41 protein-coding genes and 3 pseudogenes (1 of these 44 running past the window's edge) are annotated in these 50618 nt (G+C 69.1%); 20 read left to right on the top strand and 24 right to left on the bottom strand.

Annotation, left to right across the window (positions count from 1 at the left end):
* Nucleotides 1-655 precede the first annotated feature (655 nt).
* The 4 genes and pseudogenes from ACZ69I_RS35340 to ACZ69I_RS35325 all read right to left on the bottom strand — a co-directional run bounded on the left by ACZ69I_RS35340 (nt 656) and on the right by ACZ69I_RS35325 (nt 3952).
* On the bottom strand, nt 656-1519 hold the full coding sequence (locus ACZ69I_RS35340) for an AfsR/SARP family transcriptional regulator (protein WP_470836591.1): 864 nt from the start codon (nt 1517-1519) through the stop codon (nt 656-658).
* 171 nt (nt 1520-1690) lie between these two features.
* Nucleotides 1691-1930: pseudogene (locus tag ACZ69I_RS35335) on the bottom strand (AfsR/SARP family transcriptional regulator); the annotation flags it as partial.
* A gap of 582 nt (nt 1931-2512) precedes the next feature.
* Nucleotides 2513-3304, bottom strand: coding sequence for a hypothetical protein (locus tag ACZ69I_RS35330; RefSeq protein WP_467682424.1), 792 nt, complete (start codon nt 3302-3304; stop codon nt 2513-2515).
* Between the two features lie 105 nt (nt 3305-3409).
* A complete protein-coding gene (locus ACZ69I_RS35325; protein ID WP_470836587.1) occupies nt 3410-3952 on the bottom strand; it encodes a hypothetical protein in 543 nt (180 codons plus the stop codon).
* A 179-nt stretch (nt 3953-4131) separates the two neighbouring features.
* Here ACZ69I_RS35325 and ACZ69I_RS35320 point away from each other — a divergent pair, with 179 nt between their 5' ends.
* Nucleotides 4132-5448, top strand: a complete 1317-nt coding sequence (locus ACZ69I_RS35320; protein ID WP_470836586.1) for a hypothetical protein — start codon at nt 4132-4134, stop codon at nt 5446-5448.
* Here the strand turns inward: ACZ69I_RS35320 and ACZ69I_RS35315 are convergent.
* The 6 genes from ACZ69I_RS35315 to ACZ69I_RS35290 all read right to left on the bottom strand — a co-directional run bounded on the left by ACZ69I_RS35315 (nt 5436) and on the right by ACZ69I_RS35290 (nt 12484).
* Entirely contained in the window at nt 5436-6290 is an 855-nt protein-coding gene (locus ACZ69I_RS35315) for a sulfotransferase family protein (RefSeq protein WP_470836585.1), read from the bottom strand. The genes ACZ69I_RS35320 and ACZ69I_RS35315 overlap by 13 nt on opposite strands.
* 36 nt (nt 6291-6326) lie before the next feature.
* Nucleotides 6327-8201, bottom strand: coding sequence for an ATP-binding cassette domain-containing protein (locus ACZ69I_RS35310; protein WP_467682428.1), 1875 nt, complete (start codon nt 8199-8201; stop codon nt 6327-6329).
* Between the two features lie 119 nt (nt 8202-8320).
* Complete coding sequence (locus ACZ69I_RS35305) at nt 8321-9733, bottom strand: sulfotransferase (RefSeq protein ID WP_470836584.1); 1413 nt, start codon at nt 9731-9733, stop codon at nt 8321-8323.
* A complete protein-coding gene (locus ACZ69I_RS35300; RefSeq protein WP_470836583.1) occupies nt 9730-10359 on the bottom strand; it encodes a sulfotransferase family protein in 630 nt (209 codons plus the stop codon). The genes ACZ69I_RS35305 and ACZ69I_RS35300 overlap by 4 nt, the downstream gene beginning before the upstream one ends.
* On the bottom strand, nt 10356-11333 hold the full coding sequence (locus ACZ69I_RS35295; protein WP_470836582.1) for an NAD-dependent epimerase/dehydratase family protein: 978 nt from the start codon (nt 11331-11333) through the stop codon (nt 10356-10358). The genes ACZ69I_RS35300 and ACZ69I_RS35295 overlap by 4 nt, the downstream gene beginning before the upstream one ends.
* 11 nt (nt 11334-11344) lie before the next feature.
* Nucleotides 11345-12484 (bottom strand): glycosyltransferase family 4 protein, encoded by a 1140-nt coding sequence (locus tag ACZ69I_RS35290; RefSeq protein WP_470836580.1) that lies wholly within the window; start codon nt 12482-12484, stop codon nt 11345-11347.
* An 883-nt stretch (nt 12485-13367) separates the two neighbouring features.
* Between ACZ69I_RS35290 and ACZ69I_RS35285 the strand changes: the two genes are divergently transcribed.
* From ACZ69I_RS35285 to ACZ69I_RS35260, 6 genes and pseudogenes are all read left to right on the top strand, one after another.
* Nucleotides 13368-14084 (top strand): aKG-HExxH-type peptide beta-hydroxylase, encoded by a 717-nt coding sequence (locus tag ACZ69I_RS35285; protein WP_467682433.1) that lies wholly within the window; start codon nt 13368-13370, stop codon nt 14082-14084.
* A gap of 23 nt (nt 14085-14107) precedes the next feature.
* Nucleotides 14108-15277 carry a YcaO-like family protein gene (locus ACZ69I_RS35280; protein ID WP_467682434.1) on the top strand — a complete coding sequence of 390 codons (1170 nt, stop codon included), beginning with the start codon at nt 14108-14110 and terminating at the stop codon, nt 15275-15277.
* 20 nt (nt 15278-15297) lie between these two features.
* A complete protein-coding gene (locus ACZ69I_RS35275) occupies nt 15298-16041 on the top strand; it encodes a class I SAM-dependent DNA methyltransferase (protein ID WP_470836578.1) in 744 nt (247 codons plus the stop codon).
* Nucleotides 16038-16898, top strand: coding sequence for a class I SAM-dependent methyltransferase (locus ACZ69I_RS35270; protein WP_467682436.1), 861 nt, complete (start codon nt 16038-16040; stop codon nt 16896-16898). The genes ACZ69I_RS35275 and ACZ69I_RS35270 overlap by 4 nt, the downstream gene beginning before the upstream one ends.
* 25 nt (nt 16899-16923) lie before the next feature.
* Entirely contained in the window at nt 16924-17802 is an 879-nt protein-coding gene (locus ACZ69I_RS35265; RefSeq protein ID WP_467682437.1) for a phytanoyl-CoA dioxygenase family protein, read from the top strand.
* 387 nt (nt 17803-18189) lie between these two features.
* A pseudogene (locus ACZ69I_RS35260) lies at nt 18190-18633 on the top strand (IS701 family transposase); the annotation flags it as partial.
* Between the two features lie 640 nt (nt 18634-19273).
* Here ACZ69I_RS35260 and ACZ69I_RS35255 read toward each other — a convergent pair.
* Nucleotides 19274-19462, bottom strand: coding sequence for a hypothetical protein (locus ACZ69I_RS35255; protein WP_268769297.1), 189 nt, complete (start codon nt 19460-19462; stop codon nt 19274-19276).
* Nucleotides 19463-19577: 115 nt separating this feature from the next.
* Nucleotides 19578-20078 carry a hypothetical protein gene (locus ACZ69I_RS35250; protein ID WP_470836577.1) on the bottom strand — a complete coding sequence of 167 codons (501 nt, stop codon included), beginning with the start codon at nt 20076-20078 and terminating at the stop codon, nt 19578-19580.
* A 324-nt stretch (nt 20079-20402) separates the two neighbouring features.
* Between ACZ69I_RS35250 and ACZ69I_RS35245 the strand changes: the two genes are divergently transcribed.
* Nucleotides 20403-21059 carry a deoxynucleoside kinase gene (locus tag ACZ69I_RS35245; protein ID WP_470836576.1) on the top strand — a complete coding sequence of 219 codons (657 nt, stop codon included), beginning with the start codon at nt 20403-20405 and terminating at the stop codon, nt 21057-21059.
* A gap of 100 nt (nt 21060-21159) precedes the next feature.
* On the opposite strand, the gene ACZ69I_RS35240 is transcribed toward ACZ69I_RS35245, so the two are convergent.
* The 7 genes from ACZ69I_RS35240 to ACZ69I_RS35210 form a co-directional block, all read right to left on the bottom strand.
* The gene (locus ACZ69I_RS35240; RefSeq protein ID WP_470836575.1) at nt 21160-22701 is read right to left on the bottom strand and encodes a trypsin-like serine protease; all 1542 of its coding nucleotides are present in this window, start codon (nt 22699-22701) and stop codon (nt 21160-21162) included.
* A 110-nt stretch (nt 22702-22811) separates the two neighbouring features.
* On the bottom strand, nt 22812-23339 hold the full coding sequence (locus tag ACZ69I_RS35235; RefSeq protein ID WP_470836574.1) for a hypothetical protein: 528 nt from the start codon (nt 23337-23339) through the stop codon (nt 22812-22814).
* Nucleotides 23340-23560: 221 nt separating this feature from the next.
* Nucleotides 23561-24022, bottom strand: coding sequence for a hypothetical protein (locus ACZ69I_RS35230; RefSeq protein ID WP_470836573.1), 462 nt, complete (start codon nt 24020-24022; stop codon nt 23561-23563).
* 44 nt (nt 24023-24066) lie between these two features.
* On the bottom strand, nt 24067-27429 hold the full coding sequence (locus ACZ69I_RS35225) for an ALF repeat-containing protein (protein ID WP_470836572.1): 3363 nt from the start codon (nt 27427-27429) through the stop codon (nt 24067-24069).
* Between the two features lie 661 nt (nt 27430-28090).
* A complete protein-coding gene (locus ACZ69I_RS35220) occupies nt 28091-28366 on the bottom strand; it encodes a hypothetical protein (protein ID WP_467682444.1) in 276 nt (91 codons plus the stop codon).
* Between the two features lie 544 nt (nt 28367-28910).
* Entirely contained in the window at nt 28911-29336 is a 426-nt protein-coding gene (locus tag ACZ69I_RS35215) for a tautomerase family protein (RefSeq protein WP_470836571.1), read from the bottom strand.
* Between the two features lie 37 nt (nt 29337-29373).
* Nucleotides 29374-30087 (bottom strand): SDR family oxidoreductase, encoded by a 714-nt coding sequence (locus ACZ69I_RS35210; RefSeq protein WP_470836570.1) that lies wholly within the window; start codon nt 30085-30087, stop codon nt 29374-29376.
* A gap of 73 nt (nt 30088-30160) precedes the next feature.
* On the opposite strand from ACZ69I_RS35210, the gene ACZ69I_RS35205 reads away from it, so the two are divergent.
* Nucleotides 30161-30649 (top strand): winged helix-turn-helix transcriptional regulator, encoded by a 489-nt coding sequence (locus tag ACZ69I_RS35205; RefSeq protein WP_467682447.1) that lies wholly within the window; start codon nt 30161-30163, stop codon nt 30647-30649.
* Between the two features lie 146 nt (nt 30650-30795).
* On the opposite strand, the gene ACZ69I_RS35200 is transcribed toward ACZ69I_RS35205, so the two are convergent.
* Nucleotides 30796-31695 carry a GNAT family N-acetyltransferase gene (locus tag ACZ69I_RS35200; RefSeq protein WP_470836568.1) on the bottom strand — a complete coding sequence of 300 codons (900 nt, stop codon included), beginning with the start codon at nt 31693-31695 and terminating at the stop codon, nt 30796-30798.
* A gap of 342 nt (nt 31696-32037) precedes the next feature.
* Nucleotides 32038-32217: pseudogene (locus ACZ69I_RS35195) on the bottom strand (DUF6087 family protein); the annotation flags it as partial.
* Between the two features lie 130 nt (nt 32218-32347).
* Between ACZ69I_RS35195 and ACZ69I_RS35190 the strand changes: the two are divergent.
* The 3 genes from ACZ69I_RS35190 to ACZ69I_RS35180 all read left to right on the top strand — a co-directional run bounded on the left by ACZ69I_RS35190 (nt 32348) and on the right by ACZ69I_RS35180 (nt 35282).
* Nucleotides 32348-32707 carry a hypothetical protein gene (locus ACZ69I_RS35190; protein ID WP_467682449.1) on the top strand — a complete coding sequence of 120 codons (360 nt, stop codon included), beginning with the start codon at nt 32348-32350 and terminating at the stop codon, nt 32705-32707.
* A 757-nt stretch (nt 32708-33464) separates the two neighbouring features.
* The gene (locus ACZ69I_RS35185) at nt 33465-34079 is read left to right on the top strand and encodes a ScbR family autoregulator-binding transcription factor (RefSeq protein ID WP_467682450.1); all 615 of its coding nucleotides are present in this window, start codon (nt 33465-33467) and stop codon (nt 34077-34079) included.
* 432 nt (nt 34080-34511) lie between these two features.
* Nucleotides 34512-35282 (top strand): glucose 1-dehydrogenase, encoded by a 771-nt coding sequence (locus tag ACZ69I_RS35180; RefSeq protein WP_467682451.1) that lies wholly within the window; start codon nt 34512-34514, stop codon nt 35280-35282.
* Nucleotides 35283-35346: 64 nt separating this feature from the next.
* On the opposite strand, the gene ACZ69I_RS35175 is transcribed toward ACZ69I_RS35180, so the two are convergent.
* Nucleotides 35347-36033, bottom strand: coding sequence for a ScbR family autoregulator-binding transcription factor (locus ACZ69I_RS35175; protein WP_470836566.1), 687 nt, complete (start codon nt 36031-36033; stop codon nt 35347-35349).
* A 938-nt stretch (nt 36034-36971) separates the two neighbouring features.
* Complete coding sequence (locus tag ACZ69I_RS35170; protein WP_467682453.1) at nt 36972-37763, bottom strand: HAD family hydrolase; 792 nt, start codon at nt 37761-37763, stop codon at nt 36972-36974.
* 486 nt (nt 37764-38249) lie between these two features.
* Here ACZ69I_RS35170 and ACZ69I_RS35165 point away from each other — a divergent pair, with 486 nt between their 5' ends.
* From ACZ69I_RS35165 to ACZ69I_RS35130, 8 genes are all read left to right on the top strand, one after another.
* Complete coding sequence (locus ACZ69I_RS35165) at nt 38250-39500, top strand: ScbA/BarX family gamma-butyrolactone biosynthesis protein (RefSeq protein WP_470836565.1); 1251 nt, start codon at nt 38250-38252, stop codon at nt 39498-39500.
* Nucleotides 39501-39779: 279 nt separating this feature from the next.
* Nucleotides 39780-43775 carry an amino acid adenylation domain-containing protein gene (locus ACZ69I_RS35160; protein ID WP_470836563.1) on the top strand — a complete coding sequence of 1332 codons (3996 nt, stop codon included), beginning with the start codon at nt 39780-39782 and terminating at the stop codon, nt 43773-43775.
* Nucleotides 43776-44350: 575 nt separating this feature from the next.
* Nucleotides 44351-45676, top strand: coding sequence for an ATP-binding protein (locus tag ACZ69I_RS35155; RefSeq protein ID WP_467682456.1), 1326 nt, complete (start codon nt 44351-44353; stop codon nt 45674-45676).
* Between the two features lie 2 nt (nt 45677-45678).
* Nucleotides 45679-46092, top strand: coding sequence for a roadblock/LC7 domain-containing protein (locus ACZ69I_RS35150; protein ID WP_467682457.1), 414 nt, complete (start codon nt 45679-45681; stop codon nt 46090-46092).
* Nucleotides 46089-46445, top strand: coding sequence for a DUF742 domain-containing protein (locus ACZ69I_RS35145; protein WP_467682458.1), 357 nt, complete (start codon nt 46089-46091; stop codon nt 46443-46445). Before ACZ69I_RS35150 ends, ACZ69I_RS35145 begins: the two co-directional genes overlap by 4 nt.
* Before the next feature lie 25 nt (nt 46446-46470).
* Nucleotides 46471-47034, top strand: coding sequence for a GTP-binding protein (locus ACZ69I_RS35140; protein ID WP_467682459.1), 564 nt, complete (start codon nt 46471-46473; stop codon nt 47032-47034).
* On the top strand, nt 47031-48239 hold the full coding sequence (locus tag ACZ69I_RS35135; RefSeq protein ID WP_467682460.1) for a cytochrome P450 family protein: 1209 nt from the start codon (nt 47031-47033) through the stop codon (nt 48237-48239). The genes ACZ69I_RS35140 and ACZ69I_RS35135 overlap by 4 nt, the downstream gene beginning before the upstream one ends.
* Before the next feature lie 12 nt (nt 48240-48251).
* Nucleotides 48252-49484 (top strand): cytochrome P450 family protein, encoded by a 1233-nt coding sequence (locus tag ACZ69I_RS35130; protein WP_467682461.1) that lies wholly within the window; start codon nt 48252-48254, stop codon nt 49482-49484.
* A 62-nt stretch (nt 49485-49546) separates the two neighbouring features.
* Here ACZ69I_RS35130 and ACZ69I_RS35125 read toward each other — a convergent pair whose 3' ends face one another.
* Nucleotides 49547-50618, bottom strand: the 3' portion of a protein-coding gene (locus ACZ69I_RS35125) for an oxygenase MpaB family protein (protein WP_470836560.1). The gene runs 86 nt beyond the window's last position; the window shows 1072 of its 1158 coding nt (coding positions 87-1158); its start codon lies off the right edge, out of view; it ends in the stop codon at nt 49547-49549.

The following is a 50618-nucleotide window of genomic DNA, read 5'->3' as shown; positions in this document are numbered from 1 at the left end:
ACGGACCCAGAACCTGAATCTTCATGGGTTTCCTCCGTACGTCGTCGAAATCCTCAACCTGACTGCAGCCCGCCACGGGCCCCTGCACTACAACCGCAAAAACACCCTCCCTTCCACACCACAACCCCGAACCCAGCCCCCCACCCACCCCCGACAGCAACCCCCCACCAACCCCCGGAAAGACACACCAGAAACAACACATGAGACGAAAGAAACGAGGACAAAAGACTGAAGACCCAAGGGCGAAGGGCGAGAGTGAGAGCGAGGGACAGGGAGTAAGGGAACGAGGGGCGAGCGATGCGAGGTTGCGGGTGAGGGGGTGTCAGGCGGCGTGCCCCGCCCGCACATTAAGCGCCCCAGACCAGGCACACATGAGCTGAAGTGAAACCCACACAACAGACAGGAGAACGTTGTCCCCACCCCCCACCGCCCGCCACCACCCCCACCCACGAACCGGCCGCACCGCACCGGACCCGCAGACCATCCCCGGAGGCGCCGCACCGGGGGGCGCCGTACGGAGGCGCCGTACCCGGGGGCGCCGTACCGGGGCGGAGGGGGGCGGCCGGGCCGGGGAGGAAACCCGGCGGCCCCACCCCACGCACCCCGAGGGGCGACAGCCCACCAGCCGCAGGCCGGGAACACACGGACGCACCGGCTAACCGGTCGCCGCCAGATGCCCCCCGCCCCCGGACGACGGCGCCGCAACCTCCTGCCCCGCACTCAAAATAGACCGCTGCAAACGCCGCAACCGCGCCGAAGGCTCCAGCCCCAGATCCCGCACCAACGTCGCCCGAAGCCGCTGATACACCGCCAACGCCTCCCCCCGCCGCCCCGAACGATGCAACGCCAGCATGAACTGCGCATGCAAACTCTCATGCGTGCGATACCCGTTCACCAGCACCGTCAACTCCGACAACAACTCCCGATGCCGGCCCAACCGCAGATCCGCCTCAATCCGCCGGTCCAACGCACACAACCGGCTCTCATCCAACCGCTTGATCTCCATCTGCAACTGCGGCCCCGCCTGCACATCAGCAAACGCCGTCCCCGACCACAAACCCAACGCCTCACGCAACTGCCGCGCCGCCCCCACCCAATCCCCCCCATCCATCGCCCGATACCCCGCCCCCGCCAACCCCTCAAACACCCGCACATCACTCAACCCCGCACCCGCCACCAACAAATACCCACCCGGCATCGTCACCAGCACATCCTTCGCCCGCACCCGCCCACCCACCCCACCAGCCACCGAAGCAGAAACACAGGCAGAAGCCGGGACGGACACAGAGGCGGACACAGAAGCAGAAGCGGAAGCCGAGACCGAGGCCGAGACAGAAGCGGGAGCAGAAGCGGAGGCAGAGACGGAGGGAGCGAAGGAGGAGGCAGAAGCGGCAGCAGAGGCAGAGACGGAAGCGGAAGGGGCGGCAGGAGCGGAAACAGAGAGGGAAGCGGCAGCAGCAGAGGCGGCCGCAGCAGAGGCGGAGGCGGCACCGACAACATCAGGAAGGACGCCACCCACAGGCACCACGCCAGGAACAACACCAACAGCGGTCCCGACACCGGGGACAGCACCAGCAGGAGCGGCGGGAACGGGGACACCGGCGGCCCCCGCACCGGGGACAGTAACGGCGGGACCAGCGGGGACGGCGCCAGGGACAGCCGCACCGGAGACGGCTCCAGCGCCAGGGGCACCCTGATCCAGCGCCGCAGCAATCAACTCACGCAACTGCAGCACATACGTCTGCAACGTCGTACGCGCACTCCGCGGCGGCGCACCCCCCCACAACTCCTCCGTCAACACCGACACCGGCACCATCCGCCCCGCATGCAACGCCAGCAACGCCAACACCTGCCGCGGCTTCGGCGCCGTCGGCGTGATCGAACGACCATTCACCCGCACCGCCAACGCACCCAGCACCTCGATGTCCACAGCGCCCCCCCGAAACATGGTTGATGCCGCTCACCCGGGGGACACCCCCCTACCGCACCCCGATTCAAATAGATTCCCCCCACCCTGTCAATAGAAAACCGCGTAGCTGGTTTCTACCGCACCCCCACCCACCCACCACCCACCCTCCAACCCCCCACCCACCACCCCTCAAGCCACCCTCAAGACACCACCACCCCCACCACACACCCCCAGCCCACCACCCCCACGCCAGATCAACCGAACCAATGGCCAACCGACCAAGCCAGCCCGCCCCGGCCACCCGCACCTAGCGCCAAACCGCCTCAGCGGTTTCGTAGAAGCATCGGCATACCCCGCATACCCGGTATACGGCGCCGATTTGTGGTGTCGGGTGCCCGCCAACCGGATCCTGCCCCTGGAGCGGATGGCGGGACGGATCCCGGCTCTCGCCCATCCACGCCCACACCACCACGCCCACCGCACGCACCGTGATCCAGTCACGGTGCGTGCGGTGGCCCATCAGCTACACGGCAGCACAACAGCACAGCCCCAGCCGCGAAGGCGAGGGTCACGGACCGAGGCACTCCTCCAAGAAGCCGCGGCTCACCGGGTGCTGGGGCTCGGTGTCGAAGACCTGGCCGCCGACGACGGCCAGCATGTGCCGCATGGCGTCGTACTGGCTCTCGTAGTCCTTGTCCCGCCCGGCGGCACGGGTCTCCGTGGCCAAGTCCTTGGCCACGTCCTCAGGGTGCTTGTCCCAGTCGGCGAACAGGTAGCGCTGCCAGGCCGACCCCTTGGAGGGTGCCGTGCCCAGAAGGCGGCGTAGTCGCCGCCCGGCAGCAGTGTGACATCAGCCTTCGCGCGGGTCATCGCGTCGAGCAGGGGGCGGGGGACGGGCCCGGTGTGCGGGGACTTCACCACGAACACCCGCAGGCGCCGCCCCGCGCGGGCCGCCGCGGCGGCGGCCCGGAGCAGGCCGTCGCGATGACGGTCGATCCGGCCGTCGTCGACCGAGATCACCCGGACGAGGCTCTCGCCATTGTTCTCCACGGTCCTGGTGACAGCGTCCCCGCCACGGCTGTAGCCCGCGATCCAGAGCAGCGGGTCCACCCGCAGCGGCACGGAGGAGCCGCCGTGGAACGCGATGGGTGCGAGTCCGCGCACGGACAGCGGCTGTCCGCGTCCGCCGAGCGCCCCGGTCGACCAGAGCAGCGCCACTGCCTGGGCGATGTGCGGCGCGAGTCCCGCGCGCATCGTGTGGTTGTAGGCGCCGTCGACGCCGCCCGCGGCGGGCCAGGGCATCAGCAGCACCCGCTGCTCGAGGTTGTCCGCCTCCTTCAGCCGGGCCGCGGAGCGTGCCAACTGGTGCTCCAGGGCGACGAGCAGATTCAGCATGTGCTTGCTCGGGAAGGTCTGCGGTCCGCCCTCTTCCTCCTCGTCCTCGGACCTACGGAAGTGGTCCAGGAGCCAGATGTCGTACGGGGAGTAATAGCCGATGCCCTAGGCCTGTGACCGGTTACGCCCCTGGAGCAGATACCGAGCGAGCTGTTCCATGCCCAACAGGCCCTGTACGGGGGAGGTCAGACCCTTTTCGCTGTCCGACGGGTAGGGGTAGGCACTGATGACGGGGCGGTAGAAGACCGCGCCGCCGATCCGGGTCTGCGCGGGGAGCGGGCCCATCGCGATGGGCGGCAGAGCCGCGAACCAGACCAGTGGCACGCCCCAGGTGCTGGCCAGCACGCGCAGCCGGGTGGACTGCCCGGCGCAGTCCGGATCGAGGTACCAGGAGTTGAAGTGCCACTGGCGGTAGGCGGCCGGGGAGCCCAGCACTCCCTTGCGGAGCGTCGGCTTGTGGTGCAGCTCCCACCACAGACCGGTGATGTCGAGGAAGTCGGCGGCAACGCGCAGGTCGAGTCGCATCGGCGTCTTGGCAGGGACGTCGAAGACCGCGCCGGTGCCGTCCTGCGAGATCGGTTCCACGGACCGGCCTGTGCCGCTCTGCCACCAGTCGGGGAAGGGCGGGTCCAGGTGGATCTGCGCCACCGCCCCCTGGAGCAGGAAGCAGCCAGCTCCTCGTCAGTCCGCTGCCCTCCTGCTACACGCTCGGATCGCGGCCGAGAGATATAGACCGTGTCCTGTGTGGTGAGGCGGGGTAGACCCCCAACATCGGCCAGGGGACGTGGAGTTGGATTGTTTCGGACGGGCTGCGGGAGACTCGAGGAATGGCTCCAACTTGCCTGACCGGACCCACATTTGACGCGCTCAATGTCTTCCTGCTGACGTGCGTGCTGTTTATGCAGTCCGGCCTCGGCTTCACGCCCGGGCAGTTCGCCCCGGCGTCCGTCGCCATCTCCCTCGGCGGTGTGGCCGGCGCCATGCTGGCCTCCAAGTGGGCGGGCCACCACCTGCGGCGCGTGCCGCAGGTCGGAGCCGTACCGATCGCTCTCACGCTCGCGGGCTACCAGCTGCTGGTCTCCGCCCAGCAGACCGAGACGCCGTTCGTGGCCGCTGTCGCTCCGATGATCCTCGTCGCGGCTGGTTTCGGCATGGTCGGCGCGGGTCTCGCCGGGCTCACCCTCAGCCAGGTCGGCCACGAGGACGCAGGGTCACGCAGCGGGGCTGTTCACCACCGCCATGCAGCTCGGCACCGCACTCGGTATCGCGACGCCCTCCGTGGTGTTCTTCAACCACGCCCCCGCGGGCAGCCACGGCACCACCGTGACCAGTGCCTTCGCGGGCAGCGTCTGGTACGTCATCGCCGCGGTCGCGGTGATGTGGACGCTGATGTTCCGGCTCCCCAAGCCGGTCAAGGCCGCCTGGCCCGCCGCCGGGCCCGCCCTCGCCGGGCGGGCCCGGTTCCCTTTTCCGTACCTTCGCCTCCGCCAACGGAGCCCGCGTGGATCTCGGCGGACGTCGCCGAGATCTTCCGTGACCTGAAGAACCTCAAGATGGCCCTTGCCTGGAACGAGCAGGCCGCCGCAATGCCGACCGGGGTGTTCACCCGCTCCGTCGGCATGCACCTCGCCATCGTCGGAACCGCACACCTACGTCCGCCTCTTCCCGGTTCCCTTCCGGCTCCTCGAGCAGGAAAGCCAGTTCGCCAAATACGCGATCATCGAGGTCGACGTACGCCGTTACCACCACGAACGCCGACCCGAGATCCTGCGCCCGAACCCGGACACCCTCAAGGTCATCAACAGGATCGGCACGGGCGACGGCGGCATGAACGCTACTCGATCATCCGTCCGCTGATCGCCCCGTCGCTGTGCGCCATCAAGCAGGAGCAGGAGAAGCACGGAACGTCCCTCGGACTCTTTTGCCCAGCGGCGGCCACCATCGACTTCAGCCTTGTGCCCGCCGAGCTCTGGCCCCCTTCCAAAGCGGTCCTGGCCGACCGGATGGATCTCCTCGACCGGGAACTGCGCCAACTGGAGTGGGTGCCGCTGGAGTTCCGCTACCGCTTCCGCCTGGGTCGGCATGCGGGGCTGCCTGCGTCGGCTGGAAGAATCCTGAGACTCAGCAGCGGTCAACGCGCATAGGGCGCATTGGTCTCGCCCGCGATGGCGTCGAAGGCGCGCAGGGCGGGCTCGGACATCTCCTCACGCCAGCGCAGGTCCAGCACGATCGCCGGTGGGTGGCCGAGGTAGTAGGCGCGCTCGGTGCGCTTCAGATTGACGGGCTGGCCCGTGGCCCGTGCGGCGCGTTCCCGCGCCACGATGTACTGAGTGCCCGCGTTGCCGCCCAACGGATGCTGGACGCTGAGCCAAGGGTCGAGTATCGCGGGAAGGAAGGAGAAGCCCAGTGTCGCGCTCAAGTGGGACAGGACGTCTTCGGGGTGGGTGGCGACGTCCTCGTAGTGCACCCGGCTGACGACGCCGGGCCAGCGGGCCGCAAGATCCTCTGTCCGGCGCATCTGGGCGACCCACTCCGCAGCCAGCTCCGCGGGGCGGGCGTCGGGGTACTTGCGCAGGAGGGAGTTGACCACCGCCCGGCCATCGCGGGCCAGCACCACCAGATGACGGTGGACGGCGCCGGGCAGCAGCGCCGTCTGCTGATCGATCCAGCCGCCCGCTTTTGTGGAGTCCACGACGAAGGGGCGGCCGCAGCGCCGGGCCAGCACCTCGTAGAGGTCGGGGCCGGTGCTCGGCAGCGGGTCGCCCCACACGGGACAACCGTCGGTGCAGAAGTTGCAGCCGACGGTCCGCCCCTGTGCGTCGGTGGTGCCGAGGCGGGTGCTGTTCCACGCCTCGCCGACGAAGCAGACCGCCGGATGCGCACCCAGCATCAGCCCGAGCAGCGTGGTGCCGGAGTGCCCGGCCCCCATGATGAAGATCACCGTCTTGTTGCGCCGCTCACTGTTCATCACTTCACTGTTCGTCACTTCAGAGCACCTCCGTCGCCGGGGTCGAGGAACCGGTCACCGATCTTGTGACAGCTTGTGGAGTTCCGCGAACAACTCGCCTCGCTCGAGGAGTGCATCGAAGGTCCCCTCCTCTGCGATGCTCCCCCCGGCCAGCACGATGATGCGGTCGGCGACGCGGGTGTTGGTGAGGTTGTGCGTGACGAACACGGCGGTCCGGCCTTCGGCCAGCGTCTTGAAGCGGCTGATCACCCGGTGTTCGGCACGCGGATCCATCGCGGAAGTGGGCTCGTCGAGGACCAGGACGCCGGCCTCTCGGTAGCAGGCGCGGGCGACGGCGAGGCGCTGCCACTGACCGCCCGAGAGATCATGCCCGCCCCAGAACGACTTGGCCAGCAGTGTGTCGAGACCGTTCGGTAGTCCGGCCAGCACGCTGTCCGCGCCGGCCTCGCGGGCGGCAGCGTGCACGAGGCCGTCCCCTCCGCGGGCCTGACCGAGCGTGATGTTCTCCCTCGCGGCCATCGGCCACTTGGTGTAGTCCTGGGGCACCAGACCGACACGCGACCAGACCGAGTGCGGATCTGCCTGGGCCAGATCGATGCCGTCCCAGCTGACCGTGCCGTGTGTGGGCAGGTAGAGGCCGGTGAGGAGGTGGGCGAGAGTCGTCTTGCCGGAACCGTTCTCACCCACCAGGGCGACGACTTCACCGCTGCGCAGGGTCAGGCTGATGTCGTGAACCGCAAAGGCGTTCACCGGGCTGCCGGGGTGACGGTAGGACACTCGGTGGGCGCGGATCTCCCGGGGACCGGCCGAGTCGATCGCCAGCGGTCCACGCGTGGCGCGCAGGGTGTCGGCGAGAGCCAGGAAGTCCCGCCAGTCCTGGAGGTGGAGCGAGGTACGGAACAGCCGGGCGCTCGCCACCACCAGGGAGTTGAGCGCGCCGGTGGAAGAGCGGACGGCGACCACGGCCGTGACGGCGACCGCGAGCGCGATGGTGCCGTTCATCGTCAACAGCCCGACGGTGAGCCAGGTGAGGGTGAGCATGATGCCGGTCCCGGCCGCTCCGCCGAGTGTCACCAGCAGCACTCTGGGTGCGGCCGCCCGGTGCCTGGTCCTGATCCGCGTCGCGACTTGGGCATACCACTGGCGCAGGAACGCGGCCATGGTGCCGGCCCTGACCTCGGCGGCCGTCCGACGGTCCGTGCTGTGCTGGCGCAGGATGTAGCGCAGTCGGTTGTCGGCGAGGCTGGTGTGAGCGGTGCGGTGGGCGATACGGGCCGCGCCCAGAGCGGCCGCTCCCTTGGGAAGCATCGCGAGAACCAGCAGCGGCAGCAGCAGGGGGTTCAGCAGCGTGAGGACGGTCGCCGCGGCCGTCAACTGCGCCACCGCGGACATCAGTTGCTGCGCGTCGGCGATCAGATCCTGGGTGGCCATCGCCCCCAGCCCGGCGGCCTGGAGCGAGTCGTTGAACTCCGGCTGGTCGTACGCGGTCAGCTCGACCTCCGGGGTCTTGGCGAGGATACGTTCCTCGGCGAGGGCGGTCACCTCCGGTCCCAGTTTCACGGCCGCGTACTGGGAGACCGCGTCCGACGCCGCCCGGGTCGCGGCCGCCCCCGCCGCGATGAGCAGAGCCGGCACCGCGGCGTGCAGCCGCTCGGTGGCCTGGCCCTGCCCGACAAGGGCTCCGATCACCTGGGCGGTCGCGGCCAGGACCACCGCGGCGGAGGCAGCCGCGAGCAGCTGCGCCACCAGCAGTTGGAGGGCCGCCCACCGGTCGGCGGCCCAGCTCAACCGGGCGGCGGCCGCGATGGTGGCGGGCAGACGAGCCGCCATCTGCACCAGACCCGCCGCCGCGACGTGGTCGTGATGCGGGTCGTCCCAGCCCAGGCGCAGTTCGGGCTGTTGAGCGGAGGTCGAGGGAGCATCGGGCACCCGGGTCATCCTGCCGTCACTCCCGGTGCCGCACGGGGACACCGCTCCGGGCCGCACCTCTCCGGGCGCGGAAACCCCACGTGCGGATGACAGTGCGGATGACAGTGCGGTGGAGGATTTCACACTCTCGGGAACGGTCCAGGTGGAATCGGCTGGCCGAGAAAGGGGGCCAGCTTCTCCCAGCCCTCGCCCGCGCAGATGTCCAGTGTCAGCAGATCCCCGGGGCGTCGAGCGAAGTGACGCTGTACGCGGACGAGTTGTTCCTGGTAGACCCGAGCCAATCGGGCCGGGTCGAAGGTCTCCCCGCCACAGATCCGCGTACGGAACAGATACGCCGCCTCTCTGTGGGCGGCCCGCACGGCCGCGGGCGCCTTCGTCGGCCAGCCGGTGTCCCAGAGCCGCTCCACCGCACGCAACCAGCTCTCCGTCTCCCGTACGGTGACGACGAACCGAGCCCGCGGATGCCGCGCGTCCAGTGCCGTCAGGGACGCGAGTGCGAAGACGCTCGTCAGGCCGTCGTAGTGCCGCAGCGCCGGAAAGTCACCGTCCCCGCGGCGCAGGGCCGCCTGGTCCGCCGCGCCCAGCGGGTAGTGGGCGAGGTCGAAACCGAGCAGGTGGAGGGCCTCGACCAGGCTCCGGGTCGCTGTACCGGGCAGGCCGAGGGAAAATACCTTGGGCCGGTCGGCGGCGGGGCCAAGGGTCTGCGGGGCGCGGGCCACGGCCTTCCGGACCTTGGCCATGGTCAGCCGAGGACGGCTGGGCAAGCGCAGCTCTCCGACCACGCGGGCCGCCAGTTCGGGCAGGCCGTCGAGGTACTGGCCCAGCGCGTGCGGGGTGACATCGGCGGGTACCACCGAGCGGCTGTACCGTACCGCCCTTCTGGCGACCACGAAGTCCAGGTCGTCCCCCCAGCGCAGCAGGGCCGACTGCAGCACCGCGTGTGCGCTTTCGGTACGGCTGCGCACCTCGCGCAGAGCGTACTTGGCGAAGACGTCGTGATAGTGCTGGAAGTGGTCGTGCAGGATGTGGAAGCCCTTCAGCTGCACATCGGGCTGGAGATGACGTCGGGCGAGGTGCCGCCGGAACGCCTCGGGCCGCAGCATCGGCCCGCGCCCCGCCGCTGGTGCCTCCGCCTCGACATCCACCTCCCGCATCGCCCGCACCAGGTCGGTTCGGGTGATGTGCACCCCGCAGTGGACCCGGCCGCGGAACCGGTCGTGCACAAAGCAGTCGACGTATGCCAGGTCGTTGGCGTCGAGAAAGGGCCTCATGTCCTCGAGGATCAGGCAGTCGGCGTCGACGTGGACGACGTGCGAGGCGTCGCCGTGGTCGATGTGCACCTGGCGGTCCACGGCACGGGCGAGCGGCCGGATGTTCTCCGCGATGTGAACCCGGCGTGGGCGGATGTGCCGGATCGCGAGGCCGAGAGCGAGGTGGGTGGTGCGCTCACCGACCGTGCGGAGTACCAGGTCGACCGCACGGCCGACGGGCGGTGACCAGTCGCCGGGGAGGGTGCGGATCTCGCCGCTCACGGCCGGTCCTGGGCGGAAGAGGGCCGGTTGACGTTCGGGAAGGGGCCATCGGGGACCTCCTTGCCCAGGAAGGGGGCCAGCCGTTCATAGCCCTCGCCCCCTGCGATGTCGAGAACGAGCAGGTCGTCGTCCCGGCCCGCGAAGTGGTGCAGCACCTGCTCGACGTGGCGGCGGTGAACGCGGGCGAACCGTTCCGGGTTGAATTCGAGACACCCGTAGACGGCAGCACGCAGGAAGCGCTGCATGTCCCGATATCCCTCGCCAAGGTCGGTTTTGCTGTCCACCGGTCGTGCCCAGTGCGTCGCGCACGAGCGCAGCCAGGCCTGCTCCTCCCGGACCGTCAGGATGAATTTGGCTCCGGGCCAGTCGAGATCGAGTTCCTCGTAGTACGGAACCACGCTGATGTCGGTGATCCCGTCATGGTCCGCCAGCACCGGAAAGCGCCCGGTGCCCGCGACCAGGGCCCGGTAGGTGGCGGAGTCGGAGGGGTAGTGCACGGTGTCGAAACCCAGGGTGCGCAGCGCGGCGGTCAGCGAGCGGGTGCCGGTGCGCGAAAGGCCGATACCGAAGACCTTGGGACGAGGCCGGGAGCGGTGCGGTGCCGCACCGGGAATACCACCGGTCACGTGACACCCCTCCGCAGGTCTCGCGGGCCGGTGCTTCCGGACTCGGGCCGACGCGCCAGATCGATGGCGGCCTGGTCGGCCATCGCCGCCAGGCCCTCGTCCAGCTCCGTGCGGGGCCGATATCCGAACGCCCGCGCCGCCAGGGCGATGTCGGCCGCGGTGTGCCGGGCCTCGCCACGGCTGCCGGGCCGTGGATCGAGGTTCACCGGGCCGACGAGACGCTCGACGGCCGCGATCGCCTGCTTCATGGACACCGGGGCGTCACCGCCGAGGTTGGCCACTCCGGCGAAAGAGGAATCGGCCGCGTCCCGCATCGCCGTGACGACATCGTGCACGTAGGTGAAGTCGCGGATCTGCTCGCCGTTCCCGTAGAGCGGGAAGGGGCCGCCGGTCACGGCCGCTTCGATCAGCCTGGCCAGGGCCATGTCGGGCCTCTGCCGTGGGCCGTACACGCTGAACAGGCGTAGTGACACCGCGGGCAGGCCATAGGTGATCCGATAGATCTCGCACAGATGTTCCGCCGACAGCTTGGTCACGCCGTACGGGGTGAGCGGCCGGGGGCACACCGACTCGTCCGTGGGGATGACCGGGGCGTCGCCGTACACGGAGGAACTGGAGGCGTAGACGAACTTGCGCACCGGTCGGTCCCGCACTGCTTCCAGGAGTCTTTGCGAGGCGAGCACATTGCGACGGGCATACAGCTCGAAGTCTTTTCCCCATGAGGGCCGTACGCCTGGTTGACCGGCCAGGTGGTAGACGACGTCCGCTCCGTCGAGGAGGGATTCGAGAGCGGCTTCCAGCAGGTCCACGCGGTGGAAGGTGAAGGACGGGTGCGGGATCAGGTCGCGCAGGTTTCGTTCCTTCAGTGCCGGGTCGTAGTAGTCGGTGAGCACGTCGATACCGAGGACGCTGTCACCGGCCGCGAGCAGGTGAGCGCAGAGGTGGGAGCCGATGAAGCCAGCGGCGCCGGTCACCACGGCCCGCGTCAAGGCCGCGACCTGGTTGTGTCGCCGAGCCCTGCCAGCACCCGGTCGGCCCGGATCCGCCAGGTGTGCCGGTCGTGGAGCTGCCGTCGTGCCTCACCGCCCAGGGTGGCGCGCAGATGTACATCACCGACGAGCCTCTTGACCGCGGCCGCCCAGGCTTCGGCGGATTCCGGCGGGCAGAGCAGGCAGTTGACTCCGTCGGTCAGAATCTCCCGGAGTACCGGCAGATCCGAGGCAATGACTGCCTTGCCGTAGGACATGTACTCGAACAGCTTCATCGGGGATACCCAACGGCTGATCTCGCCCACGCCTCCGGCACAGTACGTCCTGCGCTGGTAAGGCGCCAGGACGATGTCGAACGCACGCTGGTAGGGGGCCAGCTCGGCAGGCGGGAGATGCCCGTGGAAGTAGACGTTGGAGCGTGTGCAGCGGCTCTGCCAGTGGGCACGGTCGGCCGCGGTGCCGCCGACCAGGTGGAAGTCGGCCTCGGGTACGCGGGCGGCGAGTTCGAGAATGACGTCGGTGCCCCGCCCCGGGTACAGATGACCGACGTAGCCGATCTTCGGTACCTCCGGACGGCCCGGCAGGTCTGCCACCGGCCCGTCGGACGGGGCCGGGTCGGCACAGTCATGAGCCGTCACCAGATCCGCCCACCGCGACGAGTCGAGCTCCGGAAAGACACGACGGTAGTCGTCGGCGAGCGCCTGGGACACAAAAACCACGCGGCGCAGGTTCCTTCTGCGGAACAGGACGTCTTCGATCCTCCGGACGATCCGCCGCGACCACATCAGATGGGTCTCGTACACCAGAGGGGCCAGGCCCGACGAGACGAGCAGGGCGCGCAGGTCTCGTCCGTACAGCAGGTCGGGGGTGCCCCGTCGGCGCAGGTCGACGCGGATCCGCCAGGCACGGATCCATATGCCCGCGCCCGGCAGCGCGGGCTGGGCGATACTCCGCACCTCGAAACGATTGCGGGTGCCGTAGTAGCGGTGCAGGTCACCGGCGGGCACGGTTCCCGGCAGTGCGTAGAGGACGACCTCGTGCCCCGCGTCGGTGAAGGCATCGCACATCCGCATGACGTGGACGCCGTTCGCGTAGACGGAGGGGATGCTGCCGGAGTGCAGGTAGGCGATCCGCATGGCTGGATGGGCCTCCGGGATGCTGGTGAGGGACGTCCATGCTGCGCAGCACGGCCTCGTCGGCACAATGCCCGCCCACCGGGCGCCGTGGCACGCGGGGGCGCACAGCAGCGCACGGGCAGGCAGGGCCTCGCCCTTGCCAGCCAGATTTGACGGTCCGACAGAGTGCCTGCCGCCTCACGCGTCACCCGCGCATCGACAAGGCCGGTCACCGGAACGCTGTTCGCCTGTTCCCGGCAATTGCGGGCGGGCCGGAGCACGGAAACCCGGGGCTGTCCGGTTCCCGCACTGGCCGTGCCTCTGCCGATGGTGTGCCGTCCCGCCCTGCGGTACTTCTGATCAGGGCGTCATCCGACGCTGCCGGGCCCGAGCACAGCCGTGGAGGACATCGTGGAGAACGAAGACATCGAGCAGGTCACCGAGGAGCTTCCCGAGTACGCGCTCATGATCGACATTCCGGACCAGGACTGAGCGGTCCGGACAGGTCGCACCCGCCCGTCGTGCCGGTGCTCCTGCAAGGCGAGCTTCGTTCCGTCGGAGCCCCGCGCGCTCACCGCACCGGCCCACGGCCCGGCGATTTCACCGTGCGGGTTGCCGGCCGCCCGGCGCGCGGGGCGCTGTCCCCCGAAGGGCCGGCCTTGTCGGCCACGACACCAGCCCTCACCCGGGCAAGGAGTGAACGCGTGGAGGTGAGCAGTTGCTGCGAGTAGCACCCGACACGCGCGAGGCGGTGCGAGATGAGGGAGCGGTCCATCGCGTGGTCTGTTCCGTCCTGACGGCGGCGGGACTCCCCGCGCCACCGCAGGCGCATCCCGCCGTGGTGGCCGCCGCGTTCACCCTTCAGACGGAGCCAGGACTCGCTCCTTCGGCGATCTTGCGCAGCATGCGTGACACCAAGGCCCGCGAGAGCCTGGCGCCCGCCGAGCCGTCCCCCCACCTCATCCGCTCGGTGACCCGCGCACTGTCCGCTCTGCCGACCGGAGCCCACGCCCCCGGGGGCTCCCGCGTGGCGTCCTGGCAGCGACCGGACCGGGCCGTGCTCGACGAGAGCGTCGCGCAGCTGGCGGCCGCCTGGCCGCTGATGCTGAGCGAACTGCGCGTCGGTGTCGCGCAAGTGGCTCTCCTGGAGGGCCCGGCGATCGACGGCTTCACCGACTTCGCCACTCATGGCGCGATCTACGTCAACCGGTCGCGGCTGCGCACCAGTCCCCGGGGGCTGCCCGGTCCGGTGCGGTGCGCGGAGGCACTGGTGCACGAAGGCACCCACACCCGCTGCAACGCCGCCCAGCTGAGCGCTCCCTTCCTCACCCCGGCCGCGGGCTCCGCGCATCCCGTCCGCACCCCCCTGCGCGCCGATCCCCGGCCTGTGGCTGGGCTGTTCCAGCAAATGGTCGTCCTGGCCCGGAGCAGCGCGCTCTACGCGCTGCTTCTCGGCGGCGACACCACGGCCGCGGACGCGCTGGACGCCCGCCGGGCCCTGCTGACGAAGAGGGCGCGGCAGGCGATCGGCACCCTGCGAGACCGTACCTCACTGCTCACCGGACACGGGCTGACCGTGCTGGAGGAGTGTGCCGCCCTGCTGAGGACCGTCGCCGTCTGACCCGACACCCCGGAGCCACGCCGATGCCACAGCCCGCAGCTCCCTCCTCACCCACCGCGTGGGAGCCCCAGGTCTTCGTACCGTTCCCCATCGAACCCGCGGTGTTCTTCGGGCGGGTCGCCGCCCGCAGCGCGCTGTTCGCCTCCACGGACAGCGCCGGGGGCGACCACGTCCTGATCGGCAGCGCTTCGGGGGCACACCCCGACGACGTCGCCGTACGGGCCCGCGGCGAGCTGCTGGAGCGCCTGGGCAACGTGCTGGCGGCCCGCGCCGCCGAGGAGTCCTGCGCTCTCCTCGCCGATCACGCCGAGCTGGTCCGTCGAGGCGCTCCCGCTCTGGACCCCGCGCCCTGGTCCGGGCCGGCCACCCGAAGCGTGCGCCAGCAGTGGGTCACCGGGCGCTCCCTGCTCTCCGGTTCGGAAGTACTGGTTCCGGCAGGTCTGGCCTACCTGCAGCACCGTCCGCCCACGGGTTGCGCGGCACCCGACCGGGCCGGCTCCACGGGCCTCGCGGCCCACCCCGACCCGGGCACCGCCGTCGAGCATGCCGCCTGGGAGACACTCGAACGCGATCTGCTCCGCCTGAGCTGGCAGGATCCGGCACGGCATCCGCCCCGCCACCGACCCGTACACGACGAACTGCCCCTCCCCCTGCGCCGCATATGCGAGCACCTCGGACTGCGGGCGACCGCCTTCACCCTGCCCGCGCCCGGCTCCCACGCCGTCGCGGTCTGTCTGCACACGCCCGAGCACCGCGAGCAGACGTTCGGTGCTCGTTGCGGCCCTCCAGGGCAGGGTGCGGAGCTCATCGCCCGCGCGGCCCACGAGGCGCTCATGGTGCGCTGGAGCATGAGCACGTCGGCGGCCCGACGGGTCCGTGGGCGGTCCCTACCCGGCGACAGACCGGTCTCCGCGGTCGAGCACGCGGTGTGGACGTATCTCGGCTGCCAGGACGCGATGGCGCGTTGGCTGCCGCACACCACGGCAGACCGGTGCCCGAGAAGGCAGGGGCCGGTGGACCCTGTGCGCCTGCTCTCCGAGCACACCGGCCAGGACGTGATCGCGGTCGACACGACCCCCACCGCGTTCGCCGCCTCCGGTACGGCCGTCGTCCGGCTGATCGCCCCCGGCGCCCTGCCGCTGCCGTCCGTCTCTCCCACCGGCTCGCGCGTTCCGCCGCACCCCTTCGGCTGAACCACTCACAGAGGAGCAGCATGCCCCCGAGTCCCGATTACGCCGTGGACCTGGCCGACCACTACGACGACTGGTTCACCCCACCGACGGCCACCACCGACGCGACGGTGTCCCTGCTCGACCGGCTGGCGTCGACCGCACCGGAGGGGCCATTCCTCGAACTGGGCATCGGCACAGGGCGGGTAGCCCTTCCGCTCGCCGCGCTCGGGCACGACCTCCACGGTATCGATGCCGCGCAGGCCATGGTCGAACAACTCCGCGCCAAGTCCGGGGGAGCCGAAATCGCCATCAGCATCGGCGACTTCTCCGATGTGGACCACGACGGCCGGTTCGGGGTGATCTACGTGGTCAACGGCACGTTCTCCGAGCTGACCTCCCAGGAAGCGCAGATCCACTGCCTGTCCCGGGCCGCGGCGCGGTTGCTCCCGGGCGGGCTCTTCGTCCTGGACGCGCATCTTCCGGAGGCCCTGGCTGCCGGAGCCGGGGCCGATGCCCAGCCCATCCGGGCGGCCAGCGGCGACCCGGTCACGCGTAGCCGCCGGATTCACCCGGCGACCCAGCGCTACACCTCCGACTACAAGGTCGTCCACAACGGCGAGGTCCGCCACATTCAAGTGGCCTTTCGCTACGCCTCCCCCGGCGAACTCGACCTGATGGCCGGGATGGCCGGCCTGCGACTGCGCCAACGGTTCGGCGGCTGGTCCGGGGGCCCGTTCACCGACAGCAGCAACTACCACGTCAGCGTGTACGAGCTGCCCGTATGAGCGCGCCTGACGTGCCCCATGGGGCTCGTGACCCAGAGGCGTACCTGCGCAACAATCGCGAACTGTGGCGCCTGTGGACGCCATTGAAGGCCGCGTCGACCCAGTACGACCTGGCCGGTTTCCGGGTCGGCGGCTCACGCATGCGCGCACTTGAACGTGCTGAGGTCGGCGAGGTCCGCGGCCGCTCGCTGCTGCACCTGCAGTGCCATGTCGGCATCGACACACTCTCCTGGGCGCGGCTGGGTGCTCAGGTGACCGGTGTCGACTTCGCCGCCGAGGGCGTGGCGACGGCGCGCTCCCTGGCCGCCGACATCGACCCGTCGGCGGTCTTCGTGGAGGCGGATGTCCTGGCGCTGCCCGACCATTTGGACGGCCATTTCGACATCGTCTACACCTCCCACGGTGTGCTGGGCTGGCTGCCCGATCTGCGCCGCTGGGCCGAGGTCGTGTCCCACTTCATCGCACCGGGCGGCTTCGTCTACGTCTTCGAGTCCCATCCCGCGGCCTGGATGCTCGACAACCGCCTCGACACAGCCGAACTACGCCTCCGCTACTCGTATTTCGGTGAGCCGGAGCCTCTTTCCTTCGAGTACCGCAGTCCAACAGCTGTACCGGACCGGGTGGTGCCGGGAGTCGAATACGCCTGGGGACACTCACTCGGCGAGATCGTCAGCACCCTGGCGTCCGCGGGACTGACCATCGAATTCCTTCACGAATGGCCCCTCGTGGCTTGGCGAATGCTCCCCTGCATGGTGGAGCACGACGACTACTGGTGGCGGCTGCCGGATGGTCTGCCGTCCATGCCTCTTTCCTTCTCTCTCCGCGCTTCCAAGCCGTCCGCCCGACATCAGGTCTGAGACAGGGAGAAGCAGCTTGCCCGCCGTGACCTCACACCGCTCACTCGACGAGCTCGATCTCCGCCACGTCCTCGACGGCGGGATCGTGGTGGTCCGGGACGGTCTCGCACAGCTCACCTCCACAGGGTCATGGACCCGGGCCGCACTGGGGGCCATCGCCTCCGTCGTCTCGCCGGAGGCCGCCGAGCAGGTGGCGGAGCGAGGGTTGGAGCACATCCACACCGTCGCCGACATCGATCAGTTGCGCGCCATCCGCGACGACCTTGACCGTCGGCTCAGGCCCGCCGCACGTCACCTGCTGCTGCGCTTCACCGACCTGCTCCCGCCGCAGAGCCGCAAGGTGTACGTCAGCGACCACTTGGGTGTGCGGATCATGCCCCCAAGGACCACTGTCCACGGCCGGGAAGAAGAACTGGGTGGGTACACCGGCTTCATGATCCCGACCGGCGCCCACGTGGACTCGTGGTTCAACACAGCCGTCAATTCCGTCAACCTCTGGATGGGCCTCAGCCGGGTCCGTCGGGACAACGGCCTGCTCATCTGGCCCGGGGCATATCGGCGCTCGCTGCTCCACGAGGGGGTACGGCTGCTCCCCGGCCAAGCGGTCGGCGAACCGGTGGAAGTCCAGCTCAACCCAGGTGACTTACTGCTCTTCGCAGGCGACCATCTTCATGCCACTCGTCCCAACAGTGGGCCGGAGACCCGGTGGGTGGTCACCAAGCGCATCTGCCTCGGCCCGCCCCGCTACCACCCGCGCGCCACCGGCTGGGTTCCGTACCTCGACCCGCGACTGCTCGGCACACCGCTTCGCCCCCTGGCACCGCTGCGGTCGGTTCTGACCACTGGACGCGCCCGCCAACTCGTTCGTCAGACCCGCCGCCGTCTCAACTCGCGCGATGCTTGAGCACCGGCGCAGCAGCCCGAGCGCAGGCAGATGACCTTCCCAAGTCAGCTGCCCCAGAAGAGGGCGTTCATCGCTACGCGGGCGGGACCGTGCCGGCCCGGTCATTCCTGGGCCGTTCGGGCACTTTCCGATACCAGGGCGGGTAGAACCGGTGGTTATCTCGTTGCGATTTTCGTGCGTCCAGCCCTCGGTGGCGCCGGTTTCGGAGGACCACACTCGGTGGTCCGCCGACAGCCCCCTCGCGGACAGACCTACTTTCCACTCGGCCGCCGCTCCGACGACGGTCCGGTCGGTTCCCTGATCGGACTGCGGGTTTACACCCGTCCAGTCGAGGAGGTCGGATCCCAGCCTCATCTCCCGACACTGGGTGGGCTCTCACGGATCGACGGCCTCAACCGGCAGAAGTGGAAACGTCGGTCCTGCGGAGCGGGAGCCCACGGTCAGCGGATCTATGACTGGGCCCGCATCGAGGTGCGACCCTGGAACCGCCCCGACCGCCGCCGCTGGGTGATCGCCCACCGCAGCCTCAGCCGAGCCCACGAGATTTCCTACCACATTGCCTACTGCCCCGCCGAGACCACGCTCGACCAGCTCATTCATGTCGCGGGCAGCCGGTGGGCCATCGAGGAATGCTTCCAAGCCGCCAAGCAGGAATACGGCCTGGACGACTACCAGGTCCGCCGCTACCCCGGCTGGCACCGCCACATGACCCTGGCCATGGCTGCCCACGCCTGCCTCACCGTCCTGCGAGCCCGCCAGCTGGACACAGACAAAGCAGAAACGGGTCCCCCCGGCACATCCACCTCAGCCTCGCCGAAATCAGACGTCTGATCACGCGGTTGGCCAACCCAAGACCCGTGACCGTCGAGCACATCCTGCACTGGTCAACCTGGCGTCGAGGACGCCAACACCAAGCCCGCATCAGCCACTACAAGCGACGCGGACACAGCCCCTGACCTGGCCAACAGTCACGGCAAACACCGTTGCAGCACTAAAGCCTGTTGCGGCAGGCTGTGAGCTGGGCATCTTCTGAGTATGGCTGTGGTGTTGAGGGCTGAGCGGGTGCTGTTGGTTGCCGCGTAGCACCGCACGAACCTCATCATGCGGTAGTTGGCGCCGCTGTTCGGGGTCTCGTCGGCCACCAGGAGCAACCGTCGCCAGGGCCCGGGCTCACGGGCGCCGAGCACAGGGAGGTCCCCGCCTCGCACAGCGGCGAAAAAACTCGAACAGCGGCTCGGGCCGCTTGTCGATGTGTGCCGCGGCCTCAAGGAGCACGGGGTCGGCGACCGAGACGGGCCATCTCCACGCCCGGCAGCTGGAAGCGCGCGACGGGCCCGTACTCCTGGTGCAGCCACAGCTGGTAGGTGTGCAGCCCCCGGCCTCCGCGATGGCCCCCACCCCGCCGTCCGCCCTCGGTTCGGGTCCAGGAATGCGCATGGCGTGCTCCCTCTGTGCGTGATGCGGCGGATGTCTACGACGCGGCTCCCTTGGCGTCCACCACGCCGCCGATGACCAGCAGGATGACGGGGAAGACGATCAGCAGGAAAGCCATGGTCCAGCCCATCTTCGCCGTTGTCTTGATCGCGACCTTCCTGCAGAGCAGGGCCACGGGCACCAGGTAGAGGAACGCGGCGAAGAAGGCCAAGTACAGAAAGCCCATGAGGATTTCTCCCTAGACGTACGGAGGGGGACGGGCCGGCCGGTGCGGGCCTGTCCGTCCCCCTCTTCGTGCATCGGATCAGTCGGCGGTCATGCGCTCACTCACCCACTCCGGGTCACCGGGTGAGGTTTTCGGTGAATTTGTTCGCCGGCTCGTCACAGTGCACCACACTGCCGGGACGGTTCCCCGGCCCGTCCCCGAGGAACGGAACGGGGGCGTCCACGCCCCACGGATTGCCGCCGCTGCCCCGGTGGTAGGCGGAGCAGGAGGCGTAGGCGTTGCCGTTCGGCGCGGTGGCGGGGAAGTTGGAGAAGTTCCGCCAGTCGCCGCCGCTGATGCGGTGGTTCGACTTCCGGCCGAGGTTGTCGGTCAGCCGGTCGTCCACGTACAGATAGAGGTCCGGCATGTACGACTGGAAGACGATGCCGTCGGACGGGTTGGCGTCCTTGTTCTTCTGCAGGTGCGTCGGCTTCACGGAGCCGTCGGCGCAGAAGGCGGCGGCGACGTCCTGCCAGATCGGCGGGGCGTTGCCGATCATGGAGCCGAACATGTTGTTGTTCCACTTCCCGGTGTTCTTGAAGAACATCGAGTAGACGTCCCCGGCGAACCGCCGCACGGTATGGTTGGCCGTTACCACTTGCGTCCCATGGCGTGGGCGACCGCGTGCCCGGGCAGGTCCAGGGAGCCGCGCTACAGGTTCGTGCCGCAGGACGACATCGTGCACCGCGCGCTGCCGTTGCGCGTCGTCCGGGACTACGCGGCCCGCCTCGCGGCACCGGCCTCCGATCAGAGGCGCCCAAGCGCATCGGCCCCTGATCCACTCCACACACCTCGGGCCCACGGCACAGCCTGCCTTCATTGTCATCTAAGCTGCACGGCGGCTCGTGGGGGCGGTGGATCCGCGCGCGCGTGGACAGACGACCCCGGGGAGAAGCGAGGGATGCCGGTGATCTGCGTCGGAGGCATGATCGGGATCGGTAAGACCAGTGTCGCCGAGCTGATCGCCAAGGATCTGGGCAGCCAGGTCTTCTACGAGAGCGTCGAGGACAACCCGATCCTGCCGCTCTTCTACACGGCGACGCCCGAGGAGATCCAGGCCAAGCGTTACCCCTTCCTTCTGCAGCTCTACTTCCTGCAGACGCGGTTCGCCGCGATCAAGGAGGCGTACAAGCAGGGTGACAGCGTTCTCGACCGCTCCATCTACGAGGACTGGTACTTCGCCAAGGTCAACCACGACCTGGGCCGCATCAGCTCCCTCGAGATGCAGGTGTACGAGGGTCTGCTCGACGAGATGATGCGCGAGATCGACGGCCTGCCCTACCGCAAGGCGCCGGACCTCATGATCTACCTGCAGGCGGACTTCGAGACCGTGCTGCACCGGATCGGCCTGCGGGGCCGCGCCTTCGAACAGGACGAGCATCTCGTCGAGTACTACCGGATCCTCTGGTCCGGCTACGACGACTGGGTTCACAAGCATTACTCGGCCAGCGAGGTTCTCGTCATCGACATGAACAACACCGACGTGGTGAATAACCCCGAGCACGCGGCCCGCGAGGTCAGGGATGCCCTGGCGCAGGCCGGACGCCCGGTGGTGTGATCTGCCGCGTGCGCGGGTGCGGCTTCCCACAGGGCGGCCACCACAACAGAGTGGCCGCAGCCGGATTGCTGCTGTCCGGCTGCGGCCACTCGATAAGCTGTCAGAGGGTGAGCATCACGGTGCCGCCGTCGAAGTAATTGCCCATATTCTTACGGATGGACACAGTGCCGTCGTTGATCACGTAGGCGAACAGGTCGGCCTTCTTGTCGCCGTTGGCATCGGCGAACCGCAGGACACCCATGTCCTTGCCGTCGACGAAGCGTCCCCAACCACTCGTCCACTCGGTGCCGCCGTCGAAGTACGTGCCCATGTTCTTACGGACGACAACCTTGCCGTCACGGCGATGCTCGACCAGATCAGCCTTGCCATCACCCGTCACGTCCGAGAAATACAGACGGCCCAGGTCCTTGCCGTCGACGAAGCGTCCCCAACCACTCGTCCACTCGGTGCCGCCGTCGAAGTGCGTACCCATGTTCTTACGGACGACGACCTTGCCGTCACGGCCGTGGACGACGAGGTCGGCCTTGCCGTCACCGGTGACGTCCGAGAAATACAGACGGCCCAGGTCCTTGCCGTCGACGAAGCGTCCCCAACCACTCGTCCACTCGGTGCCGCCGTCGAAGTACGTGCCCATGTTCTTACGGACGACAACCTTGCCGTCACGGCGATGCTCGACCAGATCAGCCTTGCCATCACCCGTCACGTCCGAGAAATACAGACGGCCCAGGTCCTTGCCGTCGACAAAGCGTCCCCAACCGGAGGACATGACCGTGCCGGGCGCGAAACGGCTGCCCAGGTTGCGGTGGTAGACCACATCACCGTTGGTGCGGTGGACGAGGAGGTCGGCCTTGCCGTCGCCGTCGATGTCGGCGGGATGGATCTGGTCACGGTGGCTGACGTCCTTGACCCAACCGGCCAGGTCGTCGACCCGTGCGTCCACCGCTTCGGTGCGTGTGGCCTGCGAACCGAGGCACCCGCCCTGCCAGGAACGACTGTGCAGCGAGACCAGTTCGGACTTGCCGCCCTTGACGCGGAGCAGGGGCCCACCGGCATCGCCCGCGCAGACCGACGCACCGTCCAGGCCGGTCAGGGCGGTGGTGGTGCTGTCCGTGGAATCCACCCGGAAGGACCCGGTGTGCAGCGCGTCCGGTACCCAGGTGGTCTTGGTGCGGCCGAACCCGGCGCCGGTCAGGGTCTCCCCCGCGGCGGGGGCTTCGCCGGCCACGGGCACCGGGGCGACGTCGGCGACGGGCTGCGCCAAGCGGACCATGGCGACGTCGCGGTCGTCACGCGGGACCACCTCGATGATGTCGATGCTCTGCTTGCCCACCGTGGCCGTGGACTTCAGAGCTGGTTTCCCGGCCGGAACGTCGGCGCCGGGAGTGGTCGCGAAGCAACTCGTCGCGGTGAGCAGCCACTGCTTGTTCACCACCGCGCCGGAGCAGCCGCGGAGGGGGTCCTTCCCGCCTATGTGGAGCTGCGCGGTGAAGGAGTGGTCGCCGGCCGGGGCCCGGTCGCCTGTCAGAGCGTGGGCGGCGGGTGCCGTGGCGAGCATCGCGATGGCCGGGGCACAGATGGTTGAGGCGAGAGCCGCCGCCAGGAGACGGGGCGCCCGCGCCGAGCGGGTCTTGCTGCCGGACACGTGTTTCGTTCCCTTGTTCGTGGACTGGTGAAGTGCTGCAGGGCGCGTCGAAGGCGTCGTGGAACTGCGGAGTGCCGCGTGCCCGCTGTGCGCGTGATGTCGGGCGGGGGCTACTTGGACGTGCGGATCTCCAGGAGGACGTGCTCACGCCCGCCCGGGTCGACGGTCTCGCCGACCGGCTTGAAGGTGTTCTTGTCGACCGCGACCGTCGACTGCTTGCCTTCGGCGCTCAACTTGAGATCGGCGTCCATGGCACTGGTCTTCACACCGTAAACGGCGGGGATCTCCATGGTGAGGTAGCCGGACGTGCCGGTGGTGCGGAAGCAGATGCTGTCGTTCCGCCGCGAGTAGACCTCCATCAGGCCGCTGGCGGAGCCGCACTCGGCGAGGGTGATGTGTCCGTCGCCGCGCTTGAGGACGATGCCCTTGTCCTTCAGGATCCGGTCGGCGTCGGGGTAGTTGAAGTCCTCGACCGCGTAGCCGGGCTGGCTGTCGGCGGCCGCGACCGCCTTGCTGCCGCCCGCCCGGGGCTGAGCCACGGCGTCGCGCGAGCCGGTCGAGGGGAACAGGGCGACGATCGCGACGGCACCGGCTGCCGCGGCAGCGCCGATGACGCAGATCCGCCGTATGGGATTCATCAAGTGATGTCCTCTTCATAAACGAGAAAGGGAAAGGGAAAGGGGAAGTCCGGTGGGATCTCTGCGTGCCCAGGAAAGTGGGAAGGGAAATTCTTGTGCATTCTCCGCCGGAAGCGATGTCAACACAATCATTCCCCTCGCAGAAAGTCCAGCCGGAGATGGCGGGGAAAGGCATGGGTCCCGCATGATCGGATGTGGAACCCATCACGCGGGGCGGGGCGTCACCCGATGAGGTATTTCCTGACCAGGAAAGCGAGCACGGCAGCAATTCCCAGGGATACGAAGACCACCGTCATATAGAGACCCGACGGCTGCTCCATCTCCTTGCCCGCAGCCTGAAGTTCTTCGTTCCTCTTGATCTGGGGACGGCCGAGGACGATGAGCAGTGCCAGGCCTGCCATGCACCAGGCGTACATCTCGAGGGACTCCGCCGCGCCGTAACCACGGGCTGCAGCGCTCCCCCAGATGCCGAGCGCTCCGATGCCGGCGGGAACGACGAAGAAGAGAGGCACCAGTGCCTTCTTCTTCGCTTTCCGGATGTACGGCAGCATGGCGAGGCCGGGGAGAAATGAAGACGCAGCCGCGAGCACCATCCACTGGCCGACGGAAAGGCCGGAACCGAACATGAAGAACTCTTTCGGACGGGAGGGGCGAATGGACGGGTGACGGTCGGGTACCGCCACCCGTCTCTTTTAGTTTTCTTGTGCTCGCGCGAGGCGGAAGTCCGCTACCAGGTGAGCCATCCAATGGTCGTGGTGACGATCCCTCCGGCCGCGTCACTGATGGCCGAGCCCACGTTCTTCACGCCCTTCTTGGCGATCTCGAAGCCGTAGCCGAGCTTGCTGGCGATCGCTCCCTTGCCCATGAAGATGCCGCCGAGCGCGAACATGCCCAGGGACTCCTTGAACTGCGCGCTCCACCAGCCGCGTCCTATGCGGTCGTCGAAGCCGTGCGCGAGGACGTTGAATCCCTGCGCCACCCACGACGCGCCTCCCAGGATGGCCCCGGCGCCGAACAGGAACGGCGCGGCCGGGGCGCCGATCCCGGTGGCGAGTGCGAGGCCGCCCAGACCCATGGCTCCCAGGCTCAGCGTTCCCAGGACGGTGCTGGCCTGTGCGGTCGCGTCCTGCCACTCCTGGGCGTTGTGCCCGAGCCAGGTCCCTGGCTGCTCGACCTTGCACTGGTCGTTGGCCGACGTGTCGGCAGGGTTCTTGTTGTTCGCCTTGGCTTCCTTGGCCTTACGGACGGCTTCCCTGGCTGCTGCGGCGGCCTCGGCCTTCCGTTTGGCGATGGCGATGCTGCGGGCCTCACCTGCGGCGACCGCCGCGGCCTTGGCGTCCTTGCCCGCCTGGACAGCGGCCGCCTTCGCCTTGGCCGCGGAGGCCTGCGCCGAGTTGGCCGAGGCGACCGCGCTGCCGGCGGAGTCGTAGGCCTGGTTGGCCGCGTAGTTCGCCGTGCGGGCAGCGGTGCGGGCGGTGGTGGCGGCCTTCTTCGCGCTCTGCGCGGAGGTCCGGGCCTTCTCCGCGGACGCGTCGGCCGCCGCTGCGTTCTTGCGTGCCTCGCCGGCCGACTTCGAGGCGTCGTCCGCGTAGTTCTTCGCCTTGCTCGCCCAGTCGGACGCCTCCTTGGCCGCCTTCCTGGCCTCCGCGGCCGCCTTGGAGGCGTGCGCGGCGTCCTGGAGCGCCTCGGCGGCCACCTTCGCGGCATGCGCGATCGACGCGCGGATCGCCGAGATGTGGCTGGCGGCGTCGTGGTCGACCTGCGCGATGTGGTGGTGGTCGCGTGCGACGAAGAACCGCCGCATCCGCGCCGGGCCCTCCAGGACGACCTGGCAGGCGGACTTCAGGTTCGGGCCGCCGTCGTTCAGCAGCCGGAAGACCTCGACCTTGTCGTCCTCCTGAAGCGCCTCGCCGAGTCCCGAGGTCAGGAACCGGTCCAGTGCCTCGGCACTGCCGTCCGAGAGAGCGGCCTCCGCCGCCTCCTTGACGGCCTTGCCGGGCTCCAGCCCGAGGATCTTGAAGACCGCGACGCGGTTGTCGGTCAAGGAAGCCTTGATCCGGCCGGTCTCCAGGAACTCGGTGGCGGCGTCCGGATCATCGCTGTCGATGGCCTTCTGCGCGGCCTCGGCCACGGCCGCCGGGGCGACCTCGGCGAGAACGAGGACACTTTCGCGGTCGTCCTGCCGCTGGGCGGCGACCCGGTCGACGTCGATCCAGTTCAGGACGTCCGCATCGGTTCCGGCGAGTGCGAACTCGGCGGCTGCCCTGGTCCAGGTGCCGTGGCTGTCCAGCAGTCTCGCGGTGGCCTTGCGTCCCGCCACGGTGGCCTTGGCCCGGTCACCCGCTTCGAGGGCCTGCTCGGCCCCGGCGATGAGGTCCTTGGTCGTCTTGTCGGCCTGATCGGCCAAGTCCCGCTGGCGCGCGATGCGTTCGAGGGTCTCGGCCTCCTGCTTCGCCTGTTCGCGGGCGAGTGCGATGCCTGCCTGCGTGTCTTCCTCGATCCGCTTCGTCTCGGCTTCGCGGGCCGCCTTCTCGACCTCCTGGGCCTCCTTGACCGCGTCCATGGCGGTGTTGGCGGCCTTGACGGCTTGTTCGGCGTACGCGGTGGAGCGCTTGGCGTACTCGACGGCCTTGCCCGCGTTCTTCGCGGCGTCCTCGGCGGCGTCGGCGGCCTTGTCCGCGTGGTCGGCCGCGGAGTTGGCGGCGCGATGCGCGGCCGCGGCCGCGGCGGACGCCCTGTTGGCCAGGGACCGCGAGGTGGCGGCGGCGCGCGTGGCACGAGCAGCCGCGGAGTTCGCTTCGCCCGCGGCCTGGCGTGCCTCACGGGCCTGGGAGGTGGCGACTCCGGCGGCGTCGGCGGCGTCGGCCGATGCGGTCGCTGCTGCAGCGGCGTTCCGGGCCGCGGAGGCGGCGGAACCGCCCGCCGCGGAAGCCTGCTTCGAGGCGGTCGATGCGGCGTCGGCGGCCTTGGCCGCGGTGCGCGCCTTCTTCGCGGCGTCCCTGGCGCCCTCGGCGGCCAGGCGCGCGGCGCGGGCCTGGGAGGCGTCCTTGGAAGCGGCGATGGCGGCGCCGTAGGCACGCGAGGCGGCCCGGCCCGCGGTGGCGGCCGCGGCGGCCGCGGCCTGCGCGGCGCGGGTGGCACGGGCGGATGCGGCCTGCGCGGTCCGCGAAGCGTAGATCGCGGTCGTCGCCGCAGCGGCCGCACCGCGGGCGGCGCCCGCGGCCTTGTTGGCGGCACTGGCCGCCTTGTCCACGTCCTGCTTGGCGGCCTTGGCCTCCTCGGCCGCCGTCAGGGCGGCCTGCTTGGCCTTCTCCGCGGCGGCCTTGGCCTGGTCGGATGCGGCGACGGCGCGCTCCGTGGTCGCCTTGGCCTGCCGGCCCTCGCGTTCGACGATGGCGACGAGCTGATCGATCGTCGCCTTCTCCTCGTCGCGGGCACGGGCGATGTGCTGGCCGGTGACGAGGAACCAGTGGATCGCCTCCGGAGTCCCGTCGGCGAGTGCTCGCTCGGCGTACTTCTTCACCTCGGGCGACGCACCGTTGAGAAGGGTGAAGACCTCGACCTTCTCGTCCTCGGCGTGGGCCGTGTACTGAGTGTCGGTCAGAAACGTGTCCAGGGCCTTGCGGCTTCCCTCGGCCAACGCCTTGGACGCTTCACGCTGGACGGCCTTGCCGCCACCGCTCATGACGGTGAACGTCTCGACGCGCAGGTCGGTCACCAGAGGCTTCTGCCAGCCGTCCGACAGATACGTGTCGATGGCCTTGTCGCCACCCGAGAGTGCGGTGGAGACACTGTCGCTGACCGACTTCCCGGCGTAGGCGAGGGACTCGAACAGGGTGAACCTGTTGTCCTCGGCGCGGGCCCGGTCGAAGCCGGTCGCCAGGAAGGCGCTCACGGAACCGGTCGTCAGGGCGGCGGCAGCGGCCTCCTTCACCGCCTTGCCGCCGAGCTTGTACGCCCAGACGGCCTTGCCCCGGTCGGTGTCGGGCAGACCCGCGTCATCGGGAATGTCGGGCAGACCGGCAGCGTGGGCGCGACCACTGCCGATGGTGGGGACAGCGGCAACGGCCGCTCCGGCGGCAATGCTCACGAGGAGCGCCCGTCGGCTTAGGAAGGTGGCAGTCAAGAAGACAACTCTTTCTCGAGAATTCAGAACCGGCGTTCTACCTGTTGATTGTTTTCATGCTGCCGACTCGCATTTGCAATCACCCCAGCGGGCAACAGGAAAACCCCCAGGAATACCGGACGGATGAACGCCGCACTCGAGCGAACCGGGCAGACGCCAGGATCACTACAGCTGAATCAACCCCCACTCGAAATGCAATGAATCGCCACAAAGAGCCACACATCCCCAATTGGGCAGCGGAAAGCCCCCCGGCTCAAATCCCCTCTTGAGCGGCTAGTTCATTAGAACAGCCCAACAATCCCCCAAAGTGGACATTTAGGGATCAAGTACTCGATTACAAGATCGTAACGAGAGGGACTCACCACGGGGGCTTCGCGCAAGCCGGAGGAGGTCACACATCGCCCCGGTCGCCAAGTCGCTTTACCTCCACATTGCCCAACTCTTGCGCAGTGGGAGGGAATTGCAAAGATGGCTCAGCGCAGGCGAGCGAAACATCTTTTTCTTAAGGGTTCCTGCGTAATCTGGGCGGGACTTTCGCCCTATGGAGAATTTCGTAGAAAGCTACGACGTCCGCGGGGGTTCGTCCCGGGGCTGTGAGACTCGATGCGGCAGCGCGGGCGGTTCCTCACGTCTTCACGCGGCTGCGTCTGCCGCCCCTCAGACCCGCTCCACTGACCTTCAAAGCGGTGTCGTCTTGGTGGCTCGTGCCGGAGGCCGTGCTGGCAAGGCGGCCGTCGAGGACGTCCGGGCGGTGTTGGAGCTGGCGTAGACCGCGCCGGGCCACGGTGAGCCACTCGCGGCGGATGATGTACCGGCGCATCCCGACTGCCAGGTGGGTGTTGAGGTTGTCCCGGATCAGCACGATCGGCCTGTCGAACTGCTGATGGGCGGTCCGGATCAAGTCACGGTAGTCCTGCCAGCAGAAGCTCTTGTGCCCGTTCGGGCAGACGTCGGGGCAGGGCCCGTAGTTCAGCCGGGAGCGTTCGCCGAGTTTGAGCAGACCAGCGCGGCGACGGACAACCCGGCGCCGGGAGCGGCCCCGGACCCGGATGACGGGGTGTCACCGCGGCGCGACCAGGTGCGGATGGGTGGGCGGCGCCATCGCGAACCCGGCCTCGTCCTCGCACACGAGCCTGGCCCCGAGCGCCACCGCGGTCATTCCACGGCCAGGTCTCCTTCGCCCAGCCTGCCACCCGCCGCCTCGTCTCTCTCGCCGGTCCGAGGGGCGGGAACCCGGCAGCTCCAGCTGTGAGGTTCACTCCAGTGCGCTACTTGGTGGCATGGATCGGCACTCGCAGCAACACGCCCGTGCGAGCTTCTCCGCAAGGACATCTAGAGCTCGGCGGAGTCAGCCTGCCTGGGGGCAAGGGCGTCTGGGTGGGCCGCACATCAGCGACCTGGTGGCAGCGCGGCTCGTCCGTTCCGGGAACGGGCCGGCGGTGGGGTCAGTAGGGAGACGCCGCGTTCTGCTCCGCCCAGTTCTTCTCGGCGGCGGAGCCTCCTGGGGGCGGCACGATTCCGTTGATCATCCAGAGGTCCTCGCTGGTTTCGTCGATGTGGAATTCCCAGTGCAGCCCCGCGTGTTGTTCGAGGCAGGGCTGCAGCATTCCCTTGATCCACTGGGCGGTCCGGCGGCGGGTCTCCTGGTCGGGGTTGCGCCGTGCGATGTGGTCGATGGCGATGCGGACCCCGGCCGGGGTGGGCTCCCCGCCGACATGGAAATCCTCGGGTCGGATTTCGTGGAACAGCGTGACCACGTAGAACCGGGGCAGCCCGACCTTCTCGTAGTGGTCGGCGATGCGGGAGGCGAGTTGGTGTTTGTCGTCGTCGGTGAAGATTCCGGGGGTGTGATGAATGGACCACAGTGGCATGGCGGTTCAGTACTCCTCGGGTGATGGGACGGAGATGTCAGCCGGCGGATGAGAAGGTCAGGCGCTCCACGGGGCCGGAAAGCGCTGCTTTGACGGCGACGGTCACGTCGTCGGCGAGCACTTCCGTATCCCCGGCCTCAAGGCCGTCGACGATCCGCGCGGCGATCTCGGCGGGCGTGGCCTTCGGCCGTTCGATGGCGGAGACCATGTCGGTGTCGATGAATCCAGCGTGCACGCCGACGACCTGGGTGTTCTGGGACGCCAGTTCGAGTCGGAGCGAGTTCGTGACAGACCACGCCGCAGCTTTGGATGCCCCGTAGGCGCCGCTGCCGGCCAGCCAGGACAGCACGGAGTGCATGTTGACGAGTGCGCCCCCGCCGTTGGCGGCCAGGATCGGCGCGAACGCCCGCGCCATCCGCAGCGGCCCGAAGACGTTGACGTCGAAGGTCTCGGTGGCGTTCTCCACGTCGCCTGTCAGCAGTGCGGCCGGCAGCAGGACGCCGGCGTTGTTGAACACGATCTCGGCGTCGGCAGCGACCTCCGCGAAGGCGGCGACCGACTTCGCCGAGCGGACCTCGAGTTCGGCGGTGACCACCCCTGGGCGGTCGTCGATGTACGCCGCGCGCGCGGTGGAGTACACCTTTCGCGCCCCGCGCGCCAGCAGCTCGTTCACCAGCGCCGCGCCGAGCCCCCGCCGGCCGCCGGTCACTACGGCCACCCTGTCCGTTACTGCAACCACAGCACCCTCCATCTGGATAACGATATCGTTAGCCAGATGGAATCACGCTCTACTGGGTAACGCAAGCGTTAGTTACAATGGCGGGATGGCGATGGAGTTCGAGAAGAGGCTGCGCGACCGGGACACCTGGTCGATCGGCGACGGGTGCTCGGCGGAGCGGGTGCTGGACCTGCTGAGCACCAAGACGGTGTTCCTGGTGGTCCGCGAATGCTTCTACGGCACAACCAGGTTCGAGGACTTCGTGGTGCGGGTCGGGAGCTCCGCCCCCGCGGTGTCACGGGCGCTCAAACAGTTGGAGTCCGCAGAGGTCGTCGCGCGCGTTCCCTATCGTGAACCGGGCAGGCGAGCCCGGGACGAGTACCGGCTGACCGAGGCCGGCGAGGACCTGCTGCCGGTGTTCCTGTCGCTGATGCAGTGGGGTGACAAGCACCTTCAGGAGGGGCGCCCGCCCCTGTCGTTCGTCGAGACCGGCACCGGCCGCGCGATGAAGGTCCGCGTGACCGCCGAGCCGGCACCGGAGGCGACGTCCAACGACATCGAGATCCGACTGAACCCCGCCTGGCAGCGCGGCTAGGCTCCGCGGTCGAACTCCCGCCTGCCTCGCGGCGTCCGGCACGCACGCGCGCTGCGTCTCTGGCCCCAGCACAGATCCCTCATGTCGCCGACGAGGGGTCCGGAATCTGTCTTCGGACCGGACCCCTCACTGCGTGCTAATCCTTGCTAGTCGGCTTGGCCCGCCGGCAGGAAGTTGATGCGTTCCCTGATGACGGGGAAGCCGGCCTTGGCGAAGTTCGCGGCCATGGGGAAGTTGCCCCGGTCCGTCGCTCCGCTGACGAACTCCGCACCCTGCTCGACGAGAAGGCGGGTGCACTCCGCGAGGAGGTCGTAGGCGTAGCCGCGACCGCGCTGTTCCGGGACGACTCCGATGAAGCCGATGGTCGGGCCGGAGGGGTTGTGGGCTGGAATGTGAATGCCGGCCAGGTCGCCCTCCGACGTGCGCGCGATCTGCCACCACTCCCGTGGGGAGGGGCACCAGCGGAAGAAGTCGAGTTCCTGCTGGGCGGCCTGGTCGAGGCCGCCCTGCCCGATGGCCCTGAGCGCGTGGGCGTCCAGGGTGACGGAGTGGATGCGGCGCAACGCGTCGAAGAACACGGTGTCGTCGGGTTCGGCGCTGAAGCGCAGACGCCCGGGCCGCTCCGGCAGGCCTCGCTCCGGCGTCCAGCGGTACAGGAAGCGTTCCACCAGGAGTTCGTACCCTGCGGCTCGCGCGGCGGCGAAGCGCGACTCGGCGCCGGCACGCAGGTCGGTCCTTTCCCGCCAGTCGCCTGGCAGGTTGATCTCGAGTTCGACCTGCCACGGAGCGGAGCGCAGGAGCTCGGCCCCGGCCTCCTCCTCGCCCTCGGCCACGTCGAACCAGTTGATGTTCACGGGCTCCGCGTCGTTGGGGCCGCCCCACCATGCGCCGCGCGCGACGACCTCGCCGTCGCGCAGAGCGACGCGCTTCCAGTGGGGGCGGAACTGGGTACGCCGGTGGCCTTCACGGGCACCCAGGGGATCGGGGAGTGCGTCGAAGAGATGAGCGTCGCTCGCGGAGAGCGCGCGGATGACCGCATCGGTCATGGATTCCTCCGGGATACAGGCTGCTTGGAGCGCTCCCGGTCAGAACTCACGAACCACGCCGGGACAGCGGAAGGGGGAGCGCTGGAAAGGTGTGAACCACACGGCACTCGCCTCCTTCCATCCATCTCAGGGCGTGGGGCCACACACTAAGTGGTCTGCTGAGGGCCCGTCCACGGATTTCCTTCACCGCCACGGTCCTTCCATGCTCGACCAGGCCTCCTTCATCCAGCCCACCACGATCTCGTCCTGCTCGATCGCCCACCGAGCCGGGACCCGGCAACTCCAGCCGTGCCGCTCCGACTCGACCGGTTGCGACAAGTGAAGCAAAACCTTCGCGGTCGCCAAGTCATCGACGGCGCCGACCGTCTCCCGCTGCGCGCCTGTCCACCGCCGAACCGCACCGCGGGGTGTGCGGATCCATGTGCGCGCCCCGCGGTGCGGCCCTTGAGCGAGCGGCAGCGCCCGCGGCTTCCTCTGCGAGGCGACCCGGCGCTCCTCTGATCTGCGCGACCAATCCCCCAACGGGCCCTCGTGCGTTGCGGCATGGTGGCGCAGTCACGCCCGCGTCCGTCACCCTTGACCAACGCCTCGGGGCGACACACCCCCTCCGCGGCCATCGTGCGGCGTCCCAGTCCCGCTCGGAAGGAACGCCATGAACGCTCCAGTGCTCTCCCGCCGCTCCGTCGGCCTCGTAGTCGGGGCCGTCCTCGTCATTGTGGGCGCCGCCCTCGCTTCGATCGCCGTGTTGGGGGGCAGCGCCACGCCCGGCCCTGAGCCGTCCCGTCCGCCCTCGGCCCAGCCGGCCAAACCCGCCGCCGGCAAGCCGGAGGACGGGCAGATCGCCGGGCAGAGCGCCGACCCGACGGCGGAGGCGAGTTGCCTGCTGTACGACTTCGAGTGCCAGGCCGAAGGAGGCTCCGCCGTCGTACCTCAGGAGTCGCCGGTGTTGCCCGGCGGCACAGGCGGCACAGGCGGAGGCGAGTACGGCACCCCCTTCGGCGGCACTGGCTGACCACTCTCATGGCTTGCGGTCGTACGCCGCTGAGCACCGCTTCCGAGAAACAGGAGCCTGCGTCGAGGTCCAGTACGCCGAGGGGCAGACGTACCGGCTCACCCCTGGACGGCGTGCGCGCCGCGGTCGTTGGAGCGGCCCGATGAAGCCCGGGGCTGCGGAATTCGCCGACTACGGCCGGCGGACGGCCGGCACCTGGACCAGCGAGACGCCCGGCATCTGCTTCCCGGTCGGCGGTCTGCGTCGACACGCAAGGAAACCGGGGAGGCAGGCAGGCGCGGCGGACGAACCGCCATCCGAACTCTCCAGGGCCGCGGCCAGGTCGAGGCCCGAGCACCTGGCCCAAAGCTCAACCGCCCCCGACAGCGCCGAGGCCGGGCCCTACTGAGGGCCGGAACCCGACGCGCGAACGGCGCACGCACGCAGGACAAGCAAGCGATCACAACCGGCAAATCAAACCATGCGCGCGGTTTCTTTAGGTTACGATTCAACCACCCCCCTGTGGCAAGTTCCGCTACCACCCCACACGTCGGCACCTAAGCGGAGCCCCCACCTTCCAGCCAACACGCCAGCACAGAAACAAAGTTGAAGGCAGGGCCAGCCGCCGAGGTGACCCACCCCGCCAGCCCCGGACCCGAACAAACGGAACACGCCACGCTCGGCCTCCCGGGCAACCCGACCCACCCTCCCCCTGGTTATCAAACCGCCAAGTTGGTTTCATATGCTGACCGGAAACCATCCTCGACGGGAGTCACCAGTGAGCAAGCAGGAACGGGCCATCCGGACCCGCACCGCACTCATCCGCTCCGCCGCACAACTTTTCGAACGCCACGGCTACACAAGAACCAGCCTCGACGACATCAGCACCGGCGCCGGAGTCAGCCGCGGTGCCCTTCACTTCCATTTCGAGAACAAAGCCGCCCTCGCCCACGCCGTTCAACACACCGCCGCCGAGACCCTGCACCAAACAACCGACGCCATCCCCATCGAGCACACCAATGCCCTCCAAAACCTCATCAATCTCACTCACCACATAGCTCATCTCCTCCACCACGACCCCATCGTCCGCGCCGGATTCCGCCTCAACACCGACACCCACACCCCCGCTCCCCACAACCTCCGCCACCAGTGGCACACCTGTATCCACCACTACGTCACGCAAGCCGTCCACCAACACACGCTCGCCCCCCACATCACCCCCGAAGCCCTCACCAACACCATCCTCGCTACCACCACCGGCCTCGAAATCCTCAGCCGAACCAACCCCACCTATCTCACCCCCACCCCTCTCACCCACTTCTGGCAGCTCCTCCTCCCCACCATCACCAGCCCGGAGGCCACAGCCGAAGCCACACCTACGCCCACACCCTGAGACCACCTCTACCGACGCTCGCAGGCCCAGCGCCAGATGCGGTAGTGCAGTGGCGAGGCGGCGTGGGACAGGGCAGGGCAATGCTCGGCAAGGCAACACGCGACACACGTTGCAGAGAACCAAGGCCAGTCAGCACGCTCGCGCCCGTGTCGGACGCTCCCCACAGACGACCTCCCCCGGCACGGCAGCAGCAGACACCAGGACGCCGTCCCGACGCACCACGACACGCCCAGACCGCTCCGCTCACCACGCAACTCGAAGAAGAAGAGACCGGGAGAAGCCGAGGCCGAGGGGCGAAGGGGCCTCAAAGATCTGGAAGGCGACCCCTGTCATCGAACATGCACGCTAAGCTACTGGGGTGGTCGCGGTCCGCCGGGCGGGAGCGGCCAGCTGCGGCATGCGCCGCGTGGGACAACGGGGGAAGCAGACAGGATGACGCAGGCTCAGGGTTCACTCGCGGGCAAGGTCGCCCTCATCACCGGTGCGAGCAGCGGAATCGGCGCGGCGGCGGCGCGGGTGTTCACCCGCGAGGGTGCACAAGTGGTTCTGGTCGCCCGGCGCGATGACCGCCTGGCGCTGCTGGTCAAGGAACTGCGGGCCGAAGGCGCGCAGGCCTCCTACTGCACCGCGGACGTTCAAATCGCCGCCGACATGCGCCGGGCAGTCGCCCACGCTGTGGACACCTACGGACGCCTGGATGTGGCGTTCAACAACGCGGGCGCCGCCGTGGAGAAGACCCCCCTGCACCTGATGGACGACTCCGCCTACGACCTGATCATGGACACCAACGTCCGCGGGGTATGGAACTGCCTACGCCCCGAGATCAGCGTCATGATCGAAAACGGCGGCGGAGCGATCGTGAACACAAGCAGTGTGGCCGGCTTGGTCGCCACCTCCGTGGCGGCCCCCTACATCGCCGCAAAACACGCCGTGGTCGGTCTTACCAAGGTCGCCGCGGTCGAATACGCGCCCCACCACATCCGCGTCAACGCCATCGCCCCCGGGCTGGCCCGCTCGGAGATGGTCGAGGACTGGTTCGCCCGCTTTCCCGGCCAGGAAGCCAAGAGCAAAGCTTCCTCCCCGCAGAACCGCATGGCCGAACCCGAGGAGATCGCCGAGGCCGCCGCCTGGCTGTGCAGCGACCGCGCCTCCTTCGTCACCGGTGCCACCATGCCCGTGGACGGCGGCGCCACTACCTGGTGAATCCACCATTCCGCCCCGGGCCGCCCGGTTCAGCAGTGCCACCGGGCATGCCAGCGGCGGGCGTTCAGCCCGAGGCGCGCCCAGAAAGAACCGCGGGCGGGGTCTCAGCCGGAGCAGGCGAAACGGCCGTGACCTGCTCATACAGTCGTGCTCCCCGATCCGGGGCCAGGTCCAGACGCGCCAGCACCGCCGGCACCGTGATCGCCGGTATCACGTGCTCGTAGAGCACCGTGACCCGCCGCTCGACATCGGCCAGCCCGCACTCCAGCTGCGAAAACAGCTGCACCCCGTGGAAAGCACTCACGATCAGTTCCGCGGTCTGCCGCGGCACCACATGCGCAAGGATCTCACCACGCTCCTTGGCTTCGGCAAGGATCCCTGCGGAAAAGTCGATCAACGCCGGCCACGCACTTCCGTAGTGCTCCCTGCCCTGCGGGTCGGAGGAGAGCACTGCCCCTGCCCGCACCATCGGGTCCCGCGGCAGTCGATGCGCCAGCAGCAAACCCCCGTCCACCCATTCCTGGACCTTCAGCTCCTGAGGTGACGCCGCATAGGCGATCTGCGCCTGCAATACCCCCCGCGCCAAGGCCTCCTTGGAATCGAAGTGGAAGTACAGAGCCCCCTTGGTCACCCCGGCCCTCTGAAGGATGTCCGACACCGTGGCCGCCGCATACCCGTTCTCGGCAAAGACCGTCGCAGCCGCATCCAACACCGCTCGGCGGGTTCGAACAGCACGCTCTTGCTGCGCCACGTGACCTCCCCTGCACTCCGTGCCCATATCGGATAGGCAGCGGACCCGAATAAGAAACCGTCTCGGACGTACCTTACCCACAACACCCCGTAAGGATCCCGCCGAAGATCTTGACAAGCCCTCGCCTCAGCGTCCCCACGCCCGACAAATCCCGACCCTCGTCCTTTTCCCTCCTCCCTCTCCACTCCCGGGGACCAAGGGCAGCGCGGCACAGTCGCGGTGCGCAGTGAACTGGCAGTCTGGGGCGCCGAGACAGACCCGACCTCCCAGCGCTCCCGCATCCGGCTGGACCGGACATCTATGCAGCATCAGGGGTAAAGCCGACCGGGGGTTCACGGTTACAGACCGGTGCACCGGCAACGAAGCACCCCCGTCCTCGGACCAGCGACAAGAGCACGAATCGACCCATGAGCAACCTGCCACACACTGACCGCGCCGCCAAGAAGGCCGGAGTAGCGGACGTATGGGGACGCCGGGGATATCGGGCCACTAGCCCCTCCTACGGGGCCAGCCGCCGCAGGACGCAACAGCCCAGCGGCCCAGCCACGACAGGCGCGCCCCACTCGCACCGACTTGGCACACCAGCAGCAGTCGGCCAACTTCCGGCCCTCAGCACTCACTTGCCGCAAACGCCCGGTACCCCCGCTACGGGGCGGCACGCTGAACACGTCGCCCCGGGCCGACATCCTCCGGCTGGAGAACCGTCACTTGCTCTGCAGGCGATCACGCCCACCGAGGAGGAGGCCAACTACCGCAACATGGACCCTCTGTGACAGCACTCCGTTCCCAGGCCGCGCGTCTCGGCCAGCCGCCGAGGCCGCGGCACACCCCTAGGCCCTGTCGACACACCCTTCTCAAAGAGCAGCGGTGGCCGACGAGTTCGCACGGTGCTCACAACTCAGCCCCCAGCCGCGAAAGGAGACCCGGCCCATTGCTCCTCAACAGATCCCGGGACCATGCGCAGGCCAGTTGGCCCCGACGGCCGTCTCCGCATCCACCGTCCGCAGCAGCTCCTCATCGATCTCACCGAGCGAGCGCACCACGTGCCGGGCTCCGGCCCGCTCCATCAACGGCCGCTGGAACCCGTTCGCGTAGTCACTGGGGTGCCCCACGAAGGCCGCCCCAAGCTCCCTAGCCGCTTCCGCTACCCGCGCCACATCATCAATGAAGAGCACCTGGTCAAACCGCAAACCGAACATTTCCGTGATCTCCCGGATACCAGGACGGAAATCATTGGTGCACACATAAACCGGCTCGTCGAAATACCCCGCCAAAGAACTCAGATACTGATCGAAGTGCGTACGCTCCAGCCCTCCATAACACACCACACGCACCTCCAGCGCACGCAGCCTTTCCAACAGCTCGCGCGCCCCGTCAAGCATCCGTACCGGATGGTCGCGCACATATCGGTCCCGCTCCTCGAAGTACGCCGCAAGCAGGTCCCGCGCACTTCCTCCCAGAACATTCGCCGCCGCCTGCGCCGCCACCATTTGCGGCTGCGACAGCAACGCCTGCTCCAACTCCGCCCCGTAGACCCCGCCTCGCGACTCGACCAGACGCCGGATTACGGGACCGAAACTGTCATTGAGCAGCACCCCATCGATATTCACCGCCACTAGGCTCAGGTGCTCCAACCCCTGCCCGCGTCCTTCCGGGTGACCCACCAATCCGCCACCAGCCAACCCCTCACGGGCCTGCCCATCGCCGGACACCACTCCCCCACTGGTCACACTGGCCCCATCCTTGCTTGAACTCGCACCGCTCGAATCTACCTGAACCGCCATGAAACTCCCCACCCACCACTACCGTCATCGGCGCCCAACGCCTGCCCAACCGTCGCCCCATCACGCGACACCCTGCCATCATCGGCGAACACCACGCTGCATCAGAAACGGAGCCCGCATTGCGCACCGCCCGCGACGAAGCACGAACTCCGCGATGCGGCCACCAACAGGCCAGTGAGCCGAAATCCCGATAAGAAACCGGCATCCCGGTTTCTCTTCGATAAGCGGACGGAATAATTCCCCTTAACCTCGAACCCCCAACCCGAGACCACCGCGCAGGCAACTACCCAGCGTTACGAATTTTTGATGCCAGCAGCCCACCCCTATTCCCCCCGAACTGGTCGCATGCATTCACCACCGATACTTGAAAAGAAAACCGGTGAGTATGTATGTTATGGACTTACTTTCATTCACCTCCAGGGGGAGAGGTTCATGAACAATCTGGTCCTGACTCACTCGCAAGACACCCAGAACAACCAGAACCCGAACAACCCGCCGGGTACTCAGGTCGTCACCGCCACCTTGAGCAGGCAGACCGAGTCGGCCGCCCCGCACGGGCAGGCGCCGCAAGCCGCCACAGCCACCCAAGTCCCGCAAAAACCGCAGGCCGTCCAGCACGGGCGGAACGCACTCAGTCCGCCCCGGTCTCAGGACATACCCCGCGCCGGACGACAGTCCGCCGCGCTACCCCGGCTCACCACCACCGTGCCCCGCGAGTACGTCCACCGCACCGCCCACGCCGAGGTCTTCCTCACCGGACACGCGAAGACCGGTGAGAACACCTACGCCCTCACCGGCCAATGGCCTCGCGCCCACACCTTCTTCACCACCGCCGACGGTCTCGGCCACGACCATCTCCAGGTGTGCGAGACCTTCCGCCAGATCGGCATCTACCTCGCGCACACCGAACACGACGTCCCGCTGGACCACCACTTCGTGATGCAAGACATGACCGTGGTCACTCATCCCGAACACCTGGGCATCCAGGACAGCCCCACCAACCTCACCATCAACACCACCTTCGTCCGCTCCTCCCGCGGCTCCAACTTCAGCGCCGACTTCACCATCGTCGACAACCACCGCGTCATCGCCACCGGCCGCGGACGCTTCACCTGCATCTCTCCCGCCGCTTACCGGCGTATACGCACCGGCTCTCACCCCGCACCCACCCTCAAGGACCTCTACTACGGCCCCACTGACCAAGACCCCGCCACGTTCGGCCGCACGCACGCCCGCGACCTCGTACTGGCCCCCACCCACCAACCCCACGCCTGGCGCCTCAACGCCGACCCCCGCCACCCCGTGCTCTTCGACCACGACTGCGACCACATCCCCGGCATGGTCCTGATCGAGGCCGCCCGCCAAAGCGCCCACGCTCAGCTCCCTCGCGACACCCTCCTCACCCACTCCCACACCGAGTGGCACCGCTACGTCGAACTCACCGCTCCCTGCTACATCACTGCCACCCTGCAACCCGCCACCCGCCCCGGCACTCACACCGTCCACGTCGCCGGCCACCAGAACGACCAGGTCACCTTCACCGCACGCCTCACCGCCACGACCCGTAGCGAACGACAGCCACACGCCGTTGACGGACCCGGCTGGAGCGGGACCATCACGGAAGACGGACAGGTCCCCACGGACGGCGAGCCGCTCGGTTCCCGGCTCCTGGCAGCGGGATGACAGTCGGCGATGCCCTCTTGGGGTGCATGAGGTGCAGGACTGCCTGCCCTGCACCATCTCCCAGTCGAACGTCAGCTCCCCTCCCGGCCCGGCCGGAGTGAACTTCGCTCCAGCCATCCAGGCATCCGGGCCGCCGGAAAGCCCCGCGTGCAGCCGCCGCTCCTCGACTCTCACCCGTGGCAGTCCAGCAGGAGTAGCGACCACCCGTGACCGTGACGCCAAGTGGGCCGTTGACCCAATATGACTACGCGCCAAGCCACTGCTGCCCCAGAAGTCACTGTGCCGAAGACACGCTCGGGCGACTGGCGGCCCTCCGAGGGGCGGTTGGCCTTGACGGCCGCGCAGCTCGGCATGTGGTTCGCGCAGGAGATGGAGCCGGACAATCCCGCCTTCCGGGCTGCGGAGTTCGTGGAGATTCGGGGTCGGATCCAGCCAGAGCTGTTGGAGCGGGCGCTGCGCCAAGTGGTCGCCGAGACACAGATGCTGCGGGTCCGGTTCGAGACCGATGGCGAGCAGCGTGTGTGGCAGGTGGTCGAGCCGTGCTCACAATGGCCTCTGTCGGTGGTGGACCTGCGGGGGGAGGCGGACCCGGAGGCGGCCGCGCAGCGGTGGATGTGGGCCGACCTGCGCAGGACGGTGGATCTGCGCCGCTCTCCGTCCTTCTCCTTCGCGGTGCTGCGCACCGGTACGGACCGGTTCCTGCTCTACCTGGCCGTCCACCACATCATGATGGACGGCTGGAGCATGGGCTTGTTCCTGGGCCGGCTGACGCAGGTCTACAGCGCGCTGGACGCGCGGATTCCGGTGCCGGCCTCCGACCTCGAGCCGCTGGCGCGCGCCGTGTCGGACAACGCCGAGTACCACGCCTCGCCCGTGCTGGCCCGGGACCGGGACTACTGGGCGGGCCAGTTGGCCGACTGGCCGCGCGCCGCCCACTCCTCCCAGCGGTGGCTCATGCCGGCGCGGACCTTCGAGCGGGTGACCGGGTACGTGGGCCCGGAGGCGGCGGTGGGGTTGCGTGCGCTGGCACGCAGCTGCCGCACGAACCTGGCCGGTGCGGCGATGGCCGCCCTGGCGCTCTACGTGCAGCGGCTGGGCCGTCGGCGGGAAGCGGTCCTGGATGTGACGGTGACCGGGCGCGGTCCCGCGACGCGTCGGGTGCCGAGCATGCTCGCCAACGTACTCCCCCTGCGCGTTCCTCTGGACGGCGCCGAGACGGTGGCCGATCTGATGGGTGCCACGTCGGGAGCGGCCAAGGGGCTCGTGCGGCATCAGCGTTATCCGTTCTGGTACCTGGTACGGGAGCTGGGGGCGGGGCGGCGGCTGGAAGGGTGCCTGGACGACTGGGGCATCAACGTCATGACGTACGACCCGCAGCTGTCCTTCGGCCCGCACCCGGCCGTCGTCCACAATCTGTCCAACGGCCCGGTCACCGGCATGAGCGTGAACGTCTATGACCGCCCCTCCGACGGTTCGCTGCGCATCGACCTCCAGGCCGATCCGGCGCTCTACCCGCGTGAAGAGATCGCCGCCCACCACCGCCGGTTCACGCATCTGCTGCGGCTCCTCGCCGAGTCCGGCCCCGAGCAGCGCCTCGAGGACATCGACCTGTTGACCGACGCCGAGCGGGCTCAGCTCCTTGCGGCCGGCCGGGGGCGTACCCGGGCGGTGGCTGGCGGCTGGCTGCACACGCGCTTCGAGCAGCAGGCGCGGCGGGCGCCGCAGGCGAGCGCACTCGTCTGTCGCGGCGTACGGCTATCGCGAGGGGAGGTCAACGGGCGGGCCAATCAGCTGGCCCGGCTGCTGACGGAGGCGGCGGGTGCCGGGCCCGAGCGGCGCGTCGCCCTCGCGCTGCCCCGCAGCGCCGACTTCATGATCGCGTTGCTGGCTGTGCTCAAGTCGGGCGCGGCCTGCGTGCCGCTGGACACCGGCTCCCCCACCGTGCGTAATCACGCGCTCCTGGCGGACGCCCGCCCGGTGGTGGCGCTGGCGATCGGGGAGACGGCCGCACACGTGCCCGACGGCATCCCGGTGCTGTGCCTGGACGACCCCGCCGTCACCGGGGAGTTGGCGGGCCGGTCGGCTGAGGACGTGGCGGACCGGGAGCGGGTACGTGCGGTGCGTGCGCGGGACGCGGCCTACCTGGCCTTCACCTCGGGCACCACCGGCCGGCCCAAGGCCGTGGTGGTCGAACACAGCCAGTTGGCCAACCTCTTCACCGACCATCTCCAGGAGCTGATCCTGCCCGCCGCACGGCGGATCGGGCACCGGCTGCGCGCGGCGCTGACCGCGTCCTTCAGCTTCGACACCTTCTGGGAGGGGCCGATCTTCCTGGCAGCCGGTCAGGAGGTGCACGTGATCGACGACCAGGTCCGCCACGATCCGGCGGCGCTGGTGGCCCACATCGTCGCCGAGCGCCTGGACTTCCTCGATCTCACCCCCACCCTCCTGCGGCGGCTCATGACCGCCGGCCTCTTCGACGCCGGGCTGCCCCACCGACCGTCGACGGTGATGGTCGGCGGGGAAGCCCTGGACAGCGACCTCTGGCGGCAGTTGCGCCGCCAGCGGGCCACGACGTTCTACAACTATTACGGTCCCACCGAGTCCGCCGTGGACGCCATCTACTGCCGTCTGGACCAGCGCGGCGAGCGGCCGGTCCTCGGGCGCCCCGGGTACAACGTGACCGCGTACGTCCTGGACCCCGCCGGCAAGCTCCTGCCCGCCCAGGCCACCGGCGAGCTCTTCCTCGGCGGCGCACAGATCGCCCGCGGCTACCTCGACCAGCCGGAGCAGACGGCGCGCGCCTTCCTGCCGGACCCCTTCGGCCCGCCGGGCGCCCGCCTCTACCGCACCGGCGACCTCGTCCGCTGGACCAGCACCGGCGACCTGGAGTACCTCGGCCGGGTCGACGACCAGCTCAACCTGCACGGCGTGCGCATCGAGCGAGGTGAGATCGAGGCCGCCCTGGCCCGGCATCCGGCGGTGAGCCGCTGTGCCGTCACCGTCCACCACGGTGCCGAAGGGCCTCAGCTCGCCGCCCACATGCTGCCCGCCCACCGGTCCGGGAGCGGCGCGTGGCCGAGCTCCGGCGAACTCCGCGCCTTCATCGCCGGCAGGCTTCCGGCGGCCTTCGTGCCCGCCAGTTTCAGCTTCCACGAGACGCTGCCCGTGACCGCGCACGGAAAGCTCGACTACGCGGCCCTTCCCGCCCCCACCGCCGCCGTGCGATCGGGTCGCGGCGCGCGGACCGGTCCGGAGAAGGAGTTGTGTGCCCTGTTCGCACTGGTCCTCGGTGTGGACGAGGTCGGTATCGACGACGACTTCTTCGATCTGGGCGGCCACTCCTTGCCTGCCGCCAAGCTCATCACGCACATCCGCGAGCAGCTGGGCGCCACCCTCTCATTGGGCGCGCTCTATCAGGCGCCGACCGTCGCCGCCCTGAGCGAACTCCTCACCCTCGACTCCCCGTCGACGGCCGCCCAGGAGATGCTGCTTCCACTGCGCCCCACCGGCGACCAGCCGCCCCTGTTCTGTGTCCACCCAGCGGGTGGGCTGGGCTGGTGTTACGCCCCGCTGCCGCGTCATCTGCCGGCCGGTCTGCCCGTGTACGCGCTGCAGGCCCCCGATCCCCGCCATGACGGCGTTCCGGTGACCACCTTCGATGAGCTGATCACCCGCTACGTCCACACCCTGCGTACCGTGCAGCCCAGCGGCCCCTACCGTCTGTTGGGCTGGTCCCTGGGCGGTGCGCTGGCTCAGGCCATCGCCGTGCGGCTCACGGCCGACGGGGAAGACGTGCAGCTGCTCGCCATGCTCGACTCGGCCCCGATCCAGCACACGCCCCCGCTGCCGGAGCACCCGGACGACGACCTCATCCGCCAGCTGTTGCATGAGGCCCTCGGTCTGCCGCAGCCCGCACTCGCCTCCCCCACTGATCCGTCCTGCGCCGGTCCGTCCTCCACCCGCGAGGGTCTGCCCGAAGGCCTCTCGGGCGTACTGCACGAGGAGCAGATCGCCACCGCCAAGGCCCTCCTGGCGCACTACACCGCTCTCCTGCCCACCCACACGCCGCGCCCCTTCGACGGCGACCTGGTCTACTTCCAGGCCTCCCGCAACAGGCCGTCGCACGCTCCTACGAGCGAGACGTGGCGGCCCTGGGTCACCGGCCGGATCACGCACCACAGCCTCGACTGCACCCACCACGCCATGGCCGCACCGGACCACCTCAAGACCGTCGCGGACATCCTGGCCCCGCACCTGACGGACACGCGCTGAGGAACCTTCGGGGCAGCGGTCAACGCGGCGCGCCTGCTGCCGCCGGGTTCGTCTCATGATCCGTCGGCTCATCTGGCCAAACGGTTGGTAGATACGACAGGATATCGTTTGCAGCTGTCGACCAACTGGCCCTTTCCATGCGCTAGTTGGCTGAAATGCATGCTGTCGTAAGTCTGCTGTGACCGAGGGGAAGCCAGGAAGTGCTGATGAGTACGGTGAGACAGGCCGGGTCCTCGAGGGAGCCTCGACGCGCCCACCGGATCTGCCCGGCCGCCGTGTCTCCCCTCCGGCCGGCTTTCGGGTTCACGCGTCAACCCGCGCGGTTCCTCGCGTAGTTGGGATGTGTTCCGAACGCGCCGTCCCTCCGGGCCGGCCGTTTCCGCCCCGGCGTGTGCCGGGCCCCGACAGCCCCGGGAATTCCGTGATCGGCTTCCGCTTCGAGCCTCAGCCGGGCGGTGCGCTCGCTCCGTCCCGCGGGTCGGTGACGCGTGTCGTGGCCGATTTTGAGCGATGGATTCCGCTTCGGAGCGGACGAACCGTTTCCTCGCCCCCCTTTGACACCTGTAGAGGACGTGATGACAGACCTGATGCAGGCCACCACTGTGGTGCCCTCAGTTCTGGCCCTGGCCGCCGGTAGCGCGGCCTGGCGGTTCTGGGACCAGTACCGAGGTGAGCGCCGTACGAGCGACCGCCTCCGCGGCCGGGCCGAGGAGATCGCCCTGCGCCAGCGCGCCACCGAGGAGGTGCTGGCGCAGCTCGCCGACGGGGCGATCCCCCGGCTGGGGGCCGAGGCGGAGCGTCTGGGCACCGGTCACGGTGTCGACATCGAACTGCCCGAGGCGCTCGTCAACACCACGCTGGCGCAGCGCCTCACGGGGCTGGCCGACTCCGCCGCCCACACGGTGCGCAAGGTGCAGTACGACGCCCAGACCAGTACGAGCGTGCAGATATCCGAGGCCCGGAAGAACGCACAGGACGAGGTGGCCCGGGCGCGGGAGAGCGCCGAGGAGTCCAGCCGGGCGGCGGTACGGGCCGTATCGTCCGCGATGGTGGGCATGGCGTCGAAGCTGAGCCAGCGGGTCAGCCAGGGCGTGCGGCGGCACGAGGGCGACGAGGCGTACGAGACGCTGGTGGGCATCGACCACCCCACGCAGCAGATGCTGCTCGTGGCCCAGAACTACGTGGTGCTGTCCGGGGGCAAGTTGTCCCGCCGCTGGCCGGCCACCCCGATGACCGACGTGGTGCGGGCGGCCATGGGCAGCATCGAGGAGTACGAGCGCGTCGAGCATCAGGAGCTCGCCGTCACGGTCACCAGCCGGGCGGTCGGTCCCGTCGTGCACGCGTTGGCGGTGCTCCTGGACAACGCGGTGCGCTATTCGCCGTCTTCCGCGCGGGTGCACGTGTCCTTCCAGGAGGGGCACCACGGGGTGTCGGTCATCGTGGACGACGCCGGACTGCGCATGAACGACGAGCAGTTGACGTGGGCCAGGGCGATCCTGACGGGTGCTCGGCGCGACGACATCAACCAGCTCGGCGCCCACCCGCAGACCGGCCTGCGGGCCGCGGCCGCCCTCGCCGGGGACTACGGGTTCCGTATCGACCTGGAGGCCCCGAACCCGTTCGGCGGGACGCGCGTCTACATGTTCATTCCCAAGAGCCTGTTGACCACGTCCGCCGCTCCCCCGCCCGCCCCGCAGCCGCGCGCCGAGCCGGCTCCCGCCAAGCGCACCACCGCCAGTGGGCTGACCGTCCGTTCGCGGACGACCGCCCCCGCGGCCGGACGGGCGGCCCCGTCCGGCGGCCACGCGGCGCCGGGCCGCCCCGCCATCGCCGCCGCCTGGGCGAAGGGGACGCGCAGCGCGCGCACGGAAGACTCGACCACCACGCATGAAGGAGCCTGAACGTGACCACCGGCAATGAACTCGGCTGGCTCCTGGACCGGTCACTGGGGTCCCTCGAAGGTGTCAGGCACGCGGTCCTGATGAGCTCCGACGGGCTGCTGCACTCCAGGACGGCCGGCATCGAGCAGGACGACGCGGAGAAGTTCGCCGCGATCACCGCGGCCGTGCGCGCGGCCGCGCTCGCGTACGACGAGGAGACCGGCGGTGGCGGCACCCGGCAGGCCCTGATCGAGCTGACCAACCACGTGGGCCTGATCACCCAGGCCGGGGGCAACACGATGTTGTCGGTGCAGACGACCGGCCCCGACGCCGACATCGGCCTGATCACCCATCACATGCTGGAGCTGGCCCAGCGTGTCGGCCACGAGATGAAGGTCGCCCCGCGGGGGCCTGTCGAAGGCCTGCCGACGACGTGAGCGGACCGCGGCGAGACCCGGACCTGGTCAGACCCTATGTCCGTACCGACGGGCGGGTCCGTGCCGATCCGGCTGTGCGCCTGGAGACCGTGCTGCTCGCCGCGAGCGGCTCGTCCGAGGCCCTGAGCGCCGACGCCCGTCGGGTGATGGGTCTGTTCACCCACGCGGGGGGCGGCGGCCTGGCGGTCGCGGACATCGCGGCCGCCCTGGAGTTCCCGCCCTCCACGGTGCGCATCCTGGTCTCCTCCCTCATCGACGAGGGCCTGTTGACCCGTCCGGTCGCCGCCGACGACGACCAACCCCAAACCGATCTGCTCCAGGAGGTACTGCGTGGTCTCCGCGCCCTCGTCTGACGGCCTCATCTACGTGCCTCCCGGGGTGACCAGGTCAGCGAAGATCGTGATCTCGGGGAGCTTCGGCGTCGGCAAGACGACGTTCGTGGGCAGCGTCTCCCAGGTGCCGCCGCTGCGCATGGAGGAGCGGATCACGCAGGCCAGCGCCGGGGTGGACGATCTGGCACGGACGCCGCGGAAGACCACCACGACCGTCGGCATGGACTTCGGGCGGCTGCATCTCAGCGAGGCCCTGGTGCTGTATCTGTTCGGCACTCCCGGTCAGGGCCGTTTCCGGCCCATGTGGGCGGGGCTCACCGAGGGTGCTCTCGGCGCCCTCGTGCTGGTCGACACCCGCAATCTGGAGGCCTCCTTCGAGATCCTCGCGCTGCACGAGGAGCAGGGCACGCCGTACGCCGTGGCGATCAACCTCTTCGACGGCGCCCCGCTCTACCACCTGGACGAGATCCGTCAGGCACTCCAACTGGACGCGCACACGCCGCTGACGACGTGTGACGCGCGTGACGGCACTTCCAGCGTCATGGCCCTGATCACCCTCTGCGAGTACCTGTCCGACCTGCACGCACCCGTTTTGGAGCCCCGCCCGTGACCAGCCTGACCTCGACCGACGCGGCCCTGGAGCGCCGGATCGCCCTGTACGGAGCCGAGTTCGCGGCCGATCCGCACGCCGCCTACGCGCGGATGCGGGCCGAGTTCGGGCCGTTCGTCCCGGTCGATCTCGTCCCCGGGGTCCCCGCGACCCTCGTCATCGGCTACGCCCAGGCCCGGCGCATCCTCAACGACCCGCTGCGGTTCCCGGCCGATCCAGGGGTGTGGGAGCAGTCCATCCCGGAGACCTGTCCGGTCCGCCCGATGATGGAGAGCCGCCCCAACGCGCTGCGTTCGACCGGGCCGGCGCACACCCGCTACCGGTCGGCGAACAGCGACGCGATCAACGCCGTCGACCAGCACGAGCTGCGCAAGGTCGTCGAGCGGGTCGCCGACGCCACCATCGCCGAGTTCCGGGACTCCGAAGGCGCCGATCTGCTGAGCCAGTACGCCTGGCCCATCGCCTTCCGCGTCCTCAGCGCGCTGCTCGGCTGCCCGGATGAGACGGGCCGCCGCATCGCGGACGGCATGGCCAAGATCTTCGAGGGCGTGGACGCCGCGAGCGGCAACCAGATCCTCTCCGAGGCCGTCGCCGACCTGGTGGCGCTGCGCCAGCGGCAGCCCGGCGACGACATCACCTCCCGGCTCCTGGCGCACTCCGCGTCCCTCGACGGCGTCGAGATGGCGCACCAGCTCGTCACTCTCTACGGCGCCGGCATCGAGCCGCTGACCAACCTCATCGCCAACACGGTCCTCAGGATCCTCACCGACGACCAGTTCTCCGGGGACCTGCACGCGGGGGGCTCGTCGGTCCGTGAGGCGCTCGACACCGTGCTGTACACCGACCCGCCGCTGGCGAACTACTGCATCAGCTATCCGCCGCATCCGGTCGACGTCGAAGGGTTCCTGCTCCCGGCGCACCAGCCGGTCGTCATCTCGATGGCCGCCTGCAACAACGACCCCGCCCTCGGGGACCAGCGCATCGCCAGCAATCGCGCGCACCTGTCGTGGAGCACCGGGCCGCACGCCTGCCCGGCGCGTCCGCACGCCTATCTCATCGCCGAGACGGCCATCACGCACCTGCTCGACGCGCTGCCCGAGATGGATCTCGCGACCGCCCCCGGCGAGCTGGTCTGGCGCCCCGGGCCCTTCCACCGGGCGCTCGCCGCTCTGCCCGTCCTGTTCCCCGCCGTCGCATCCGTCTGAAGGGACCACACCATGACCCTGTCCACGAAGCCGATCGTCCTCGACCCCACCGGGGCCCGCGCCCACGACGAGCACCGGCAGTTGCGCGCTCACGGCCGGGCGGCCCGCGTCGACATCCTCGGTGTGACCGCCTGGTCGGTCACCGACCCGGCGCTGCTCAAGGAGCTGCTGACCAGTCCGAGCGTCTCCAAGGACGCCCGCGCGCACTGGCCGGAGTACGACGACGCGATCCAGCGGTGGCCGCTCGCGCTGTGGGTCGCGGTGGAGAACATGTTCACCGCCTACGGGTCGGACCACCGGCGTCTTCGGCGCATCGTCGCCCCCGCGTTCAGCCACCGCCGCGTCACCGCGCTGCGGGAGAACATAGACGCGGTCGTCACCGGCATCCTCGACGACCTCGACGCCCTCCCGCCCGGCGAGGTCGTCGACCTGCGCGAGCGCCTCGCGTACCCGCTGCCGATCGCGGTCATCAGCCGGCTCATGGGCGTGCCGGCCGAGCAGCAGGACTCCTTCCGCCGGGTCGTCGACGGCGTCTTCGACACCACGCTGACGGCCGAGCAGTCCGAGGCCAACACCAGGGCGCTGTACGAGGCCCTGCATCTGCTCATCGCCGCCAAGCGGGCCGAGCCCGGCGACGACATGACCTCTCTCCTGATCACCTCGCGCGACGACGACGCGGAGGGCGGCCTTTCCGAGGACGAGCTGCGCGACACGCTCCTGCTGATGATCAGCGCCGGTTACGAGACCACCGTCAACGTCATCGACCAGGCGATCACCCAGCTGCTCGCCCACCCCGACCAGCTCGCGCTCCTGCAGGCGGGGAAGGCCCACTGGGACGACGCCGTCGAGGAGACCCTGCGGCTCGAACCGGCGGTCAGGCACCTGCCGCTGCGGTTCGCGGTGACCGACATCGAACTGCCCGACGGGCAGACCATCGCCCGGGGCGAGGCGATCCTCGCCTCCTACGCGGCGGCCAACCGCCACCCCGACTGGCACGGCGAGAGCGCGGACGCCTTCGACATCACCCGCACGCTCAAGGAGCACCTGGCCTTCGGCCACGGCGTCCACTTCTGCCTGGGGGCCCCGCTCGCCCGTCTCGAGGTCAGCACGGCCCTGCGGCTGCTCTTCGAGCGCTTCCCGAAGCTCGAACTCGCCGTGCCTGCCGAGGAGTTGTGTCCGCTCGGCTCCCTGCTCAGCAACGGCCACCAGACCCTGCCCGTCCGCCTGCGGAACGCCGCGGGCTGACCGCGGCGAGACGCGCCGCACTCCTGGTCGCGCACGTCCGCGCGGCCGGGGTGCGGCCCGCCTCACACCGTGGCGGCGGGCGGCGTCCACCGGTGGCTGCGGGTCACCGCGTGGGAGACGCCGTACTCCGTCTTGAGCTGTTCGGGAATGGCGTAGTGCATGACGCGTCCGCGGGTGAGCGAGGACAGTTCGAAGACGCTGGTGAGGTGGCCCAGGCGGTCCAGTGCCCAGGCGCCGAGCGGGGAGCGGTCCTCGATGCTCTCCAGGACGCCGAGGAGGTGAGGCACGGCCTTGACGACGGTGTCCCACGGAGTGCGGGGCACCGCGAGCCAGTCGGCGCAGGTGTCTCCGACGAGGTGGCGGATGAGGGCGGCGACGATGGGGTCGAGCAGAGTCCCGGGCACCACCTCCTCGTAGAGGTCGATGAGCTGCCGGGTCAGGTGCGCGCCCTCCTCGGAGGGACCCATGTGCCGGACCATGTACAGATCGAGGAAGTGGCGGGCCTCGTCGAGGGTCTTGGGCACGGCGTCCTGGTCGACGCCGAGCATCGCACCGACCACGCGCCACGCGTAGTAATAGGCTTCCGCACCCTCCGTCGACATGTGGATGCCCAGGCGGTGCAAGCTGTCCAGGACGAGCATCGAGAAGAACATCTGCCCGCCGATCAGGTCCTCCTGACAGATCGGCGTGCCGAGCGCGTCGATGTCCCACCGGTTCTCGCGTACGAGGTGGTGGCGGATGGAGGCGTGCAGGAGGCGTACCTTCTGGGCGGCGGGGATGAAGCGGCTGCCGCTCTCGAAGGCGTCGGGCCGCATCAGGTAGACGGTGAACTGCCCGGTCTCCGCCATCCGTTTGGAGGGGTACTTCAGTCCGTGGGTGGCCGAAAGGAGCTTCGCCACGCGCGGGACGACGTAACAGGCGGGCATGGAGGCGAAGGACAGCGCGGTGGAGATGTGCACGTTGTTGTCGATGAAGAACAGGCGGGCCTTCTCCATCTCGCCCCAGTCCACCCACGCCGGTGGGACACGGGTGGCCTCGAGGTATTCACGCGCGACGTCGGGGAGCCCGTCCGGCAAGGGGGCTCCGACGGTGGAGACGTACCGCATCAGGGTGTTGAACGTGCCCACCTGACCG

The organism is Streptomyces sp. NPDC036815 (assembly GCF_055609205.1).
The sequence above is the reverse complement of the archived record's forward strand: the minus strand, read 5'-3'. Positions and strand labels throughout refer to the sequence as shown.

Coding starts and splice junctions, on each gene's coding strand:
- ACZ69I_RS35330 (WP_467682424.1), bottom strand. CDS start 3,304: ATGCTGAATCTGCTCGTCGCCCTGGAGCACCAGTTGGCACGCTCCGCG.
- ACZ69I_RS35320 (WP_470836586.1), top strand. CDS start 4,132: ATGGCTCCAACTTGCCTGACCGGACCCACATTTGACGCGCTCAATGTC.
- ACZ69I_RS35290 (WP_470836580.1), bottom strand. CDS start 12,484: ATGCGGATCGCCTACCTGCACTCCGGCAGCATCCCCTCCGTCTACGCG.
- ACZ69I_RS35285 (WP_467682433.1), top strand. CDS start 13,368: ATGCGTGACACCAAGGCCCGCGAGAGCCTGGCGCCCGCCGAGCCGTCC.
- ACZ69I_RS35280 (WP_467682434.1), top strand. CDS start 14,108: ATGCCACAGCCCGCAGCTCCCTCCTCACCCACCGCGTGGGAGCCCCAG.
- ACZ69I_RS35275 (WP_470836578.1), top strand. CDS start 15,298: ATGCCCCCGAGTCCCGATTACGCCGTGGACCTGGCCGACCACTACGAC.
- ACZ69I_RS35270 (WP_467682436.1), top strand. CDS start 16,038: ATGAGCGCGCCTGACGTGCCCCATGGGGCTCGTGACCCAGAGGCGTAC.
- ACZ69I_RS35255 (WP_268769297.1), bottom strand. CDS start 19,462: ATGGGCTTTCTGTACTTGGCCTTCTTCGCCGCGTTCCTCTACCTGGTG.
- ACZ69I_RS35245 (WP_470836576.1), top strand. CDS start 20,403: ATGCCGGTGATCTGCGTCGGAGGCATGATCGGGATCGGTAAGACCAGT.
- ACZ69I_RS35235 (WP_470836574.1), bottom strand. CDS start 23,339: ATGAATCCCATACGGCGGATCTGCGTCATCGGCGCTGCCGCGGCAGCC.
- ACZ69I_RS35215 (WP_470836571.1), bottom strand. CDS start 29,336: ATGCCACTGTGGTCCATTCATCACACCCCCGGAATCTTCACCGACGAC.
- ACZ69I_RS35210 (WP_470836570.1), bottom strand. CDS start 30,087: ATGGAGGGTGCTGTGGTTGCAGTAACGGACAGGGTGGCCGTAGTGACC.
- ACZ69I_RS35205 (WP_467682447.1), top strand. CDS start 30,161: ATGGCGATGGAGTTCGAGAAGAGGCTGCGCGACCGGGACACCTGGTCG.
- ACZ69I_RS35200 (WP_470836568.1), bottom strand. CDS start 31,695: ATGACCGATGCGGTCATCCGCGCGCTCTCCGCGAGCGACGCTCATCTC.
- ACZ69I_RS35190 (WP_467682449.1), top strand. CDS start 32,348: ATGAACGCTCCAGTGCTCTCCCGCCGCTCCGTCGGCCTCGTAGTCGGG.
- ACZ69I_RS35180 (WP_467682451.1), top strand. CDS start 34,512: ATGACGCAGGCTCAGGGTTCACTCGCGGGCAAGGTCGCCCTCATCACC.
- ACZ69I_RS35165 (WP_470836565.1), top strand. CDS start 38,250: ATGAACAATCTGGTCCTGACTCACTCGCAAGACACCCAGAACAACCAG.
- ACZ69I_RS35155 (WP_467682456.1), top strand. CDS start 44,351: ATGACAGACCTGATGCAGGCCACCACTGTGGTGCCCTCAGTTCTGGCC.
- ACZ69I_RS35130 (WP_467682461.1), top strand. CDS start 48,252: ATGACCCTGTCCACGAAGCCGATCGTCCTCGACCCCACCGGGGCCCGC.